Here is a 46,722-nt window from a genome sequence, read left to right as displayed (position 1 = left end):
TCTTTGGTCCACATCGTGCGTCGCTCGGCTGTTCATACCAAGCACCTTGAATCACGCACCCAATCCGGGCGCAAGACCCTTTTGGGTCAGGCTCTGAGCGACAGCGCCAAAAACACCCTGAAAAAAAGTGGGCCGCTCAAAATCGAGGATAGCCTTCTGTTTTCGCTCACAAACCACTGATCCGTCCAAAACCCGGTGACCGATCCGGGGTGATCCGGCCATCCGGCCCCAGGGCCACGGTTGCGTCGGCAGCGATCCACACATGTGGATGCGAACCCGCCGGGGAGGCCGGCAACAACGCACTGGCGAGAGCGGCCGGGGTCGTCCCTCTCATGGCTCGGTCCTCTGGAACTGACCACGCGCCGAGACCATGCCCAAGACGGCCCCGCCATGGCAACGGACCGGCCGTCCGAGGCGGCGACCGCGTCACCGCAACACGAACCGGATGGTGACGCGGGCGGTGGCGGAGACCGGAATGCCGGCCCGGGTCGCCGGGCGGAACCGCCAGCCTTCCACGGTTCTCGCGGCGGCCCGATCCAGGATGCCGGACCCGCTGCTGCGCGCCACGGTGACCTGCTCTGCGGTCCCGTCTGGCGAGACCCTGACAGACAGCACAACGGTTCCCTCCTGGCCCAATGTCCGGGCCCGCTGTGGGTAGGCGGGGGCCGGGTTCCGGGCACTTCCCAGGGTGTAGCCCGGGGGCTGAAGGGGATCGCCCGCGCCGGCACCCGGAGCGCTGCTCGCCCCGGCCGGTGCGGCCATCATCGACGCCCGGATCGGACGCGTCGGGCCGGGCGCGGTCCGGTGCGCCGCATCCTGGGTCGCAGGCGTGGAGCGGCGCGGTTCGACCCTTTGGGGCTCGGGCGGTCGCGGGGCTGGTGGCGGTGGCGGCCTTGGTTCAGGAGGGGATTCAGGCTCGGGCTCTGGTTCCGGCGCCGGTTCGGGTATGGGCTCTGGGTCCGGTATGGGGTCGGGCGCCGGTTTCGGCGTGGGCTCCTGTATCGTGTCCGAAGCGGGCTGTTGCGCTGTCTCTGGCGCGGGCTCCGGTGCGCCTCCGCCGCCCCCGGGGGGACCCGCCAGCATGACCGCGATCACCGGCGGCCCGACGGGCTCAGGCTCCGGCGCGGACCCCGGGCCCAGAAGAACGGCGGCCGCGAGCGCCACATGAATCCCCACGGAGGCCAGACCGGCCACCGCAACCTCGTGCGGCCGCACCCGGCGCACCGGTGGCGCTGGACGGTCTGACCGGGTCAGCGGCAAGGCCACATCGTCGCGCATGGCCGTGTCCGTCCCCGTCAGGAGGCATGACGATGCTCTTCGGGGCGATGCTCTCCGGCCTCCAGCCGCCGGACCGGGGTCACCACCGGCACGGACCGGACGTGCCCCTGCCCGAACTGGACGGCGTAGGTCCGGTCGAGCCACGGGGATCCGAGAACCTCATCCGCTGGTCCGGCCATAACCACCCGGCCCCCATCCATCAGCACCAGGTGCTCGCAGGCGCGGGCGGCCAGCGACAGGTCATGCAGGACCACGACCACTGCCCGGCGCTCGGCGCGGGCCTCATCTCGCAGCATTTCCATCACCGCGAGTTGGTGGCCGGGGTCCAACGCCGCCACCGGCTCGTCGGCCAGCACCACGGCCGTCTGCGCGGCCAGCACGCGCGCCAGCAGAACGCGGGCCCGCTCGCCGCCCGACAGGGTGGTGACGGTGGCGTCCGCGAACCGGGTGCTGTCGGTCTTGGTTAGGGCCGCGTCCACCTCCGCCGTATCCGCGCGGGACAGCGACGACCAGGGACCGAGATGCGGCAGGCGGCCGAGTTCGACCGCGCGGCGCGCGGTGACGGGCCAGTGGACGTCCTGACACTGGGGCAGATACCCGACCAGCCGCGCCCGCGTGCGGCTGCCGGGACGCGGCAGCGGCGCGCCGTCCAACGTCACCCGTCCCGCATGGGGCAGGACCCCGGCGATCGCGCGCAGCAGGGTGGACTTGCCGGCGCCGTTGGGGCCGATGACACCGGTGACGGCGCCGCGCGGCGCCTCCAGCGAGACGCCGTCGACGAGAGATCGGCCGCCGACGCGCACTCCGACGTCCTCAGTCGCAAGGCCGGTCATGGCATGGTTCTCCATTGCCGCAACACGAGGGTCAGGAAGAACGGCGCCCCCAGCATCGCCGTCAGCACCCCGACCATGACCTCCTGGTGGGTCGGCAGGATGCGCGCCAGGGTATCGGCGACGGTGACCAGCGCCGCGCCGCCCAGGGCGCTCGGGATCAGCAGGCGGCTGGGTTGATGGCCGACGAAGGGCCGCATCATGTGCGGCACCACCAACCCGACGAAGCCGATGGCGCCGGAAACGGACACTGCGGCACCCACCACCAGCGCGATGCCCAGGATCACCAGCGCCCGCAGGCGCCCCAAGTGGATGCCCAGGGTCTGCGCCGTCTCCTCGCCCAGGGTCAGGGCGTTCAGCCCGCGCGCGGTCGCCAGCAGCAAGGTCCCGCCCACCAGCAGGAACGGCAGCACCAGCACGACCTCGTCCATCGACCGGTCCTTGATGGACCCCATCAGCCACAGCACCATCTCGTTCAGAGCATAGGGGTTGGGGGCCAGGTTCAGCGCCAGCGACGTCAAGGCGCCGGCGAGGCTCGACAGGGCGATCCCGGACAGGATCAGGGTCAGGGTGCCGGGTGCCCGGCGGGCGATCAGCAGGAGGACCAGCGTGGTGGTCGCGGCCCCCAGAATGGCGGTCGCCGGCAGCGCCCAGTCGGCCCAGGCCATCAGCCCGAAGTGAAAGGCGATGACGGCGCCCAGCGCCGCGCTCGACGACACGCCGATCAGGCCGGGCTCGGCCAGGGGATTGCGCAGCAGGCCTTGCAGGGCCGCGCCAGCGAGACCCAGGGCGGCGCCCACCTCCAACGCCAGCAGGGTGCGGGGCAGGCGCACCTCGCGCACGATGGCCGTGGCCACCGGATCGCCAAAGCCGGCCAAGCCCTCCAGCACCGTCAGAGGTCCATAGGGCACATAGCCGATCATCAGGCCGGCGAGCGCGCCGACCAGTCCTACGGCTAGAACGGCCATCACGACGGGAACGCGGGCGCTCATGGTCGGGGCTCCGCCGCGTTCAGGCGGTCCAGTCGCTCATGCAGGAAGGCCGCCGCCTCTTCCAGGATCCAGCTGCCGCAAATCCATGTCTGGCCCGGCACCTCGATCCGGTCAATCCGCTCGGCCCGGCGGGTGAAGGCCGGATGGTTGCCGAACGCCCGCCCCACGCCGGCATGGGGCGAGTCAAAGAAGCTGGTGACGATCAGGTCGGGCGGGGCGGCGATGAACCGCTCCAGGTTCCAGGAGGTCCACCCGGTCAAGCCGGCCTCGGTGGCCTGGTTGCGCAGGCCGGCGGCCTCCATCAGCGTGGCGACGAACGCGCCCTCCGCCGCCGTGCCGCCGCCCGGCCGCAGGTACAGAGACAGACGGTCGCGGCCGGGCGCGGCCAGACGCAAGGCTTCCACCCGCGCCACAAAGCGCGCGGCCAGCGCGTCCCCGCGCTCGGGGTGGCCCAGGGCGCGGCCGATGTCGCGGGTCATGGCCGCGATGGCCTCCATGTCGTTCAACGTCGGAATCCGGACGACCCGCACGCCGAACCGTTCCAGAAGGCGGGCCGTGGTGTGGTCGGTCCACGCGTTCGTGATGAGCACATCCACGCCGGCGTCCAGATACGTCTCGGCCGCGTTGGGCCGACGCGGATAGGCCGCCGCGTCCTTGGCCAGCAGCGACAGGCGTGGATCGGTGGCCTGCGGCGACAGGACGGCTATCTGTGCCGGGTCCGCCAGCGCCAGAACGTACTGATCGCCGCACAGCGTGGCGGACGCGACGCGCGGCAACGGCGCCGCGTCCACACGGACGACCATCCCCCAGGCGAGGGCAATCGCCAGCAGGAGCGTGCCGCCGCGCCGCGCGGGCCGCATCATCCACCCCCGCAAGGGTTGCCATGCCCGGTGCGGTCCAGGGGATCCGGATCCAGTCCCAGGTATCGGCGCCGGAGGTCATCCCACAGGTCGAGGCGGGACCAGTCCGGCGCTTCGGTGATGACCTCGCCCGGCTCCAGGAACGGATGCGGCAGGAACACCGTCATCTGGTTCTCGTCCTTGCCGTTGAACAGCCGCACCTGCCAACTGCGCGGGGTCCCGTCCGGGCGCAGCATCCGCGCCAGTTCGGCGCGGTGGGTCCGTCGATGCCGGGCGAGGTCCGGGTCGGTGGGCCGGTGCGGCATGCCCTTGTTCTCGCCGATGCAGACGTGGAAGTGCCACGCGCCCAGGTCCACGGTCGCATAGCCATCCAGAAGGCTGATCCGGCGCGGCGGTTCCGAGAGCTGAATCTCGTAGACCGCGCCTTGGATCAGCGTGCCGAAGACGATGCGGTCCCAGGCGCCCTCGAACAGGTCCTTGAGCAATCGGAACAGCGTCGCCTCGTCGGTCGGCAGCGGGAAGATCTCCACCCGGCCGGCGCCCGGTTCCTCCATCATGTACGGAACGGCCGGGGATGCGGTGATCGTTTGCGTCGTCATGGGCATGCCTCCTCAAGGTGGTCTGCGCGCCCGGGATCAGAACCGCACCGTGACCCCGCCGTAGACGGCGCGGCCGGCCGTACCGTACCCGGGCGTTTCCTCGTAGTCGGCATCGAACAGGTTTTCCACGCGGCCATGCACGGTAACGGTGTCGAGCACGTCGTAGGCCAGCCGCACGTCGGCGGTCCAGAACGCGTCCGCCTTGGCGCCGAAGCGGGTGATGCGGTCGCGGTAGCGCACCCCGACGTTGACCATGGCCTCAGGCAGGAACCGCCATGTCACGGAGGCCGTCGCCTGGTTGTTCGGAACATTCTCCAGGCGCTTTTTGGTCTCATCGTTGATGGCGTTCTGCCACGTGTAGCCGAACGAGACGTCCACGGTGTCCAGCGGACGGGCGGACACGGCGACCTCGACACCCTGCGTGAACGCCTCGTTCACGTTGACGTAGCCGCCAGCGAACGGGCATCCCGGCTTCTGGCCGGCACTGGTGGCCCAGTCGATCTGGTCTTCGGCGCTGTTCTGGAAGTAGGTCACATGACCGACGAGGCGGTCGGCCCACAATCTCTGGTCCACACCGACGTCCCAGCCCTGACTGGATTCCGGGTCCAGATCCGCGTTGCCGTAGCAAGGGTCGTAGCGCTCGTAGAGCGAGGGCGTCTGCCATGCGGTGGCGTAGCTGCCGCGCACCGTGGTGCCGGTCTGTTCGATCGTGTAGGCCGCGCCCAGACGATAGGTGAACTCCGACCCGAACGTCTCGTGCTCGTCCACCCGTCCGCTGGCCGACAGGTCCAGGCCCTCCAGCGGGGTCACGCCGAGGCTGATGAAGGCGCCACCCTGCCACATATCCTCCTCGGTCAGCGAGACCGCCCGCATCTGGCTCGGCGCGTTGATCTCGATGCGTTCCCGAGTGGCGTCAGCACCGAACTCCAGCGAAACACCATCGCTCGCCGCCCACGTGCCCACGTAGTCGATGCGCATCTTGCCGCCATAGTAGGAATCGTTGCCGCGTCCAGCGCCGTTGAAGTCGCGCGTCGTCAGCGCGTCGGAGAGCCCCAGTGTGTGGATGAGCGTGTCGTCCAGCATCTCCAGCGTGGCCGCCCCGCGCACGAACCGCTTCGTGTGGTTGTCGATGCCGTCGGTGTCGCCGGTCGAATAGTCCCATTGGATGTGTTCGCGGAGGTAGTGGCCGACGACATCAAAGCGCAGATCCTCGGTGGCCTGAATGCCCAGGCGGCCGCCGATCGAGGCGGACCAGGACGGGTCGTCCTCCCGTCCACCCCGGTTCTTGTTGTAATCGGAAAAGCCTTCCGTATGGGTGCCACCGGCCGACAGGCGCAGGTCCACCGGACCCTGCGCGCCGGACACGGTGCCGCTCACCCGCTTGGTGTCGTAGCCGCCGTATTCGGTCCTGAGCTGACCGGACAACGGCCCCGTGGCCGGTTTGGTCGTGATGTTGATGACACCGCCGGCGTTGTCCGCGCCGAAACGGCCAGGGCGGGCGCCCCGCAGCACTTCGATGCGGTCGATGTCCATCATCATCTGGCCGTCGGTCTGAAACTGTGACTGGGCCTGGCTTGTGTCGCTGACCTCGATGCCGTCGATGAACACGCGGGTATTGCGCGGACCCAGGCCCCGGATGCCGATGGGCCGGGGGTTGGCGCCGCGCCGCCCGCCGAGGTTGAGGCCGGGCACCAGTTCCAGGGCCGTGTCCAGGCGGCGGATTTGCTGGTCCTCGATGTCCTTGGCGGTGACCGTCGTTTCGCTGCCAGTGGTACGCTCTTGCGGCACGCCCTCCAGGCGGGGCGCGGTCACCGTGATGGTGGTGTCGGCGACGGTTTCGGTCCCGTCGTCGGCGTCCTCGGCCGCGCGAAGAACCGTGGGGGCCGATATCGCCAGAATGGATGCAAGCGTGAGGCGGGACGCAGTGGTCTGCCAGGACGCGGAAGACGAGGACGGACGGGAAGGACTCATGGGCGCGCACTCCATCGCCGGGGCGGCCCATGGGCGCACGCGGGGTGCCGTTCGGCACGTTCTCCCCCCTGACCCGCACCACGCCGCCCCAAAAGGGTTGACGACGGACGCCGCCCACCAGCGAACGGCCCAGCGCGTCACGACCGCACGAGACTCTCTTCGCTGCACAGTGCTGGCTTTGGCGGAGAAGGCGCTTGGTGCGCAGCTCTCGACAAGCCTCGGCGACGTCCAAACGGCGCGTCACCGCAACGGCTTGCCCGCACCCTCGGCACACCCCGACCGTGGGTAGAGTGACGCTGTCGGTGGCAGGTCTCCTGGCTCGCGGGTCTTCGATCCGAACCACCTTCCCCGATCCCGGATGGGACCGAGTGGCCTCTCGGAACGGATCTCGCCGCTCACAGTTGCGGGGGCAGCCACGGCTTGCGGTCCCATTACGGAACCGCTCCGTCGTTCCCTTTTCACCTCCGGCCCAAGGGCCGCGAGGAACCACCAACGCCGTCACCTTTAGGCGCCGCTCGTGGGCCTGTCAAGCCAAGCGCTCGGGGGCCAGCAGTTCCCTTCGGAGGCCGTACGGCCAACATGAGACCTGCTGCCAGGAGGGACGTGTCGGCCTCCCCCCCCCCTTTCACAAGGCCGCCCGGCGAAAACGACTGAGCCGGGGGCCCGGTGCGGTGACCGACTGAACGCCAAGCTTAGGGCTGGCGCGTTGAATCACATGGGTTTTTTCTGCGGGGTCTCGGACATCGCCCACGAAAAAAAAGGCGCCCTGAAGGCGCCCATTAACATCTTGATTTGTCTTCGGAAAAATGGTGCCGCCGGGGTGAATTGAACACCCGACCCCACCCTTACCAAGGGTGTGCTCTACCCCTGAGCTACGGCGGCGCCAGACGCGCCTGTGGCCCGGCGGCGCGATGGCCGGCCCGGGCAGGGCAAGGCGGGTTTTCTAGCCGCTGGGCGGGGGCATTGCAACCCCTTTTCGGCGTGCGCCGACATCCCATATTGGGGGCGAGGGATCGAAGAAAGTACCTTAGGTGGATGACAGGCCGGGGCTCCAGACGCGAACCGGGCGCTCTTCCCCGACTTAGGGGCGTTCCGGCGAGCAGTTTTGGTCCGTCTGCCTCCCGGGGCGCCAAGCGGCCCCCCACCTTGAAGGGCCTGACCGTGTTCGCGGGCCGTCAGGCCGGTCTCAAAACTCCGTCTCGGACGTCGCGGGCAGCCGGACCCCCGGCACGGCGGAGATTCCTCTTGCGCGCAAGGCCGGCATTTCCTAATGTCATGTCGTTCGGGCTCTGGCCGGACGCAACTCATCCCTCCTCCATCGATCATCCACGCTGTCCGCGTCGCCCGACGCAGAGGCGGACGTCCGACGATAGCAGGATGATGCCTGGCCCCCTGACACGACGCGGTCCCGTTGACCGCGTCCGGTTTCCTGGCCCGTTTGTTTCCTTTCCGTTGCCGACAGGCGTGATGGCCCGAGCCTTGGCCCGGTGTCCAATGCCGCACAGGCGTATGCAACCGGAGCGGTGGGCCGACCGGAACGGTCTCCCAGGGCCCTTTCTTCCTTTTTCCCGCGCGACCGCCGAGACAATCATGCAGCTTCAGGATCTGAAAAAGAAAACCCCCAAAGACCTTCTGGCATTCGCCGAAGAGCTTGAGATCGAAAACGCGAGCACCCTGCGCCGTCAGGAAATGATGTTCGCGATCCTCAAGCAACTGGCCGACAACGACACGGCCATTTTCGGTGAGGGCGTGCTGGAAATCCTCCAGGACGGCTTCGGCTTTCTACGATCACCCGAGGCAAACTACCTGCCTGGCCCCGACGACATTTATGTCTCGCCCAGCCAGATCCGGCGCTTCTCTCTGCGCACCGGGGATACCGTCGAGGGCCAGATCCGCGCTCCCAAGGATGGCGAGCGTTACTTCGCGCTGCTCAAGGTCAACACGATCAATTTCGAAGAGCCGGACCAGGTCCGTCACCGCATCAACTTCGACAACCTGACGCCGCTGTATCCGGACCAGAAGCTGGGCCTGGAAATCGACGATCCGACCCGCAAGGATTACACCACCCGCGTCATCGATCTGGTGACCCCCCTGGGCATGGGCCAACGCGCGCTCATCACCGCGCCGCCGCGCACCGGCAAGACGATGGTGTTGCAGAACATCGCCCACGCCATTTCCGCCAATCACCCCGAAGCCTATCTCATGGTGCTGCTGATCGACGAGCGGCCCGAGGAAGTCACCGATATGGACCGCTCGGTGCGCGGCGAGGTGGTCAGTTCCACCTTCGACGAGCCGGCCAGCCGTCACGTCCAGGTCGCCGAAATGGTGATCGAGAAGGCCAAGCGGCTGGTTGAGCACAAGCGCGACGTGGTGATCCTGCTGGACTCCATCACCCGACTGGCGCGCGCCTACAACACCGTGGTGCCCAGCTCCGGCAAGGTGCTGACCGGCGGTGTCGACGCCAACGCCCTGCAGAAGCCCAAGCGGTTCTTCGGCGCCGCCCGCAACATCGAGGAAGGCGGCTCGCTGACCATCATCGCCACGGCGCTGATCGACACCGGCTCGCGCATGGACGAGGTCATCTTCGAGGAGTTCAAGGGCACCGGCAACTCCGAGATCATCCTCGACCGCAAGCTGGCGGATCGCCGCGTCTTCCCGGCCATCGACATCACCCGCTCCGGCACCCGCAAGGAAGAGCTTCTGGTGCCTAAGTCGACGCTGTCGAAGATGTGGGTGCTGCGGCGTATCCTCATGCCCATGGGCGTGCAGGACTCCATGGAATTTCTGCTGGGCAAGCTGAAGGACACGAAGAATAACGCGGACTTCTTCGAGTCGATGAACAGTTGATGCGCGGTTGGCGGCTTGGCGGACGCCCGTCCGCCACCTGCGTCTGTGTTTGATTGGAATGAAACGGTGCTCCAGTGACAGGGGCACCGTTTTCTGTTTTTTCGGTCGGGGTTGTCGTCAATTTTCCTTCAATTCAACCCAATCCCGTTCCGACGATTTGGGCCATCCGAAGGACACGGATCGACCCATCGTTTGACGCTCGAAAGAAGGGGGCCCGCATCCGTCCAATACGCCGGCACCCCTCACCTGAACAATATCCGCGCGAGTCTCTGGGCTTCGAATGGCGAAAATTAAGTCCGAACGGGTGAGGTCGCGCCTGTTTATCATCAATAAGAAGCAAATAAACGCGGGTGAAATATTAAATGCAAATCCATATCATTCTTCAGTGATATTGCTATTCGGAGAGCCCGTTGGCATCATGATATAGCTTCTTCGGCGCCGCAACTGATTTTTCGATGTCTTCCGTTGCGGGACATCGGCCGGAGAAGAGCTGGAGGTACGATCATGAGACAGGATCTCCAACGCATCAGAACGCTGACCGCCTCGACCTCGCCCTGTGTCGCGGCCATCGCGGAAAGCGAGGGCATGGTGCCGATGCTGGCGGCCGCCTGGACGGAAATGACCCTGCGCCAGCCTTACGGGTCCCAGACCATTCGCGAGGTTCTCGACCGGGCCGCCGTGACGGCCAATCGTCGGGGCGATTCCAGCGCGGCGGCGCGGTATCAGTCCGCCCTGCGCGATTTCGACCGCTCCTTCGAAGCGCGATGAGAGCGGCAAGCGCGAGCTTGTGGCGCCGGGACCCGGGCGCGCCTGCAACCGGGGTGATTCCGGCCGGCGAAACCGCCACCCGGATCGTCGGCCGGGATCAGGCGGGTTTGGTGCTTCCTGGATCGTAGCGGGCGCAGAACGCGGCGATGTCGAGCGCCCGGAAATCGCCGAGTCGCGCCCGCAGCGTGTCGTGATCCCAGTCCCACCAGCGGATCCGCCCCAGGGCGGCCACGATGTTCGCCGGGAAGCGCGCCCGGATCGGCTTGGCCGGCACCCCGGCCACGATGGTGTAGGGGGCGACATCCCGGCTGACCACCGCGCCGGCGCCCACCACCGCGCCGTCCCCGATGGACACACCGGGCAGCACGATGGCGCCGTGGCCGATCCAGATATCGTGGCCGATGGTCACGGGCGAGGCGCGGCGCCAGTCGAAGAACGCCGCGTCGTCCTCGCCCAGGTCGAACTTTCCCGCCCGATAGGTGAAATGGTGCTGGCTGGCCCGGGTCATGGGATGGTTGCCGGGATTCAGGCGGGTGTGCGCGGCGATGGAGACGAACTTGCCGATGGTGGTGGCGAACGCCTCGCTGTCGTTGCAGATGTAGCTGTAATCGCCCATGGACACTTCGGTCAGGTTGACTCGCTCCTGCACTTCGGTCCAGCGACCCAGCGTGCTCTTCGTGACGGTGGCCGTGGGATCGACGGTCGGCCGTTCGGACAGCGTGCCGGCGCTCATGCGGCGGTCTCCCGGCGCTCCAGGGTGAACAGGCGGGCGCCGACGGCGGCGCGGACCTCTGCGTCATGGAAGATCCCCACCACGGCGGCGCCGTCGTCGCGGGCCTCGCGGATCAGGTCGACGACGATGTCCCGGTTGGCGCGGTCCAGCGAGGCCGTCGGCTCGTCCAGCAGCAGGATGGGACGGGCCGAGACGAATCCGCGCGCCACGTTGACGCGCTGTTGCTCGCCGCCGGAGAACGTCGCCGGGGCCAGCGACCACAGACGTTCGGGAATGTTCAGGCGCGCCAGCAGCGCCCCGGCGCGCGCACGGGCCGCCGTCCGCTCCTCGCCCAGCGCGATCAGGGGCTCGGCCACCACGTCCAGGGTCGGCACGCGCGGGATCACCCGCAGGAACTGACTGACATGGGCCATGGTGTGGCGCCGCACGGCCAGCACATGGCGCGGCGGGGCGGTGACCATGTCCACCCAGTCGCCGCCGTGGCGCACCATGACATGGCCGGCGTCGGGCCGGTAGTTGGCGACCAGGGTGCGCAACAGGGTGGACTTGCCGGCCCCGGACGGACCGTGCAGGGCCACCACCTCCCCCGCGCGCACCGTCAGGGTGATGTCCCGGAACACGGGGATCGCCGTTCCGCCCTGGGTGTGGAGGACGAAGGTCTTGGTCAGGCCCCCGGCCTGGATCATAACGTCGTCGGGAAGGATCATGCTTGCAGCACCGAGGACACGAGAAGCTGGGTATAGGGATGGTGCGGGTCGTCCAGAACCTGATCGGTCAGGCCATGCTCGACCGCGCGACCGTCCTTCATCACCATCAGCCGGTGCGCCAGCAGGCGGGCCACCGCCAGATCATGGGTGACGATGACGGCGGCCAGCCCCAGGCGGGTGACCAGATCGCGCAGAAGGTCGAGCAGGCGCGCCTGGACCGAGACGTCCAGGCCACCGGTGGGCTCGTCCATGAACACCAGCCGGGGGCCATTGACGAGCACACGCGCGAGCTGAAGGCGTTGCTGCATGCCGCCGGAGAAGGTGACGGGCCGGTCGTCCAGGCGGTCGTTCTCGATTTCCACCCGCGCCAGCCAGTCGGCGGCCTGGGCGCGGATGTGGCCGTAGTGGCGCGCGCCGACGGCCATGGGGCGCTCGCCGATGTTGGCGCCGGCCGACACACCCATGCGCAGGCCGTCGCGCGGGTTCTGGTGCACATAGCCCCACTCGGTGCGCATCAAGAGGCGGCGGCGACCTTCCGGCAGGGCATGAACGTCCAATCCCGGGCCATTCCCGTTCGGGCCATAGAGCACAGTGCCGGTATCCGGGGTCAGGTCGCCGGACAGGCAGCGCAGCAGGGTCGTCTTGCCGGAGCCGGACTCGCCCACAACGCCCAGCACCTCGCCGGCATACAGGTCGAACGACACGTCGTCACAGGCGCGACGGGCGCCGAACGCCTTGCCCAGGCCGGAGACGGCCAGCAGGGGGCGCTCCGCCTCCATCAGGGGCGCCGCGTTCATGGCGTTCCCTCCCCGTCGGCTTCGCGCGACACCGCCGTCATGGTTTCGGACAGCGCGGCCCCGGCGGCGCTGGCGGCGGCCGGCCCCTCGTGGCCGGCGGCGCGGCGGCCGGCGCAGTAGTCGCTGTCGGAACACACGAACAGCCGCCCGCCGGCGTCGTCGGTCACCACCTCGTCGAGATAGCTGTCGTCCGCGCCGCACAGATCGCAGACGCGGTCCCAGCTCTGCACCTCGAACGGATGGTCCTCGAAGTCCAGACTGACCACGCTGGTATGGGGCGGCACGGCGTAGATGCGCTTTTCGCGTCCGGCGCCGAAAAGCTGAAGAAACGGCGCGTCGTGCATTTTCGGATTGTCGAACTTGGGGATCGGCGACGGGGCCATGACGTACCGCCCATTGACCATCACCGGATAGTCGTAGGCCTTGGCGATGCGCCCATACTGAGAGATGTCCTCGTACAGCTTGACGTGCATCACGCCGTAATCGGCCAGGGCGTGCATGCGCCGGGTCTCGGTCTCCCGCGCCTCCATGAAGCGCAGGGGCTCGGGGATGGGCACTTGATAGATCAGGATCTGGTCCGGCCCCAACGGTGTTTCCGGAATGCGGTGGCGGGTCTGGATCAGCGTGGCCTCGGTCGTGTGCTCGGTGGTGCGGACACCGGTCACGCGGCGGAAGAAGCGGCGGATGGAGACGGCGTTGGTGGTGTCGTCGGCGCCCTGGTCGATGACCTTCAGCACGTCGTCCGGCCCGATGATGCTGGCGGTGACCTGGATGCCGCCCGTGCCCCAGCCGTAGGGCAGTGGCATCTCGCGCCCGGCGAAAGGCACCTGATAGCCCGGAATCGCCACCGCCTTGAGCACCGCGCGGCGGATCATGCGCTTGGTCTGCTCGTCCAGGTATCCGAAGGTCACGCCGCTGTCGTGCTGAGTCATGAGTCCGCCCCTTCTCCGGTCTCGGCGGCCCGGCGCATGCGCCGCACGGAGTCCAGTTCGGCCTGGAAATCGACGTAGTGTGGCAGCTTGAGGTGCTGCACGAAGCCGCTGGCCTCCACCACGTCGGCGTGGGACAGCACGAACTCCTCATCCTGGGCCGGGGCAACCACGGGCTCGCCCAGGTCCGGCGCGCGCAGGGCGCGGTCCACCAGGCTCATGGCCATGGCCTTGCGCTCATTGAACCCGAACACCAAGCCGTAGCCGCGCGTGAATTGGGGCGGCTTGGTCTTGCTGCCCTGGAACTGGTTGATCATCTGGCATTCGGTGGCGGTCACGGTGCCGATGGTGACCGGGAAGCCCAGGTCCTCGGGGATGATTTCGACCTCCACCTCGCCCATGCGGATTTCGCCGGCGAACGGGTGGGTGCCGCCGTGGCCGCGCTGACTGGAGTAGCCTAGCGAGAGCAGAAAGCCCTCGTCTCCCCGCGCCAGCACCTGAAGGCGCATGGCCCGGCCGGCGGGGAAGGTCAGCGGCTCGCGCGTCAGGTCGGGAACCGGGGCGTCGGGATTGTCCGCGTCCGGGTCACTCTCCGGTTCGATCAGGCCGTCGGCGCCCAGAATGTCGGTCACGCGCGGCATGTCGGGGTCCAGCGGCGCCTCGGCCGGCGGCGGCGGCTCGGCGAGGGGCTCGTCCTCGGCGGCGAGCGCGAAGTCGAGCAGGCGGTGGGTGTAGTCGAAGGTGGGACCCAGCACCTGCCCGCCGGGCAGGTCCTTGAAGGTCGCCGAGATGCGCCGACGCACGACCATGCGCGCGGTGTCGAGGGGGCGCGTCGCGGCCAGCCGGGGCAGGGTGGTGCGGTAGGCGCGGACCAGGAAGATGGCCTCGGCGACATCGCCCCAGGCCTGCTTCAGGGCCAGGGCGGCCAGATCGGGATCGTACAGCGAGCCCTCGGCCATCACGCGGGCCACGGCCAGGGCCATCTGGTCGCGGATCTGGTCCAGCGACAGCGCGGCCACGCTCCGGTCGCCCCGGCGCAGATCGGCAAGCTGGGCGTGGGCGGCGTCGATGGCGGCCTCGCCGCCCTTGACCGCGACGTACATGGCTTAACCCTCCACGGTCACGGAACGGGGCAGCGCCGCCAGATGGCGCGGCGCGGCCAGGAACAGGTCCACGCCCTGGGGGTACAGCGCGGCATTCTCCGCCCAGGCGTCGGGAAAACCGGAGGGCAGGCCGTCCACCGACAGGCGGGCGCGGCCCTTGATGCCGGGACCGGTCAGGGTCCAGCCGGCTCCGGGCTCCAGCCCGGCGACCTGCGCGATCACGGTGGCGCTTCGGTCCGGATACTCGGGGTCGCCGATGGCGAAGCGGGTCAGGTCGTCGAGGTCGGCCACCCGCCCCACCAGCGCGAAGGCCGCCTGCTCCGGCGTCGCCACCAGCGGACAGCCGGCATGAAAGCGCAACCAGTCGCGCACCGCCGGGGTGTCCAGGCCGACGTCAAGCCAGACCGGCGTGTCCAGGTCCAGCAGCGTCAGCGCCAGCGCGCCGGCCCAGGGCGTCAGGGGCGAAGGCGGATCCAGGTCCACCGGCAGCGGATGGACCGTGCCGGGGCGCGACAGCGCTGCCAGCGCGATCCGGAACAGCCGCTGGGCGTCGAACACCGGGTCGGTCAGTCCGGGCGCGGGGGCGGCGGATGAGGACGAGGATAAGGCAAGGGCGTCCATCAGTCCCCCCGAACCATGGTGAAGAAGTCCACGCGTGAGGCCGCCGCCCGGCGTGAGGTCTCGTGTCGCGCCGCCTCCTGTTCGGCGGCCAGCGGGGCGATGAGCGTCCGTTCCAACCGGTCTTGATGGGCGGGGTCCTGAAGCAGGGCATCGAACACCGCCGCCAGTTCGGCGTGCCGGCGATTCCGTCCGGCGACATGACCGTGTCCGACCCGGGTGGTGCCGTCGGCGCCGTCGATGGCCACCGCGCAGCGGGTCAGGGTCATTTCGCCCAAATTGAAGCGGGCACCGGTTCCCCCGGCGCGCGCCGTCACCATCGCGGTGCCGATCTCCGGCGGGCGCAGGGTGCGCACGGCGGGGGGATCCGTGACCGCGTCCCACGCGGCCTCAAGGCGATCCGGCAGGGCCAGCGCGAGCACCCGCATCCAGCGCTGGCGGTCTGTCCTGTCTGAGTCAAGGTCCGAAGCGGCCACGGTCATGAGGGCAGGGCTCCCGACGAGGCATCGTCCGCCGTCCCTTCGCAAAGGCAGCGGTTGATCAAATCGTATAGACAAGTAGACAGGCGCGCAAGCAGAAAACCGGAGGAATCCGCCCCTGAGCCAGTCTCATGTGTCCACAATCAGGTAGCGCGTCGCATGCCCCGAGTCAAAATAAACAAAATGACAGAACGGTTTCCGTTTTGTGACGCTCGGGTTGGAGGTGACGTGGGCGGACCTGCGTCGTCAGCGCGACTGTTTCACTTTGGTTAATTTGTTATATCTTGTCGGAATCCGTCTTTCGTTGCTGGCGATGCCCTTGCTAGGGTCCAGACAAATGGGTCGGGCGGGGACGCGGCGTGTCACCCGCGTTGTGCCGCGCGGCGATGAGATGCCATGACCATCAACATGTTCGGGAATTGCGGGGAAACGCCATGCAGGTGATCGGGCTGACCAAGACCTTTGGCAGCGTCACCGCCGTCAACGCGGCCAGCTTCGCCGTTCCCGTCCCGCAGATGGTCGGCATCATCGGCCGGTCCGGTGCCGGCAAGTCCACCCTGCTGCGCATGATCAATCATCTCACCCCGGCGACCGAGGGCCGGATCGAGATCGACGGCCGCGACATCCTGTCCCTGCGTGGCCGCGCCCGCCACGACTGGCAGCGCGACTGCGCCATGATCTTCCAGCAGTTCAATCTGGTGCCGCGCCTGGACGTGTTGACCAACGTCATGCTCGGGCGCCTGAACCGTCACGGCACCCTGCGGAGCGTGCTGAAGATGTTCAGCCGCGAGGACATCGGACGCGCCTTGCACGCGTTGGAGCGCCTGGGCATCGCCGACCAAGCCATGAAACGCGCCGAGGACCTGTCCGGCGGCCAGCAACAGCGCGTGGCCATCGCCCGTGCGCTGACCCAGGATCCGCGCATGATCCTGGCCGATGAGCCCATCGCCTCGCTGGACCCCATGAGCGCGCAGATCGTCATGGCGTCGCTGCGCGAGATTCACGAGCGCGACGGCCTGACCGTCATCTGCAACCTGCACACCCTGGACACCGCCCGGACCTACTGCGACCGCGTCATCGGCATGCGCGCCGGCGAGATCGTGTTCGATGGTCCGGCCCACGCGGTCACCACCGACGTCGCGCGTGACATCTATGGCGCCGACGAGTCGTTCGATGAGGGCGTGACCTCGACCTCTCTGAACGACGACCCCGCCCAACCGGAGGGCGTTGCCTATCTCCGCGCGGCAAGGGCCTCCGCCTGATCCGCCGCCCACCCTGGCCCCGGACCCGCCCGTCCGGGGCCTTTGTCATGCGAGCCACACCGCACGTTGAATCCAAGGAGGATCCCGTGAATCTGTCCCTGTCCCTCAAGGCCGTCGCCTGCTCCGCCGCCATCCTGGCCGCCGCCACCACCGTCGCCCAAGCCCAGGACGAGTCCATTGACGAGTTCCGCATCGGCATCCTGGGCGGCGAGAACGCCAACGACCGCCTGCGCTCCAACGAGTGCCTGCGCGCCCATATCGAGGACCTGCTCGGTGTCGAAACCAAGATGTTCGCCCCCGCCGACTACAACGGCGTCATCGAGGGCCTGATCGGTGGCAACCTGGACCTGGCCTGGCTGGGCGCCTCCGGCTACGCCAAGACCTATCTGGAAAATCCGGACGCCGTCGAGCCGGTGCTGGTCAAGGTCAACGTGGACGGCAGCTACGGCTACCATTCCATCGGCTTCGCCCGCGCCGACAGTGGCATTACCTCGCTGGACGACATGGAAGGCAAGGTCTTCGCCTTCGGTGACCCGAACTCCACCTCCGGCTACCTGATCCCGTCGATCGAAATCCCGCAGGCCGGTTACAGCATGAAGCCGGGCGAGTACTTCGGTGACGTCGTGTTCTCCGGTGGCCACGAGCAGACCATCGTCGGCGTCTTCAACGGCGACTACGACGCCGGCGTGTCCTGGGCTGACGGCCTGGGCGAGTGGGAAGACGGCTTCAACAGCGGCGCCTTCCGCAAGGCCGTGGATGCCGGGCTGGTGGATATGACCGAGCTGGTGGAAATCTGGCGCTCCAACGTCATCCCCGAGGGCCCGATCGTGCTGCGTACGAGCCTGCCGGCCGACGTGAAGGAGAAGGTCACCGCCTTCATCGATGACCTGGTCCACACCGACGCCGAGTGCGCCTACGGCTTCATGGCCGGCGAGATCAAGGACATCGACCCGATCACGCATGACGCCTACCTCAGCGTCATCGAGGCCCGCAAGGCCAAGATGGGCGACTAAGCCTTACCCACAGTCCGGTTCGGGGGGTGGCTTTCACAGGCCGCCCCCCGGTTCCGTTTCGCCCACTCAGGCAGTCCGAAGCGTCATGACCTCCCTCACCTTCGATCCCGACCAACACGCCGGCATCGTGGCCCTGGAACAGCGCCGACGGCTGTATTCCATGCTGACGATCGTGGTGTTGGTGATCATTCTGGTCGCCGGCTACACCCAGGCCGAGTCCATGAACTCCGGCGGGTTCATGAAGGGGATGAGTCAGTTTTTCGACTATCCTGGCGACGTGATCGAGGAAGCTTGGGCGGTCGGCTGGGCCTTCTGGGGCATCGTCTGGCGCTTCGTGCCGGCCCTGGTCGAAACGCTGAACATTGCCGCGACGGCCACCATCCTGGGCGGTGTCTTCGCCGCTGTGTTCGCCTTTCTCAGCACCCGCAATCTTGATGTCTGGCCACCGCTGATTCCGGTTTCGCGCCGCATGATGGACATTATGCGGGCCTTCCCCGAACTGGTCCTGGCGCTGTTCCTGATCTTCGTCCTGGGCGCCAGTTCGGTCCCGGCGGTCATCGCGATCGCCTTTCACACCGTGGGCGCGCTCGGCAAGCTGTTCTCCGAAGTGAACGAAAACATCGACCGCCGCCCCGTCGAGGGCCTTCAGGCGGTTGGCGCCAATTGGCCGAAGCGGATGCGTTTCGGGGTCTTGCCGCAGGTTTTGCCGAACTATTTCAGCTACTTCCTCCTGCGGTTTGAGATCAACGTGCGCGCGGCCGCCATCCTCGGGTACGTTGGCGCCGGCGGCCTCGGCGCCGAACTGCTGCGCACCATCGGCTGGGGCAAGGGTCAGGAAACGGCGGCGCTGCTGCTGCTGCTGTTCGCATCCATCACGATCATCGATCAGGTGTCGGGGATGATCCGGCGCAGCTTGGCCACGGGAACCCTCTCCGGACGGCGGATGATGGCATGAGCACACCGACGTTCGATCGCGACGCTTTGCTGGCGGCCCATCCGAGGGCCGTGACACACGTGGCTCGGGGCAGTCTGGTGGCCCTGGTCAGTCTGGTCCTCGTGTTCACCTACCTGATCTATGCCGTGTTCGCGTTCGACATCCCGCGCCTGATCGCCACCGCCGAGCCGCAGCGCGCGGTGCTGCTGGTCACCGACTCGGTTGCGCACAAGGTGCACGTCACCAAGTCTCTCAGACGGCCCGAGTTCGAGGTGGCCGTGGAGGGCGAACGCACCGCCACCTACACCCCCGATACCTATCCGGCCTGGGTCCGGGCCGACGACGACGCCGAGACCGTGGACGTGGACCTGGGCGACGGCTACGTGGTCCATATCGTCGGCGATCACGTCACCCTGGAAACGCCGGACGATGGCACCATTGACGTGCAGGTGATCGAGACCGGCGTGACCATCGGCTATTCCGGCGAAAAACCGGACTGGGTGCGCGAGGGCATGAACGTCACCACCGGTCACCTGGTGAAGTTCGATGCCCGGCCGACGATCGACAAACGCATCCAGATCACCCGCTCCAAGATCGAGATTCACCGCTATTTCACGGGCTGGGAGCACTTCTTCTTCCCATTCAATTCCCCGCTGCACGGCCTGTCGGCGGGCGAGGTCGCGGGTCTGGCGGTCTCTGAGGAGCGTCTGGACCCGGCGCGGTCCAACGCGGCCCTGATCTTCGAGACCTTCTGGAACAACCCCGAATGGCAGCACGGCCACATCTTCAAGGCCTTGCTGGAAACCGTGCTGATGGGCGTGCTGGGGACCTTCACCGCCGCCCTGGTGGGGCTGCCGCTGGCCTTCGCCGCCGCCCATACGTTCAACCGGTTCGGCGTGATCCGCTTCGCCCTGCGCCGGCTGTTCGACTTCCTGCGCGGCATCGACATGCTGATCTGGTCGCTGATCTTCATCCGCGCCTTCGGTCTGGGGCCGCTGACCGGCGCCCTGGCCATCGCCTTCACCGACACCGGCACGCTGGGCAAGCTGTTCTCCGAGGCGCTGGAGAACATTGACCGAAAGCAGATCGAGGGGGTCTCGGCGACCGGCGCCAACCGCTGGCAGCGCTACCGGTACGGCGTCATTCCCCAAATCCTGCCGGTGTTCGTCTCCCAGGGGCTGTATTATCTGGAATCCAACATGCGGTCCGCCACGGTCATCGGTGCCCTGGGCGCCGGCGGCATCGGTCTGGTGCTGGTGGAGACCATCCGGACCTCCCGCGACTGGGAAAACACGCTCTACATCATCATCCTGACCATCCTGCTGGTGGTGGCCATGGATGGGCTGTCGAGCTGGCTGCGCCGCCGCCTGATCCGAGGAGGATAGGACCCGGGTTCACCGGCCGCGCGCGGCCGGTGAGCGCGCGCCGGGCGTCACTGCGGCATCTGGTCCGCGTCCTCCATCAGGAAGGCTGGGGCCGTGCGCGGGCAGCGCGGCAGACCGCGCCACAACTGTCCGCTGGTGTCATAGAAGCAGTGCGCGGCCGGCATCATGTCGTCGGCCGGTTTAGCCCGGGGCGGGCACTTGACGTTGCCGGTGACGATGGCGCCGTCGGGACCGTACACGCACAGCATGATCTGCGGTCGCGCCGGGGAGGATGCCTCGTCGGCCGCCCGAAGCGGCGACGTCGCCCCCTGCGCCGCCACAAACGCGGCGACCAGGATCATCCGCCGTGCGCCGCGCCCTCTCATCGCGCCGCCGCCAGTCCGGGGGCGCGGGCCAGAAGGCGGAACGCCGGCAGCAGCGCCAACGCCACCGCGACCTTGACACCGTAGTCGCCCACCGCCCAGCCGATCCACGGCAGCCCGGTGCCGGCAAAGGCCAGGGTGAAGAACAGCACCGTGTCCAGCGCCGAACCCAGCGTCGAGGACACCAGGGGCGGCAGCCACCACACCCGGTTCCGCAGCCGGTCGAACACCTGCACGTCCAGGGTCTGCGCCAGCAGGAAGGCCGTGCCGGAGGCCAGCGCGATGCGCGGCGTGGCCAGCGCAATGGACAGCACCACCGCCAGCGCGAACCCGACGTAGACCACCCGCCGCGCCCGCTCGGGGCCGAATCGGCGGTTGGTCAGGTCGGTGACCAGGAAGGCGACGGGATAGCTCAGGGCCCCCCAGGTCAGCCAGTCGTTGAGGGGATAGCCGACCAGGATGTTGGAGGCCACCACCACCACTGCCATGGCGGCGACGGGCAGGGCGAGGGATGTCCAGGACATGCGGCCGGTCTCGGGATGGGTCATGGATGGGGCGTCGTCCTTGGTCCGTTAAGGGTGGGTGAAGGCGCTGGCCGGCCCCCGGCCGCGCGGCGCCATGCACCACCCGAACCCCCTTGATCCCACAGGTTTGTGACGCCTTCGTGGCGGGAGGTGACCTCGCTCAAGCGTCGTAAGGTGGGCAAGCCAAGCATCGCCGCGCGCGGAGGGGGCGTCGGGGACGGCCGGCCGACCAGGATCCGGTGACGCTGGTTCGTCGGGGCGCGGCGTCCCGGCAGGCGAAGCCGGCGGCTCGCTGAACCCAATTTTGTTACCGCGCACCGCGCCGACGACGGACAAGGACACCGAAAAGAAGAACCGCGACGCCGCCGACGGCCGCGCCCCCCGCGATGAGACCGACGACGATCGCGGTCCCGTTGCTGTCATCTCCGTCGGTCGTCGCGTCGGACGCGATCAATGCGGCGGCGGCGGCGCTGCTGTTCGCGTCAAGGAACTCGGTGACCTCTTCCCGCACGACGTCCAGAAGGCCGGGGATCGTGCTGTCGTCTTCGTAGACCTTGTAGTAGCTTAATGAAACAAAGTAGTTCTTGTGCGTTGTAATGCCGACGACGCCGGCCACGATTCGCGTGCCTTCCGGTTCTTCTAACCGCAACAAGGCGCCGGTATACAAGGCCCTGTCGTTGTACTCCAAGATACCCAGAGGCCGAACGCCAGCCAACGTTGTTCCATCATACAGATCGCCGAGTGCGTCATCGACCCTTTCATTAAACGCAACCCGGCCCGCTTCCATGTTCTCTTGAATGCTCGACTCCGAAACGCCGGCCAGCTCCGCGATGGCGTCCGCCCTGCTCATTCCGCTCGGCACGGTCATGTACGTCCCATCCTGCTGATAGTTCACCGCCAACAGCGCCCATTCGTCCAGGGCCCCTCCTTCGCCGTTCCGGAGCCGGTCCAGCGCCGCGCAGTCGGTGGAATACGACAGGAGTTTCCCGTGCGTTTCCATGATCGTGGCCGTGCGTTCGAACACCACGTTATCCGCCAGATGCTGATCGGGCTTGATGTCACACAAGTCAGAAAAGGCCGGAACATGAACGACGGTCTGGTCATTGATGACGGCGTCTTCGGCACGTGCGCCGGTCATGACCGAAAGCAGGGCCGCCATGAACCCGAGGCCCAGGACCCAAGGTCCGATGGTCCGAAACGACATGAGCCCTCCAGGCATTCGGCGACGCCATCCAGAAGCAATCCGCGTCGGGACCGTACCCTTATGGTCGCGGGAACACAACGCCGGGCCTGGGATCGCGGGCGACACGGGTCCTTGAACGCCATTGCAGGCCCCGACAACTCCCTGTACAGTGTGACGCGCTACCCCTTGGGGTACATGCTCGCATAGCCCCCAAGGTCTTGGCGCCAAGTCGACCGGCACCGCAGCGAAAGGGCCGCCCGATGGCCGTGGAGATCGTCCGCTCCACCTGTCCCCACGACTGCCCCAGCGCCTGCGCGCTGGAGGTGGAGCGGCTTGCGCCCGACCGCGTCGGCCGCGTGCACGGCAGCCGGGCCAATCCCTACACCGACGGCGTCATCTGTGCCAAGGTCGCCCGTTACGCTGAGCGCGTGCACAACCCCGACCGCCTGACCACGCCCCTGCTGCGCGACGGGCCGAAGGGGTCCGGCCGGTTCAAGGCCATCGGTTGGGACGAGGCCCTCGACCGCGTCGCCGAGGCGTTCGACGCCGCCCGCCGCCGTCATGGCCCGCAAGCCATCTGGCCCTATCACTATGGCGGCACCATGGGACTGGTGCAGCGCGACGGCATCGAGCGGCTGCGCGCCCTGCTGGGCACCTCGTTGCAGGACAGCACCTTCTGCATCGCGCTGGCCGATGCCGGCTGGAAGGCCGGCGTCGGCCACAAGTGGGGTGTCGATCCGCGCGAGATGATGGACAGCGAGGTCATCGTGCTGTGGGGCCTGAACGCCGTGCATACCCAGGTCAACGTCATGACCTGGGTGGCGAAGGCCCGTAAGGCCCGGAACGCGCGGGTGGTGGTGATCGACCCTTACCGCACGGCGACGGCGGAAAAGGCCGACCTGCACCTGATGCCGCGCCCGGGCACCGACGCCGCGCTGGCCTGTGCGGTCATGCATGTGCTGTTCCGCGACGGTTTCGCCGACCGGGCCTATCTGGCGCGCCAGACGGACGATCCGGACGCGCTGGAGGTTCATCTGTACGACCGCACCCCGGAGTGGGCGGCGGGCATCACCGGCATTCCGGCCGTCGAGATCGAAACCTTCGCCCGTCTCTACGGTGGCACCAAGCGGGCCTACCTGCGGCTCGGCTACGGCTTCACCCGCCAGCGCAACGGCGCGGCGGCCATGCACGCCGTCAGTTGCCTGCCCGCCGTCACCGGCGCCTGGGCGCACCGGGGCGGCGGCGCATTGTACAGTATGTCGGGCCTGTTTCCCGTCGACACCGGCCTGATCACCGCCGATAACCACCGTGACGGCACCCAGCGCTGGCTCGACCAGTCGCGCATCGGCGAAATCCTGACCGGCGGGCGGGAGGCTCTGCTCGGCGGGCCGCCGGTCACCGCGATGCTGATCCAGAACACCAACCCGATGGTGGTGGCGCCCGACAGCGCCCGGGTGGCCAAGGGCTTCGCCCGCGAGGACGTGTTCGTCTGCGTCCACGAGCAGATCATGACCGAGACCGCCCGCATGGCCGACGTGGTGCTGCCGGCAACCACCTTCCTGGAGCACGACGACCTGTACAAGGCCGGCGGCCACACCTTCCTGGGCGTCGGGTTGAAGGTGCTGGAGCCGCCGGGTGAGGCGCGCTGCAACCACGATGTCCTGAGGGGGCTGATGGCGCGTCTGGACGCCCCGGCCCACGTCGCCAACGAGATGGACGCGCGCGAACTGGTCGAGGAGACGCTGCGCCTGTCCGGGCTGCCGCCGGCCGACGAGATCGCCGCTCAGGGCGGTGTCGATTGCGCCGCGTCGTTCGCCAAGCACCATTTCGAGGACGGGTTCGGCCACCCGGACGGCCGCTTCCGCTTTCACGGCGCGTGGCGCGGCGCCCAGGCGGGGGTCATGCCGGACCTGCCGGACCAACTCGATGTGATCGAGGCCCCCGACGACGAGCATCCGTTCCGCCTGGTTACGGCCCCGGCCCGAAACTTCCTCAACACCAGCTTCAACGAGACCCCGACCGGCCGCCGCCTGGAGGACCGCCCCACGGTGATGGTCCCTCCGGACGACGCCGACCGGCTCGGCCTTACCGATGGCGATCCGGTGTGCGTCGGCAACCGGCGCGGTCAGGTCACCGTTCGCCTGCGTCGCCTCCCCGGCCTGAACCCGGGAACCCTTGTCGTCGAGAGCCTGTGGTCCAACGATGCCTTCCCCGAGGGCGTCGGCATCAACGCCCTGGTGGGCGCCGACCCGGGGCCGCCCAACGGCGGTGCCGCCTATCACGACTGCGCGGTGTGGCTGCGCCCGGCATCCGCCGGTACGCCGGCCGCTCCGCCCCTCTTTCAGGAGGCCGTCAGCCCATGAACATGGTGTCCTCGATTCCGCAGACCGCGCCCGGCGCGCCGCGCGTCGTGGTGGTCGGCAACGAAAAAGGCGGGTCCGGCAAGTCCACCGTCGCCATGCATCTGCTGATCGGCTTTCTGCGCGCCGGCTTCACGGTCGGCAGCATCGATCTGGACGCCCGACAGGGCACCCTGTCCACCTACGTCTCCAACCGGGAATCCTACAGTCATCGCTTCGGGCTGCCGTTGCCCATGCCCACGCATCAGGCCATCCACCTGACGGGGCAGGAGGCCGGCGACCGCAACCGGCTGGACGACGCCGTCCAGGCCCTGCTGACCGAATGCGACTTGGTGCTGATCGACACCCCGGGGGCCGACAACCACCTGTCTCGGGCCGGCCACGCCTGGGCCGACATCCTGGTCACGCCGCTCAACGACAGCTTCATCGACCTTGACGTGCTGGCCAAGGTGGACCCGGCCAGCATGCGCATCCTGCGCCCGAGCCACTACAGCGAGATGGTCTGGGACATCAAGAAACAGCGTGGGCAGCGCGACGGCGGTTCGATCCACTGGGTGGTGCTGCGCAACCGGCTGTCGCAGCTCGACGCCCGCAACAAGCGCGACATGGAAGGCCTGTTGCGGGACCTGTCGCGGCGCATCGGCTTCCAGTTGATCGAGGGCCTGTGCGAGCGCGTGATCTACCGCGAGATGTACCTGAAGGGCCTGACCCTGCTGGACCTGCGCGAGAAGGGCACCGACATCACCCTGTCGATGTCGCACATCGCCGCGCGGCAGGAACTGCGCCGCCTGCTCGACGCCCTGGGCGTGCCGCACCAGGAGGGCGACGGCGTCGCGCCCGCGTCCGCGCCGGCGGCCAAGGCGGCGGTGGGGTGAGACACGCTCCATATCAGGCCGTCGCCATCCCATCGCTACCAAACGGCATCCGCGCCCCAGTCAATAACAGCATTGAATGTGGTCCGGGGTTGTGCCACGCTTCCGTCTAACGGTCACGTGGTGCGCGGCCGCGCGCCTGCGTTGCGTGAGTCTCGGCGCAAGGGCCGCCACGGCCCTCGGGGGGGTGGCATGCAATTCGATGCCTTGTGGACGCTTGCTCTTGGCTGGTTGATTCTCGCGATCGCGTCTTACGATAGAGTGCGGCTACCCGCCAGGAAAAAGGGTGAGTCCGGCGACATTTATGATCAGGCGATTCCGATCTACCTCAAGGACGCCAAGATCATGGTCAAGGCCTACGTGACCTACATTCTTGTCATTTCCTTGATTTATGTTCTTGGGTGCATCCTGGTGCAGGTCATCATCGGCGCCGCGATCGGCCAACAGGATCGCTTCGGGGGGTTGGAATTTGGACCGCCCACGTCCGTTTCACAAATGGGTACATTCCTCGGATTCATCCTGGCCCCGTTCGCGGACATGGACGCTTCCGTTCCGCCTCTGGTCGCTTTGACCCTCCTCGGCGCCGGCACAAACTTTCCGCTATTGAGCGAGGGAGATCATGTCAGCCGTCGCCTCGCCCATCGTTCGGTCGGTCTGCCACAATCCGTCGAGCGGATGACCGCCGCGATCAAGGCCCATCCCTTCTGGATGGAGCCCAATTGCGAAGACGTCCGAAAGTGGGTGCTTGACCGGTACGGCATAAAAGTGGAAGCGTTCAGTGATCTGAGTGCGCAGCGCAAGCACAAGATTTTCGGTCTTCTCCTGCTCCACGATATCCTTGATGACCGGGGCGGTCGTGTTCAGTCCGACCTCGACATGACGGCCAAGGTCGATCTCGCGCCGCTGTGGTCGGACGTCGATTTCTATGTCACCCATCGCGTCAAGCTCTTGGCCATGTCTCCGCATAAGCTTGACGACCTGCTGGAGCGGGACCTCGACACGAACCTTGAAAAGGCGAGCTTTCTGATCGCCTTGTGCTGGCAGCGCACGCGCTCTGTCAGTGGCATGATCGACCCGGGCCGGATGCCCTCCGTCCTGGGGTTTCTCAGAAAGACGCCGATCGCGCTGGAGATGCCGGTTTCCTTCGTGCTGGTCCTGTCCTTGGCGGTCGGTCTCGTGGCCATGTTCTCGGCGTTCATCGCCGGCATGATCGTTGGGCAACACGATCCAACAACCCTTCTTCCCACCGCGGCCAATGAGACCATTATGTGGGGGCTGGGCGGCGCGCTTCTGTATGCCACCGCGCTCAGTTCAATTCTGTGGATGGCGCCGTCCAATGTCATTTACGCCAAACCAGACACTCAACCTCGAATTGAAGACACGGCGCGCGTATTCTTGTACGGCATGGCTGGATCCATAATTGGACTTTATTGTTTGGATATTGCTAGCCAGATTGTCAAAGGAACGATAGCAATATTGCCTTCAGTAACGTTTTTCGCTTTGCTTATATTTACATTCTTTGGCGGATTGGCAGGATTAGTGCTTCTGGCCGCACGACCAAAACAGAAGCCCTGCACATCTTCCGTTTTGAGCTACCTTGGTCGATCATTCTTGTTCTTTTCCGCCTCCGGCTTGCTGTTCATGTTTTTCTTTGTTTCTCTTACGGGCATGACCAAAGCGGACGGTAGTATTGACGTCCTGTTCATAATCGTGTCATCCATCGTCATTGGCCTTCAAGGGGTTACGCTGACCGCCGGCCTCTTGTTCTTCAATTGGGAAAACTGCGAATGCTTTGCCGAAGGAACGCCTTCGGAAGGGACGCCTTCAATTGATGGGACAGTGACGCCATGACGTGCGCGAAACGCCTTCTTCTGTTGGCTCTTGTCGTTCTGCTCGACGCCCCCCACGCTTTGGCGGAGATGATCGGAGGCCGGAACGGTGAAGAAGCCGCAGCACAGCCAACGGCTAACGGAACACCTCCTGAGCCCGTTGAGCTCCTGATCGGCGTGCGGGCCGACGCGGCCCCATTCGCGATCCGCGCGGCAAACGCCGAGGAAGACGCGCAGGGGCGATACAACTGGGACGACTGGTCCGGGTACACCGTCGATATCTGCAAGAACGGCGTCAACAAATTTATCCGGTGGCATCCAGAAGAGCAGATCAACCCTTTTTTCGTGGAAATCAAGGCGTCTCAACGGATCGATCTTCTTGTGACCGAGCGCGGAGACAAACTCGATCCGGCTCTGGATATGGTCTGCGGCGCCGTGTCCGTCACGCCGGAACGCCAGGCCCGCGTTCCCTTCAGCGATGTTCTTTTCGTTGATGCCAGGGCCGCCGCGCGCATTCAGGAGGGGGGGCTGTTCGACTTCTCCAACCAGCCATCGCCGGAGGACGTGCTGCGCGTCGGTTACGTCCGGGGATCCACCGCCAAGGAAAGCTTGGCCGATGTCGCGGCGTACGACTACCCCACGCATGTCGAGGGGCTTGCCGCGCTGGCCTGCAGGAAACTGGATCTGTATGTGACGGATCGCTCGATCCTTCAGGACATCATCAACAATCCCAAAAACCCCGTTCGATTGCGCCTTCAGGAAAACTGGCAAGAACTGGTTTCCGAAAAATGCGAGAATGTCTATGCGCTGTACGATGACGGGACAGGCCAACCACCCGAAGCAACGGGCGACGATGACCCGCCCCAGCTAAGCGGTTCAGGCAGTGCAACTTCAGAAAACGCCGACGCAGACTCCATCAACCGGAGTGACGATCGGCACGAGAACGAAACAGACTCCGGTCCACAGGCTGCGGAACATTACCTGAAACAAAGCAGGTCGTTCTTCTCCAGCTTAGAGATCCTGCCGAATCAGTTGAGCCTGGAGCGCTACGCGATCCCGGTTCGAGTGGGACACGATGGCCTCCTCTGGGCGATCAATCTGGCCATCGCGGAGCACTTTCGCGATGGGGAGGGCGCCTTCGGAACGTACTTCCCCGGCATGCAGCCCACTCCGCTGATCAGGGCGCTAATCTTCATCAGGGGCGGCGGGCAATAAGTCAGATCAACGGCATGTTGAAAAAAAATGGCCCCGCCCCCCAACCAGTACGGGGCGCCTAAAGGCCAGTGGTGGCGCCCTCACTCCACCGTCACGGCCTTGGCCAAATTCCGCGGCTGGTCGACGTCGGTGCCCTTGTCCACCGCTGTGTGGTAGGCGAGTTGTTGCACCGGGATAGCGTACAGGATCGGGGCCACGAAGGGGTCCACGGCCGGCAGGGCGATGGCCTCCAGCGCCAGGTGCTTCAGGCGCTCGACCCCGGCGGCGTCGGAGAACACCACCGCCTTGCCGCCCCGGGCCACCACCTCCTGCACGTTCGACGCTGTTTTCTCGAACAACTCATCGGACGGCGCGATCACCACCACCGGCACGGTCTCGTCGATCAGGGCGATGGGGCCGTGCTTCATCTCGCCGGCGGCGTAGCCCTCGGCGTGGATGTAGCTGATTTCCTTCAGCTTCAGGGCACCTTCCAGGGCCAGCGGATAACTGGTGCCGCGCCCCAGATAGAGCACGTCACGGGCCGGGGTGAAGGTCTCCTGGGCGATCTCCCGGATCCGCTCGTCGTGGTTCAGCACCTCGGCGGCGCGGGACGGCACCTCGGTCAGCGCCCCCGACAGGCGCGCTTCGGTGGCCCGGTCCATGGTCCCGCGCGCCCGCGCCAGCGCGATGGTCAGGCAGGCCAGCACCACCAACTGCGTGGTGAACGCCTTGGTCGAGGCCACGCCGATTTCCGGCCCGGCCAGCGTCGGCAGCACGGCATGGGCCTCGCGGGCGATGGTGCTTTCGGGCGAGTTGACGATGGCCAGACAGTGCTGCCCCTTCTGCTTGCAGTAGCGCAGGGCCGCGAGGGTGTCGGCGGTTTCGCCCGACTGGCTGATGAAGACGGCCAGCCCGCCCTCGGTCATTACCGGGGCGCGGTAGCGGAACTCGCTGGCCAGATCCCAGTCCACCGGGATGCCGGCGTGCTGCTCCAGCCAGTACTTGCCGACCATGCCGGCCAGCGAGGCGGTGCCGCAGGCGATCATGGTGATGCGCGGCACGGCGGCCGGGTCGAACGGCAGCGGCGGCAGGGTGATGGTGCGCTCCGTCGGGTTGAACATGGCGTTCAGCGTGTCGCCGATCACCTGGGGCTGCTCGAAGATCTCCTTGGCCATGAAGTGGCGGTGACCGCCCTTGCCGATCATGGCGCCGGACAGGTTGGTCAGGTGCTCGGGCCGCTCCACCGTCGCGCCGGACAGGTCGCGCACCATCGCCCCCAGGGTGGTCAGCACCGCCCAGTCGCCGTCCTCCAGATAGGTGATGCGCCGCGTCATCGGGGCCAGAGCCAGGGCGTCGGAGCCCAGGTACATCTCGCCGTCGCCGTGACCGATGGCCAGCGGGCTGCCCTGCCGGGCGGCGATCAGCACGTCGGGCCGGTCCAGCAGGAGAATGCCGAGCGCGAAGGCGCCCTCCAGGCGGCTTAGGGCGCGCCGGGTGGCCTCAATGGGGTCCACGCCCTCGCCGATGATCTGGGAGATCAGGTGGACCACCACCTCGGTGTCGGTGTCGGAGGCGAACACGTGCCCCTGGGCCAGCAGTTCGTCGCGCAGGCTCTGGAAGTTCTCGATGATGCCGTTGTGCACCACGGCGACGCGGTCGTTGGCGTGCGGATGGGCGTTGGCCTCGTTGGGGACACCATGGGTGGCCCAGCGGGTGTGGCCGATGCCGGTGGCGCCACCGATGGGCTCCTCGCGCACGCGGGCGTCGAGGTCGACGATCTTGCCCTTGGCGCGGCGCCGGGCGATCACGCCGCCGTCCAGGGTGGCGATGCCGGCCGAGTCGTAGCCCCGGTATTCCAGCCGGCGCAGCCCGTCGATCAGACGCGGCGCGACCTCTTGGGTGCCGATGATGCCAACGATGCCGCACATGGTGGGGAAATCCTTCCTATCCTTTGCCCGTCAGCCGCTTCATGCGGCTGCGGAACTTGGCCGCCCAGCCCTCGCGCGTGTCCTGGGGCGCGCGGGTCAGCGATAGCGCGTCGGCCGGCACGTCCCGGCTGATGGCGCTGCCGGCGCCGATAATGGCGCCGTCGCCGATCTTCACCGGCGCCACCAGCGCGCTGTTGGAGCCGATGAAGGCGCCGGCGCCGATATCCGTATGGTGCTTGGCGAAGCCGTCGTAGTTGCAGGTGATGGTCCCGGCGCCGATGTTGGCCTTGGCGCCCACACGCGCGTCGCCGATGTAGGTCAGGTGGTTGACCTTGGCGCCGGCCTCGACGGTCGCCTTCTTGACTTCGACGAAGTTGCCGATGTGGGCGCCTTCACCGATCACGGCGGCGGGGCGCAGCCGGGCGTAGGGGCCGACCGTGGCTCCGGCCTCGATCACGCAGCCCTCCAGGTGGCAGAAGCCCTTGAATTCCACATCGTCGCCGACCGTCACGCCGGGGCCGAACACGCAGAACGGCCCGACGGTCACATCCTGGCCGAACCGCGTATCCATGGACAGGATGACACTGCCCGGATCGGTCATCGTCACCCCGCCGGCCATCGCGGCGGCGCGCAGCCGGTCCTGCACCACCCGTTCGGCGGCGGCGAGTTGGGCGCGGTCGTTGATGCCCAGCATCTCCGCCTCATCGCCCTCGACCACGGCACAGCGGTGGCCGTCGGCGCGGGCCAGCGCGACGATGTCGGTCAGGTAGTATTCGCCCTTGGCGTTGTCGTTGCCGACGCGATCCAGCAGCGGAAACAGCAACCGTCCGTCCACCGCCATGACGCCGGAGTTGCACAGGGTGATGGCGCGCTGGGCTTCGCTGGCGTCCTTGTGCTCGACGATGGCCTCCAGGGCGCCGTCGGCGCCGGTCACCAGGCGGCCGTAGCCGGTGGGGTCGACGGCGCGGAACCCCAGCACCACCACCGCCGCGTTATCGCGCGCCTCGACCATCGCCCGCAGCGTCTCGGGGCGGATCAGAGGTGTGTCGCCGTACAGGATCAGCACCGTGCCGGACGGATCGTCCAGGGCCAGCCGGGCCTGAAGGGTGGCGTGCGCCGTGCCCAGGCGCTCGGTCTGCGGCACGGTGGGATGCGGCGCGGCGATGGCCTCAACCTGGGGCATGTTGGGGCCGACCACGACCACGCGGCGGCCGACACCCACGGCGTCCAGGGTGTCGAGCACGTGGCCCAGCAGCGGCCGGCCAGCCAACGGATGCGAGACCTTGGGCCGGCGGGAGCGCATGCGCGTGCCCTCTCCGGCGGCGAGAACGATGGCGGCGGAATCGGTCTGGGTCATGGAGCGGGACATCTGGCGTGGGGAAGAAGGGTTGGGAGGGCACCAAATCGGTCCACCATGGGGTGGTCAGGACAGGCAAGCTGCCATAGTCTGCGCGTCTCGCAAACTCAAACTGTGTTGCGTTTGGTTACAGAACCGGGCGGCGCCCCCCTACACGAAGGATGTCCATGATCACCCCCTGTCCCTTCGACGGCGTCGTCTTCGACCTCGACGGCACCCTGATCGACAGCGTCCCCGACCTCGCCCTTGCCCTGAACGCCATGCTGGACGAAGAGGGGCTGCCCCATGTCCGCCCGGAGCAGGTGCCGGCTTTCGTCGGCCAGGGTGCTCGCGTTCTGGTGACCAAGGCCATGGCCGCCGTCGGCCGGCCCATCCCGGAGGGTGCGGCCGGCGCCGCGACCCTGGAGCGTCTGCACGACCGGTTCGTTGCGCTGTACGAGGCCGAGCCGGTGCGCGGCACGCGCCCTTACGACGGCGCCGTCGCGGTGCTGGACGCCCTGCGGGCGCAGGGCGTGACGCTTGGCGTCTGCACCAACAAGCCACAGGGGCCGACCCTGGGCGTGCTGGAGGCGCTGGGGCTGTCCGGACATTTCTCGGCCGTGGTCGGCGGCGGGGTGATTCCGGAGCGCAAGCCCGATCCCGCCCCCCTGCTGCTGACCCTGGAGCGCATGGGCGTCGCACCCGACCGGGCCGTCATGGTGGGTGACACGCCCTACGACGTGGGCGCGGCCAGAGCGGCCGGCGTTCCGGTCATCCTCGTCGATTACGGTTACAGCCCGGTGCCCCCGGCGGAGGCGGGCGCCGATGTGCTGGTCTCATCGTTCGCCGAGGTGCCGGCGGCCCTCGCGCGGCTGGCGGCGACGCGGGCGAAACCGGCTTGACGGCGCCTTGGGGGCGGGGCTATAAGCCGCCCTCCACCGTCGCCGGCGCGGTCACGCGACCGGCCCCGCCACGGATGGGCGCGTAGCTCAGCGGGAGAGCACTCGCTTCACACGCGAGGGGTCGCTGGTTCAATCCCAGCCGCGCCCACCATTCCCCCCCCGAACCTCCGGACCCTGGACCGACGGTCACGACCCGTGCCCGTCCCTTGCGGGTCGACCGGCCGCCACCGTTGCGAGAGCCTGCGGCTTCGGCCCCACGGACCGTCCGTGCGGCGTTTTCCGTATCGCACCCCATCCAGTTATGGCATCATGCGCCTCTCGATAGACCGGATGCACGGTCGGGGATGTTCGAAAACAGGCGACAGGCCGGTGGTCCCCATGCCGGGCGGGGCGGCGCCCGTTTCAGGCGGTCGGCGCACGACTGCGCGTTCGGGAGCAGCCGTGCCACCGGGACTGAATCGTCAGTTTGCCCCTTCGTTTGAGTCGGGACAGGATGGCCCCCAGGGGTCTTTTTCTGGAACGGCGGCCTTCTCCACGGGGTCGTGCCGGAACAGCAGTTTGGCATAGCGACGGTTGCCGCTAATGGTAGATATATTCATTAGTTATTCTCGAAAAGATAGGCCGCGCGTCAAGGTTCTGGCGAGGGCATTGGAGGAGGAAGGCTGGTCCGTGTGGTGGGATACCCGCATCCCCCCGGGCAAGTCGTTCGCGCAGGTCATCCAGGAGGTCATTGGCAGGGCCGAGTGTGTGGTTGCCGTGTGGAGCCGGCAGTCGGTCGAGTCGCGTTGGGTGCTGGACGAAGCCGAGGAAGGCGTCAAACGGGGTATCCTCGTACCGGTCTGCCTGGACGACGTCGATATTCCGCTCGGGTTCAGACAGATCCAGGCCGCCAACCTGGTCCGGTGGAATGGCCGGCGGTCAAGCGACGGGTTCCAGTACCTCAGGCACGCGATATCCGAACTGGTCAATACGGACCAAACCGCCCGCCCGTCGGCGACACCGAAGAATCATCGCGAACCGGCTGGCCCTTACAAAAGAATAGCCGGACTGTCCGGCATTCTGGACTCCATCTCCAAAAAAGCGAAACAGATATATGTCGCGGCGACGAACAACCTTGTCGATATCGGTATATTCTTTGCCTTCACCATCGAACTGATCCTGCTGTCCGTCACCGTACCCGTATTCAATCAACTGCTGACGCTTCCGGCACGGTATATTCGATGGCCGTCGTCCGATGTGGCCTTTATCTTCGAAGGCGTCTTCGACAGCACGCAGGAGCGCCTGACGCTCTTCGCGGTGGTCTGGCTCCTGACCATCGTGCTGGCCCGCAAGGCCTTTGCGAGGGTGCCGGGACGGTTCACGGGCCTGATGCGGCTGGCGGGGTGTTTCGCGCTCACACACGTCGTGTTCGTGGCCGTTCTCGCGGCCGTCCTCGGCGTTCTCGTGGCAACCGATCCGTACGTGGTGGTGTGGTAGACGACGGGAGCGGTTACGCCGAGCGGCCGAATCGGGCGAAGGCTGCCGCGTGGCCTTGACGCACCGCCAGCCGCTCCGGCGCCGCGAGCTGTTTGCCGACCGCGCCGCGCGCCGGGGATCGTGATCCAGGAACACCGTGCGCACCAGGAACGGCACGTCCGCCGCCAGGGCCAGCCGGGGCGCGCCGACTTCGCAGAGAAATACAACGCCACTTGGCTGCGTCAGCGCCATGGCTACAAAACGCCCGAGCAGATCCGAGCCGAACAGCTTCGGGGTGATTCCACCACCGCTTCAGAGGAGACTCTGGCCGCATAGCAGGCGCAGCCACCTGTCTCATAACCGTGCCGCAGTACAATGCGCTCGTTCCGGGATAAGCGCCCGGCAGCCTTCGCGGTCGGCCAACGGGTGAAGGCCTTTCACGGTATCGAGACCCAGGCCGCCCGCCGTCTGCGCATTCTGGACGCGGCCGACAGCGAGGCAACCCTGATGGCGCTGCCGTCCAACCGGTTCGAGGCCCTGTCCGGCGACCTTAAGGGCCAATACAGCATCCGCATCAACGCCCGTTGGCGCATCTGTTTTCGCTTTGAAGAGGGGGACGCCCACGATGTCGAAATCGTCGATGATCATGGCTGACGAGGGCGCACCGGCCGGGGCCTCGTTGCTGAGTGGCCTGCCGCCGGAACACCCCGGCGCCGTGCTGGCCGGTGAACTGGAGGAGATCGGCGTCTCGGCCAGTGCCCTGGCCCGCGCCCTGGACGTGCCGGCCAACCGGGTGACGGAAATTCTGCATGGCCGCCGGGCCATCACGGCCGATACCGCGCTGCGGCTGGCGCACTATTTCGGCACCTCGGCGGCGTTCTGGATGACGCTGCAACAGCGCTACGACCGAGAGCACCGACGGCCCCGCCATCGCCCGCGCAGTCAGGCCCTATGCGGCGTGAGGGGCATGGGGAAGGCAGCGGCGAGGGTTTCGGGTTGAGCGCCGGTGCCGGCAACGCGACCGAATGCCGCGTGGCGGGCGCGGATAGACCCGACTTCAGCATTCGATGACGCCCAGACGGACCAGCACGGCCAGCCCTTCCTCGGGCGTCGCCCAGGCATTGAGGTTGAGAAGCTGGAGGCTGACCGGAGCAGATCCGCCACGCCATTTCCCTTCCTCAACCTTCTTCGGCGGTTTCAGGCGCCGCCTGACCTCGCCCTCTGCGTTGCGGATCAAGTCGGCCTCGCCGGTGCGATGCGCCAGCGGCAACAGCGCCGCCAGGATGTGGTCGTCGGTGGTGATGCTGTCCTCAGGCGGTCGGCGCGAGATATGACGCAGGAGTTTGCGGATGATGCTGCCCGGCAAGGGTCTGTTCCCAGCCGCGCATTCGAACAGGAAGACCGCTGCGAGAGACTGCGTGTGAGGAGAGAATAGGACTCCCGCTCCCGTGTTCCCATTGGAATCCGGGAGCCTGCTGGCCCGGCGCAGGAGTCGGCGGACGGCGGGTCTGGAAAAGTGGTGCGGATGGGTCAGCAGCGCGTTAATCGCCGATAAGGGCTCTTTTCCCAAGTGTTTAACAAGGCGCCACATTGCAGTGGTGGCGACCCGACGCCAGTCTCCGTCCGTCAGGAATGGCCGGCGCAACACGCGGTTGATTATGAACTCTGCGTCGTCGGACAGCCAATGGACCTGGGTCCATGCCGCAGCGCGTCGGTCAGTTTGCATGGCCGTGTCATCATCGATTTCCCGGCCAAGGCGCATGAAAGCCTTGAACACGAACGAGGCATCCCAGGAGACGGCGTTCCCCTCCTCCCGCAACCACTCGACACCCAGGCTTGTTGCCTTCGACTTCCGACGTTTCGTCAGGTCGGGCTGGGTCAGCAGCGGCGGAAGCACGAAGCCAGCGTCCACGGATACCGCGTTGGTCGAATCATCAAGCCATACGAACGCGGCGTCGATGGCCTCTGACGCCCGCCCGTCCAGGTCGGACCGCGACAGCAATGGGGGAAGGACATGGCTGGCCTCCGGCGACCGGCCCTGATCCGCGTGCTTCAGCCAAGCGAACGCGGCGTTGATGGCCTCTGACGCCCGCCCGTCCAGGTCGGACCGCGACAGCAGCGGGCGAAGGACATGGCTGGCCTCCGGCGACCGGCCCTGATCCGCGTGCTTCAGCCAATCGAACGCCGACGCGATGGCCTCTGACGCCCGCCCGCCCAGGTCGGACCGCGACAGCAATGGGGCAAGGACATGGCTGGCTTCCGGCGACCGGCCCTGATCCGCGTGATTCAGCCAGGCGAACGCCGCGTCGATGGCACGTTCGGCCTCCATCGTCTGGGGCGGCACCCGTTCCAGCAGCGGGTTCAGAACGAATTGGGCCTCCGGCGACCGGCCCTGATCCGCGTGATTCAGCCAATCGAACGCCGACGCGATGGCCTCTGACGCCCGCCCGCCCAGGTCGGAGCGCGACAGCAGCGGGTTCAGAACGAATCGGGCCTCCGACGACAGGCCCTGATCCGCGTGATTCAGCCAAGCGAACGCCGCGTCGATGGCACGTTCGGCCTCCATCGTCTGGGGCGGCACCCGTTCCAGCAGCGGGTTCAGAACGAATCGGGCCTCCGGCGACCGGCCCTGATCCGCGTGATTCAGCCAAGCGAACGCGGCGTCGATGGCCTCTGACGCCCGCCCGTCCAGGTCGGACCGCGACAGCAGCGGATGAAGAACGAACCGGGCCTCCGGCGACCGGCATTGGGCCTCTTCGCCCAGCCAAGCGAACGCGGCGACGATGGCCTCTGACGCCCGCTCGCCCAGGTCGGAGCGCAAAAGCAGCGGGTTCAGAACGAATTGGGCCTCCGGCGACCGGCCCCGAGACGTCTCGCCCAGCCAGGTCATTGCCAGGTTGATGATGTCACTGGACCCTGCCGTCTCGACCGGCGCCCGCGCCAGCAGCGGGGCCAGAACATGGTTGGCTTCGTGAGTCGATCCGTTGCTGTCCAGCCAATGGCGCGCGGATCTGACCAGGGCGGGCAGCTCTGTCTCCGTCGCGCCCTTCAGCGCCTGCCCCAGGACATGCCGGGCCTCGACCAGGGTACCGTGCCGATCCAGCCAGGGTGCCACCAGCGTGGCCCAGCGGGACGCCAAAGACGCCCTGACCACCGGAATGCGGATCATGCCACCCAGGGCGAACGAGACGGTATCGGCCCCTTCGGACAGCAGGGCGCGGCTCAGATCCTCGGCGTACTCATCGAACCATGTCTCCAGGCGGGCCGAAAGGTCGGCTTGGGTTTCTTCCGATGCCTCCGCGAAGGCCCGCCCCAGCGCTTGCGCGTGACGGCCGAGAACCCGCACCTGAGTCAGGCCGGCGGACAGAATGGGCGATAGCACTTCCGCGCGGATGCGATGGCCGACGGGGTCCACCAAACAGCGCCTCAGCACCTCGTCCGTCACCACATCGTGGGCGACGGTGACAAGATCGCCCGACGTCTCCAGCCAACCGAGGTCCAGAAGGTGTCTGATCAATAGTTCGGAGACATCCCCCTCGCCCAGGCGCTCCAATATGGCTTGCCCCGCCCGCACGAGCCGGGATCTTTGAAGTGGGGTCGCCGCAAGCAGGCATGCCGTGGCAACCAAATCCGGCTCCAATGGCACGCTGCGGGGCAAAACACCGCGTGTGCGTTCGGCCGGATCCGGCAGCAACCTGTCTTCGCGCAGGCGGGTCTCAAGCCAGTCGGCCAGATCGCCCGGCCGCAGTCGCCCGACCAGCACGCTCAGATCCGCGACGGCCATCGTCTCCAGGCGCCGCTCGATCTCCCGCGCGATCAGCAGGGCGATGATGGGCCGGTGCCCGACCGCCTCTTGCACGACCTCTCGGCCCAACGCGGCGCACGCCCCTGGCGCCACGGTCGAGAGGATTCGCGCGACGATTTGGTCGGCCCGGGCATCGTCGATACCAAGGTCAAGGCGGTCGAACACCCCACCCCACAGGCTCTGTCGCTCACTGGCCCGGCCCGGTCGCGCCAGCGCCAGCAGGGCGACCCGGCCGCCGCGCGCCTTCGCCGGGGCCAGCACGCTTTCCCGCAGGTCCGCCGCGTCCAGGTCCATCTGTTCCAGGTAGTCCAGCACCAACAGCACGGGCCGGGTCTCGCTCCCCGGAAGGGCGGCGTCGGCGAGGGACTGGGCCGTAAGCTGGGCGCGACCCGTCGTCACATGCAGCACGCGCCAGCCCACCGCGACCGCACGGTTACCGACCTCGACCGCGGTGCGGGTCTTGCCGACACCGCCCGGACCGACCAGCAGGACGCCCCGGTCGTTGGCGTGACGCGTCAGGGTCTCCAGCAGTCGGTCGGGATGGACAGGCGCGGTGCTCTCCGGCGCCACGAATTGCAACCTGTCTTCCGTCAGATACTGGCGAAAGCCGGTCCGACCGGCCAGAAAGCCGTCATGGGGCTGAATGCCGTCGATCTCCGGCCCCAGCCAGTGGTCCGCCAGCAGAGCATCGCGGTCAAAGGCTTTGCTGAGGTTGGGCCAGTCAACAACCTCAATCCACGTGAGGGGTGGCCGCTGGGCGGCTGGCAGGCCGTTGAAAAAGGTCTGAATCTGGTCGCGCAGGCTGTTCCGCGCCTGGGCATTCGGCAAAGTGACCGACAGGCAGTAAAGGTACCCTTGGGCGGTGCGCCAGGGCTCGTAGAGGCCCGGCCAGCCGGCCGCCGCCTGTCGCTTCAGAGTCTCGGCGACATTTGCCCATCCGGCGCGCACGTTCGCGGCGACATTGGACGACGCGCCATCGTGCCATTTGCATTCCACGATCAGCGGCGCTGCCGCCCCGCTCAGCAGCGGCGGCGGGTCCTCCGGCAGGCTGATGGCATACCCATCAATGCGGCCGTCAGGCCCGGTGGTGGGGACCGCCTTGGCACGGGGATCGACCGTCAACAGCCAGTCATTGACCAGGGTCTGGAACGCGTCCTCAGGCTTGCTGTCCGCGAAATCTCTGGCTCTTGGACCCGCCATGCTGGCGATGGAAAACTGGTCAGGGAACCTACGACCGGACACGGGTGCGGGACTCCTTCCCTGAATCGGGCGGGTCGACACCAGTGGGCCGACGCCTTGAGTGTATTGTAGCTGCGTTCCCGATCAAGAGCAGCGTCTGATTGTTAGGGGTCCACCTGTCCTCCGACACTGTGGGGGTGGTTTGGCCGCGCCCGCTCGCCCCGTGTGGTTTCCCCCGATCAGCCCTTACCTTCGATACCCATACGGGCCTTCTGGTCACGATCCGGTTGCCGTTGGTCGCGATGAGCGGGGTCGAGCCTCGGGGCGTCTCGGCGTGATGCCGCGCGGACGCCGTCACTGCGAGGCGCGCACCAACGCGGCATAGGTCCCGCCGCGCGCGAGAAGGTCTTCATGACGGCCCTGCTCGACCACCCGGCCCCCGTCCAGCACGATGATCTGATCGGCATGACGCACCGTGGAGAGCCGATGGGCGATGGTGATCGTCGTTCGCTCCTTGGCCAGGGTGTCCAGGGCGTGCGACATCGCCCGCTCGGTCGCCGTGTCGAGCGCGCTGGTCGCCTCGTCCAGCAGGAGCACACGGGGATGGCGCAGAATCGTCCGCGCCAGGGACAGGCGCTGTTTCTCGCCGCCGGAAAACCGGTATCCGCGCTCGCCGACCCGTGTGTCGTAGCCGTCCGGGAGCGCGGCGATGGTGTCATGGATCTGCGCGACCTTCGCCGCGGCCACGAGGTCGTCGGGACTCGCGTCGGGCTTCGCAAACCGGAGGTTGTCGGCGATCGTCGCATTGAAGAGGGTGGGATCCTGGGTCACGACCCCGAGCATGTCCGTCAACGACTGGAAGCTCAGATCGCGCACGTCGATCCCGTCATAGCGGATGGCGCCTGAATCGACGTCGTACAACCGGGCCAGGAGGTAACCGAGCGTGGTCTTGCCGGAGCCCGTGGCGCCCACCAGCGCGACATGAGACCCGGCGGGAATGTCGATCGACACGCCGTCGAGGGTCGGCGGCTGAGACGGGGTGTAGGCGAAGCGGACGTTTTCGAGGCGGACCGCGCCGCGAAGGGTCGCGCGATCCAATGTCACCGCGTCCGGACGTTCGCGGATCTCCGCCGGTCGATCCAGATACTCGAAAATGCGCGCGAACAGGGCGCGCGTGGTCTTGATCTGCACGCCCGCGTTCAGGACCTCCTCGAGCGGCCAGAGCAGTTGCTCTTGCAACGCGATCATGGCGACCAGCGTGCCGATGGTCACCGCCGTTCCGCCCGGGCTCATCAGCAGGCCGCCGAACAGCAGCGTCACTGCCGGCAGGATCTGAAGCAGAAGGTCGATCACCGCCCATTGCCATTGTCCGGCCGTATGGGCGCGCACGTCCAGCGCCGCGACCCGCTGGGAGGTGTCGACGAAGCGTCGCGTCAGGTGAGTGGTGCGTCCCATGGTGCGCGCGAGGATGATGCCGGAGATCGACAGCGATTCCTGCACCATGGAGGACATATCGGCGACGCGCAGCCGCTGCTCATAGGTGAGTTCCTCGCGCAACCGCCCCACGCGGTGGCTGATCCAGACGGCAAGCGGGATGACCAGGAAGGAGATCAGCGCCAGCCGCCATTCCAGCATGAGCATGGCGATCATGGTCATCACCACGACGCTGATATTGCGCGTCATGTCCGTTGCCGTATGGGTCACGAGAGCCTGCAACCCGCCGATGTCGTTCGCGATGCGGGCCTGGACCTCGCCCGTCCGCGTCGCCGTGAAGAAGCCGAGCGACAGCGACTGAAGGTGTGCGAAGACGCGAACCCGCAGATCGTGCATGATCGCCTGGCCGATCTTGGCGGTCGCGAGGCCCTGCAGGACACCGATCACCGTTCCGGTTCCGGAAAGGGCGATCAGGCCGCCGGCCAGCAGGGCCAGAAGGCCGAGATCCCCGGCCGGAAGCGCGGTGTCGATGATCGCCCGCAGCAGGAACGGGGCAGCCACCCCGGCGAGGGACGAGGCGAAAATAAGACCGAGGATAAAGACCAGCCGGCCCCCATACGGCCGAAACAGGCCGAGCGCCCGACGCCACGAGACGTGCTGCGCGGCGAGCGCCTCGTAGTCGAAATCCTCGCCCCCAACCTCGTCCTCCTCGTCCCTCATCGTCAGACTCCGATGACCGCGCGCGTGCGCCTGGGCCACAGGCGAAGACCACAAGCGGTCACGACAAGAATGACCGTGGCGACGACAATCACGGTCATGAACGCCCGGTCGAAGGCGCCGCGCGCGAGCGCCCGCAGATCATCCGCCATCGGCCCTTCCATTCCTTCGGCCACGATCAACGCCTGATCGAGCCCGTCATAGGCGATGGCGGATGCCCCAAAAGAGTCCGGCAGGACCAGCGATGCGGTGTAGACGGCGGACAACAGGCTGCCAAGAATGGCAATGCCGACCGCGCCGCCCAGTTCATATGAGGCCTCCTCGATCGAGGCCGCCATGCCCGCCCGGTCGCTGGGCGCGGACAGCATGATCATGCTCGAGGCCGCCGTCATGGCGGCGCCAAGGCCAAGGCCCAGGGCGGTCATGCTCGCGATTTGCAAGGGTCCCACGGCGTCGAGCCACAGGAGATATCCGCCGAGCCCGCCCGCCGCCACCAGCAGGGCGCTCCACAGGATGGGCGTTCCGCCCCACCGCGGCAGGCCCAACCCCGCCAAGGGGCTGCCGACGAACGCGGCCAAGGAAATGGGCAGGATGAAGAGCCCCGCCTCAAGCGGGGACAGGCCGAGGACCAGCTGCAGTCGTTGGGTTATGGCGAGCTCGACTCCCATCATAGAGAGAGACGAGATCAAGGCGGCCGCCACGCCCGTGGCGAACCGAGCGTCGCGAAACAGGGAGAAGTCCACCAGAGGATCGGTGGCGCGCGTCTGCCGACGGATGAAGAGGGCCAGCGCCGCAATTCCCACGACGGCGGCTAGGACAAAGCTTCCGTAAGAGGGACTGGGCTTCACGATCTCCTTGATCGCGAAGATGATCCCCACCAGGGCGCAGAGACTTTGAATCGACGCGATCAGATCCCACGGACGGTCGCGGCGGGTGTCGGCCTCGGGAATCACGATGACCGCCAAAACCCCGGCGACGAGCACGATGGGCGCGTTGATCAGGAAGACGGAGCCCCACCAGAAAGACTCGAGCAGCAGGCCGCCGACGATCGGGCCGAACGCCGCGCCGCCGGAGGCGACGGAGGCCCAGATTCCGAACGCCAGCGCCTGTTCACGCTCGTCGACGAAGGTCAGGCGAATGATGGAGAGCGTTGCCGGCATCATCATCGCCGCGCCCACCGCCAGCACGGCCCGCGCCGCGATCAAAACGGCGGGCGTCCAGGCGTAAGCAGCCACCAGCGAGGCGACGCCGAAGACGGCCAGACCACCCAGGAAGATCCTCTTATGGCCGATCCGGTCCCCAAGCGTTCCGAGGCCCAGCAGCAAGCCGGCGACAACAAGCGGGTAAGCGTTGACGATCCAGAGTTTTTCGGCGGCCGAGGCGCCCAGATCATGCGTCAGGCGCGGCAGTGCCGTATAAAGGACCGTCATGTCGATGACGATGAGCAGCAGGGCGCTGGAGACGATGGCCAAGGTCAGCCAGCGGTTGGACGAAGCCATTTGAGGGTCACCGATGTCTTGTTTTGAGGCGCGGTCATGTGTGTGGGTGAATGGCGCTGCACTCAGGTATAAATACGATCGTACTAAAACTCAACGGGAGACCGGCATGGGGCGACCGCGCAAGATCGATCGCGACAAGGTGCTTGACGCCGCCGAGGCCGTCGTCGGCGACGTTGGCGCTGCGGCCCTTTCGATTGATGCCGTCGCCAAGGCGGCGGGCATCACCAAAAGCGGGGTGCAGTATTGCTTCGGGACCAAGCAAAAGTTGATTGATGCGATGTTTCGACGATGGGAGGCGGAGTTTGACCAGGAGGTCGCCGACCTGGTCGGCGCCGACCCCGATCCCATCACCTCAATTCGCGGTCACATCGAAGCGACCATGCGGACAGATGAGGTCGAGAACGCCCGCTCGGCGGTGCTGATGGCCGCGTTGCTCCAGACGCCGGAGGAGCGCCAACGGGCTCAGGACTGGTACCGGCAACGCCTGGACGACCTCGATGTCTCGACAGACCTTGGGCGCCGCACGCGCCTGGCTTTCCTGGCATCGGAAGGCCTGTTCATCCTGCGGTGCTGTGGGCTGATGGATGTGTCCGAAGCGGAGTGGGCGTCGGCGTACAAGGATATCCTCGAGTTCCAGGCGTCTCCTGAGACCGGTGCGCGGGGCGAACGCGGTGGTGCGCGACGGTCATGAGCCTCTCACACTCGACGCAACGGGATTGAGGTTGCGCATGGGGCGCCCTGTTCGACGTCAAGCGGACCAAAGCGGCGACCGGATCCACCACGAAGCCGTCGCTGGGCCGGGATATCGACCGGCAGCGACGATCCCGCTGTCCTGCGCAAGTCCGGAGAGACTGGCCGAACCGGACCGGCCGGTCGCGTGATCAGACGCGCGCCCGTCATGCCAGCGCCTCCCTGCGCCGTTGAGCCCGGGCAAAGAGCGTGATGAACACGGCGGCTGCGGCAAGGACCACCGCCAGGACCGCCAGGAGCGTGGAAAAGCCGAGCGTGCCGGAGGCGGCCAGGGGGCCGATGCTCGCCCCGACGAACAGAACGACGCCGTTCAGCGCCATGCCGGCGGCGCGGTTGGGCGCGGCGGCGGCGCCGAACAGTGTGATCATCGCCGGCACCGCTAGGGCGACGCCGGTGACGAAGATCAGGCTGCCGACTGCGACCCCGGTGAGGGACTGCGCCAGGGCCGCTTCGACCGAGAGGCCGACGGCCGCGACCAGGAACCCGGCGCGCGCCACGCCCGCCATGCCGATCCGCGACGCGATCCAGCCGACCCCAAGCGCGGCGAACATGCCCGGAAGCCCGACCAGACGCAGGACGATGATACGCGAGGGGTCGACGTCGAAGCCGACCAGATGCGGCCCGAGCGCGCTGTACATGGCCACGAAGGAGAGCAGCAGCGTGATATGGGCGCAGCACAGCAGCAGGATACGGGGCTGCGCGGCGAACCGCGCAAGCGCCGCGAAGCGCGCGCCGAGGTGTCCGTCATGGCGGTCGCTGGCGGGTTCCGTGCCCGTCGCCTGGATCAGCAGCCCAGCGCACAGCAACACCGCCGCCGTGACGACGAACACCGCCCTCCAGTCCCACCAGAGCGCCAGCGAGGACGCCAGCACCTGGCCGAAGATGCCGGCGACGAGGAAGGCCGTCGACATGGCGCCGATTGCGGTCGCGCGCTTCCGCGGGGGCAGCGCTTCGGTCAGACAGGACAGCGCGATGGGCGCGAAGCTGGACGCCGCCAATCCTTGAACGGCGCGGAGGACCGCCATCCATCCGACGCTCGGCGACAAACGAGCCTTGTTCGCCAAGGTGCTGCGCACCGAACTCGCCAAGGTGGCGAAGGCCGTGCCGGTCACGTCTTTCGCCGAGGACGACATCGGCGACTACGTCGGTCGCGCCTTCGACTATCATTGCGACCATCCCGAACTCAGCCGGTTGCTGCGCTGGGAGGGGCTTGTCTTCGCCAGTGAAGTCCCGGACGAGGACCTGCGGCGCGAACACTACGGCTACAAGACGAGGGCCGTCGAAGACGCACAGCGGCGCGGTGCGGTCACGGCCACGCTCGATGCCGATCACCTCGCGTTCTTGATTCTGGCCCTTGCCGGCTGGTGGTCGGCCGTGCCGCAGGTCGCGCGCATGTTGACCGGGGTCGACGACGAAGCGGAGCGGATCCGGCGGCGCGCCTCCGTGGTCGAGGCCGCCCGCCGCCTTGCCAAGGCTCCTTGACCCCGTCCGGCCGGTTGTCTCGCCCCGCGGGCCTTCCGATCACGCTCCACAGTGGAGGGGTCTCGGTTCATCCATCACGGCCGTCCCGATGAAATCCGACACCTTTCCGGCGGCCGCTTTGATCGGATCGTCGGCGAGGTGGGCGTAACGGGCCGTGGTCTGCACCTGACTGTGGCCCAGCAGCTTGCCGATCATGGGCAGGCCTTCACCGAGGCTCAGCGCGCCGCTGGCGAAGGAATGGCGCAGGTCGTGCAGGCGCACATCGTCCAGGCCGGCGCCGGCGCGGATGCGCCGCCAGGGGTGCTGGAGGTCGGTCAGCGACGATCCTTCTTTCCGTCCGGTGATGACCCAGGGGTTCCCGTCGATGCGCTCAATGCCCCGCAACACGGCGGCCACCGTCTCGCCGAAATGCACCACCTTGGCGCCCGTCTTTGACTCCGGCAGCCGCAGCGCCCGATTGCGGAGGTCGACATGCTCCCAGCGCAGGGTCATGATCTCGTTCAGCCGACACCCGGTCAGGGCCAGCAGACGGATGGCGGCAATCGCCGAGGGCGTTTCCGAGCCATCCCGTTCGGCATCGCGGAGAATCTGGCCAAGAGCGGCGAACTCTTCGGGCGACAGGAACCGCTCGCGCTTGCGCTCCGGGTACTTGCCCACATGGCGGCACGGATTGCTGCCATCGGGCCGCAGGCCCCAGATCTCCGCCAGATTGAACATCTTCGACAGCACGCCTAGCGTCCGGTTGGCTTGGTAGGGGATGTGCCGCAGGGAATGGTGCAGGTCGGCGATGTCGCGGCGCTCGATGTCGGTGATGTGGCGCGGCCCGAGCGCCGGGTTGATGAACAACTCGACCGCGCGTTTGTATTCCGACTGGGTCGACGGCTTGCAGCGCACGGCGACGTGCTCGGCCAGGAAGCGGTCTCCGAGCCCGCGCATGGTGGGCGCTTTCCGGGCCAGATCGGCATCGCGGACCGGATCGCGTCCGGCCTTGGCTTCGGAAATGATCTCGTGCGCCCGGGTGCGCGCCTGGTCCGGCGTCATGGTGCCATGGGACCCGATGGTGACCTTGCGCAGTCGGCCCTTCACCCGCGTCATGGCGACATACACCTTCCGGCCCGTCGGCCAGACCCGGACACCGAACCCGAGCAGCGCATCATCCCAATGGATGACGTCCCGGGGGCCCGGCGTCAGGCTGTCCACCACCCGTTTCGTAATCCTTGCCATGGTCGACCTCCCGCGCAGCGCGACCTTCAGGCATCTCCCCTGACGGTCCCGACGGGCAACGCATAGGTAACAGAAGAGGGCCAATTCAGGGTAATAAGGACGTGAATGGGCGGCAAGCATAAAATCGAAAAGTAAGCCGGAGACAGGGCGTTATCGTGCGTTGTCGCATGTGAGAGTAAGTCGTCGTGGAGGTATTTGTAGAACTCATAACCTGAAGGTCAGAGGTTCAAATCCTTTCCCCGCAACCACCTTGACCGAACGCCGCAAATCGGCATCCAAGGCCGCCTCTCCGGAGGCGGCCTTTTTTGCCTTGTAATTGCTCACGGGGTTGGCCCGGTGAGCGCATGACCGGGATGGTGATGAGCCCCTGGGCATAGGGGGTACCCCACGGCAACGAGTCCAGGTTAATGAACCGGGTCTGCAATGAGCTGGGCAATGACGGCGGGGTCCCAGCCTGCGACCTTGCGGGTAGTCTTGATGGATCGCTTGCCGCGTCCGGCGCGGATGATATTGAAGGCGAAGCGGCGCACGAGGGCCATGTTCTGGGCGCCGTGCCCCCGTCGCAGTCGCGACTGATCCTCC

41 protein-coding genes, 2 tRNA genes and 1 riboswitch are annotated in these 46,722 nt (G+C 67.1%); of the genes, 19 read left to right on the top strand and 24 right to left on the bottom strand.

Features of this window, described 5'->3' with window-relative positions:
* A partial coding sequence (locus tag BLS85_RS19335; RefSeq protein WP_218128478.1) for a hypothetical protein occupies positions 1-180 on the top strand: 180 nt, incomplete at its 5' end.
* Positions 181-426: 246 nt separating this feature from the next.
* Here BLS85_RS19335 and BLS85_RS19655 read toward each other — a convergent pair.
* The 7 genes from BLS85_RS19655 to BLS85_RS16860 form a co-directional block, all read right to left on the bottom strand.
* Positions 427-762, bottom strand: coding sequence for an energy transducer TonB (locus BLS85_RS19655; RefSeq protein ID WP_281242575.1), 336 nt, complete (start codon positions 760-762; stop codon positions 427-429).
* Positions 763-1,295: 533 nt separating this feature from the next.
* Entirely contained in the window at positions 1,296-2,111 is an 816-nt protein-coding gene (locus BLS85_RS16885) for an ABC transporter ATP-binding protein (protein ID WP_092787912.1), read from the bottom strand.
* On the bottom strand, positions 2,108-3,100 hold the full coding sequence (locus BLS85_RS16880; protein ID WP_092787911.1) for a FecCD family ABC transporter permease: 993 nt from the start codon (positions 3,098-3,100) through the stop codon (positions 2,108-2,110). The genes BLS85_RS16885 and BLS85_RS16880 overlap by 4 nt, the downstream gene beginning before the upstream one ends.
* Positions 3,097-3,963: an ABC transporter substrate-binding protein gene (locus BLS85_RS16875; RefSeq protein WP_245699273.1), complete on the bottom strand. Its 867-nt coding sequence runs from the start codon at positions 3,961-3,963 to the stop codon at positions 3,097-3,099. The genes BLS85_RS16880 and BLS85_RS16875 overlap by 4 nt, the downstream gene beginning before the upstream one ends.
* Positions 3,960-4,559 carry a DUF7676 family protein gene (locus BLS85_RS16870; RefSeq protein WP_092787910.1) on the bottom strand — a complete coding sequence of 200 codons (600 nt, stop codon included), beginning with the start codon at positions 4,557-4,559 and terminating at the stop codon, positions 3,960-3,962. The genes BLS85_RS16875 and BLS85_RS16870 overlap by 4 nt, the downstream gene beginning before the upstream one ends.
* A 36-nt stretch (positions 4,560-4,595) precedes the next feature.
* The gene (locus tag BLS85_RS16865) at positions 4,596-6,530 is read right to left on the bottom strand and encodes a TonB-dependent receptor plug domain-containing protein (protein ID WP_176793852.1); all 1,935 of its coding nucleotides are present in this window, start codon (positions 6,528-6,530) and stop codon (positions 4,596-4,598) included.
* Between the two features lie 287 nt (positions 6,531-6,817).
* Positions 6,818-7,036, bottom strand: a riboswitch (cobalamin riboswitch).
* A 301-nt stretch (positions 7,037-7,337) separates the two neighbouring features.
* Positions 7,338-7,412, bottom strand: a tRNA-Thr gene (locus BLS85_RS16860).
* A gap of 708 nt (positions 7,413-8,120) precedes the next feature.
* Between BLS85_RS16860 and rho the strand changes: the two genes are divergently transcribed.
* Both rho and BLS85_RS16850 read left to right on the top strand, forming a co-directional pair.
* Positions 8,121-9,377, top strand: a complete 1,257-nt coding sequence (gene rho, locus BLS85_RS16855; protein ID WP_176793850.1) for a transcription termination factor Rho — start codon at positions 8,121-8,123, stop codon at positions 9,375-9,377.
* A 504-nt stretch (positions 9,378-9,881) separates the two neighbouring features.
* The gene (locus BLS85_RS16850; protein WP_092787907.1) at positions 9,882-10,145 is read left to right on the top strand and encodes a hypothetical protein; all 264 of its coding nucleotides are present in this window, start codon (positions 9,882-9,884) and stop codon (positions 10,143-10,145) included.
* Between the two features lie 97 nt (positions 10,146-10,242).
* On the opposite strand, the gene BLS85_RS16845 is transcribed toward BLS85_RS16850, so the two are convergent.
* Genes BLS85_RS16845 through phnG form a run of 7 tightly spaced genes read right to left on the bottom strand, consistent with a single transcriptional unit; the run spans position 10,243 to position 15,514 of the window.
* Positions 10,243-10,878: a DapH/DapD/GlmU-related protein gene (locus BLS85_RS16845; protein ID WP_092787906.1), complete on the bottom strand. Its 636-nt coding sequence runs from the start codon at positions 10,876-10,878 to the stop codon at positions 10,243-10,245.
* Positions 10,875-11,585 (bottom strand): phosphonate C-P lyase system protein PhnL, encoded by a 711-nt coding sequence (gene phnL, locus BLS85_RS16840; RefSeq protein ID WP_092787905.1) that lies wholly within the window; start codon positions 11,583-11,585, stop codon positions 10,875-10,877. The genes BLS85_RS16845 and phnL overlap by 4 nt, the downstream gene beginning before the upstream one ends.
* Positions 11,582-12,382: a phosphonate C-P lyase system protein PhnK gene (gene phnK, locus BLS85_RS16835; RefSeq protein ID WP_092787904.1), complete on the bottom strand. Its 801-nt coding sequence runs from the start codon at positions 12,380-12,382 to the stop codon at positions 11,582-11,584. The genes phnL and phnK overlap by 4 nt, the downstream gene beginning before the upstream one ends.
* Positions 12,379-13,314 (bottom strand): alpha-D-ribose 1-methylphosphonate 5-phosphate C-P-lyase PhnJ, encoded by a 936-nt coding sequence (locus tag BLS85_RS16830; protein ID WP_092787903.1) that lies wholly within the window; start codon positions 13,312-13,314, stop codon positions 12,379-12,381. Before BLS85_RS16830 ends, phnK begins: the two co-directional genes overlap by 4 nt.
* On the bottom strand, positions 13,311-14,414 hold the full coding sequence (locus tag BLS85_RS16825) for a carbon-phosphorus lyase complex subunit (protein WP_092787902.1): 1,104 nt from the start codon (positions 14,412-14,414) through the stop codon (positions 13,311-13,313). Before BLS85_RS16825 ends, BLS85_RS16830 begins: the two co-directional genes overlap by 4 nt.
* A gap of 3 nt (positions 14,415-14,417) precedes the next feature.
* Positions 14,418-15,035, bottom strand: coding sequence for a phosphonate C-P lyase system protein PhnH (gene phnH / locus BLS85_RS16820; protein ID WP_092787901.1), 618 nt, complete (start codon positions 15,033-15,035; stop codon positions 14,418-14,420).
* Positions 15,035-15,514 carry a phosphonate C-P lyase system protein PhnG gene (phnG, locus tag BLS85_RS16815; protein WP_092787900.1) on the bottom strand — a complete coding sequence of 160 codons (480 nt, stop codon included), beginning with the start codon at positions 15,512-15,514 and terminating at the stop codon, positions 15,035-15,037. Before phnG ends, phnH begins: the two co-directional genes overlap by 1 nt.
* 431 nt (positions 15,515-15,945) lie before the next feature.
* On the opposite strand from phnG, the gene phnC reads away from it, so the two are divergent.
* From phnC to phnE (BLS85_RS16795), 4 genes are all read left to right on the top strand, one after another.
* Complete coding sequence (gene phnC / locus BLS85_RS16810) at positions 15,946-16,773, top strand: phosphonate ABC transporter ATP-binding protein (protein ID WP_092787899.1); 828 nt, start codon at positions 15,946-15,948, stop codon at positions 16,771-16,773.
* A gap of 86 nt (positions 16,774-16,859) precedes the next feature.
* Positions 16,860-17,786, top strand: a complete 927-nt coding sequence (gene phnD, locus BLS85_RS16805; protein WP_218128476.1) for a phosphonate ABC transporter substrate-binding protein — start codon at positions 16,860-16,862, stop codon at positions 17,784-17,786.
* An 85-nt stretch (positions 17,787-17,871) separates the two neighbouring features.
* On the top strand, positions 17,872-18,741 hold the full coding sequence (phnE, locus tag BLS85_RS16800; RefSeq protein WP_092787897.1) for a phosphonate ABC transporter, permease protein PhnE: 870 nt from the start codon (positions 17,872-17,874) through the stop codon (positions 18,739-18,741).
* Positions 18,738-20,105, top strand: coding sequence for a phosphonate ABC transporter, permease protein PhnE (gene phnE, locus BLS85_RS16795; RefSeq protein WP_092787896.1), 1,368 nt, complete (start codon positions 18,738-18,740; stop codon positions 20,103-20,105). The genes phnE (BLS85_RS16800) and phnE (BLS85_RS16795) overlap by 4 nt, the downstream gene beginning before the upstream one ends.
* 47 nt (positions 20,106-20,152) lie before the next feature.
* On the opposite strand, the gene BLS85_RS16790 is transcribed toward phnE (BLS85_RS16795), so the two are convergent.
* The 3 genes from BLS85_RS16790 to BLS85_RS16780 form a co-directional block, all read right to left on the bottom strand.
* On the bottom strand, positions 20,153-20,446 hold the full coding sequence (locus BLS85_RS16790; protein ID WP_092787895.1) for a hypothetical protein: 294 nt from the start codon (positions 20,444-20,446) through the stop codon (positions 20,153-20,155).
* A gap of 20 nt (positions 20,447-20,466) precedes the next feature.
* On the bottom strand, positions 20,467-21,015 hold the full coding sequence (locus BLS85_RS16785) for a queuosine precursor transporter (RefSeq protein WP_245699272.1): 549 nt from the start codon (positions 21,013-21,015) through the stop codon (positions 20,467-20,469).
* A gap of 283 nt (positions 21,016-21,298) precedes the next feature.
* Positions 21,299-22,150 (bottom strand): hypothetical protein, encoded by an 852-nt coding sequence (locus BLS85_RS16780; RefSeq protein ID WP_143027236.1) that lies wholly within the window; start codon positions 22,148-22,150, stop codon positions 21,299-21,301.
* Positions 22,151-22,434: 284 nt separating this feature from the next.
* Between BLS85_RS16780 and BLS85_RS16775 the strand changes: the two genes are divergently transcribed.
* From BLS85_RS16775 to BLS85_RS16760, 4 genes are all read left to right on the top strand, one after another.
* Positions 22,435-24,537, top strand: a complete 2,103-nt coding sequence (locus BLS85_RS16775; protein ID WP_092787893.1) for a molybdopterin-containing oxidoreductase family protein — start codon at positions 22,435-22,437, stop codon at positions 24,535-24,537.
* A complete protein-coding gene (locus tag BLS85_RS16770; protein ID WP_281242573.1) occupies positions 24,534-25,409 on the top strand; it encodes a division plane positioning ATPase MipZ in 876 nt (291 codons plus the stop codon). Before BLS85_RS16775 ends, BLS85_RS16770 begins: the two co-directional genes overlap by 4 nt.
* A 189-nt stretch (positions 25,410-25,598) precedes the next feature.
* A complete protein-coding gene (locus tag BLS85_RS16765; protein ID WP_092787892.1) occupies positions 25,599-27,257 on the top strand; it encodes a hypothetical protein in 1,659 nt (552 codons plus the stop codon).
* Positions 27,254-28,450, top strand: coding sequence for a type 2 periplasmic-binding domain-containing protein (locus BLS85_RS16760; protein ID WP_092787891.1), 1,197 nt, complete (start codon positions 27,254-27,256; stop codon positions 28,448-28,450). Before BLS85_RS16765 ends, BLS85_RS16760 begins: the two co-directional genes overlap by 4 nt.
* An 80-nt stretch (positions 28,451-28,530) precedes the next feature.
* Here BLS85_RS16760 and glmS read toward each other — a convergent pair whose 3' ends face one another.
* Both glmS and glmU read right to left on the bottom strand, forming a co-directional pair.
* On the bottom strand, positions 28,531-30,357 hold the full coding sequence (gene glmS, locus BLS85_RS16755; RefSeq protein ID WP_092787890.1) for a glutamine--fructose-6-phosphate transaminase (isomerizing): 1,827 nt from the start codon (positions 30,355-30,357) through the stop codon (positions 28,531-28,533).
* Positions 30,358-30,373: 16 nt separating this feature from the next.
* Complete coding sequence (gene glmU, locus BLS85_RS16750; RefSeq protein WP_092787914.1) at positions 30,374-31,714, bottom strand: bifunctional UDP-N-acetylglucosamine diphosphorylase/glucosamine-1-phosphate N-acetyltransferase GlmU; 1,341 nt, start codon at positions 31,712-31,714, stop codon at positions 30,374-30,376.
* Positions 31,715-31,881: 167 nt separating this feature from the next.
* On the opposite strand from glmU, the gene gph reads away from it, so the two are divergent.
* The 6 genes from gph (at position 31,882) to BLS85_RS16725 (ending at position 35,050) form a co-directional block, all read left to right on the top strand.
* The gene (gene gph, locus BLS85_RS16745; RefSeq protein ID WP_245699271.1) at positions 31,882-32,595 is read left to right on the top strand and encodes a phosphoglycolate phosphatase; all 714 of its coding nucleotides are present in this window, start codon (positions 31,882-31,884) and stop codon (positions 32,593-32,595) included.
* Positions 32,596-32,671: 76 nt separating this feature from the next.
* Positions 32,672-32,746, top strand: a tRNA-Val gene (locus BLS85_RS16740).
* A gap of 431 nt (positions 32,747-33,177) precedes the next feature.
* Complete coding sequence (locus BLS85_RS16735) at positions 33,178-34,071, top strand: toll/interleukin-1 receptor domain-containing protein (RefSeq protein WP_092787888.1); 894 nt, start codon at positions 33,178-33,180, stop codon at positions 34,069-34,071.
* 120 nt (positions 34,072-34,191) lie between these two features.
* On the top strand, positions 34,192-34,386 hold the full coding sequence (locus tag BLS85_RS18845; RefSeq protein WP_143027235.1) for a hypothetical protein: 195 nt from the start codon (positions 34,192-34,194) through the stop codon (positions 34,384-34,386).
* A 39-nt stretch (positions 34,387-34,425) separates the two neighbouring features.
* Positions 34,426-34,704, top strand: coding sequence for a type II toxin-antitoxin system RelE/ParE family toxin (locus tag BLS85_RS16730; protein WP_092787887.1), 279 nt, complete (start codon positions 34,426-34,428; stop codon positions 34,702-34,704).
* Positions 34,676-35,050: a HigA family addiction module antitoxin gene (locus BLS85_RS16725; protein ID WP_245699270.1), complete on the top strand. Its 375-nt coding sequence runs from the start codon at positions 34,676-34,678 to the stop codon at positions 35,048-35,050. The genes BLS85_RS16730 and BLS85_RS16725 overlap by 29 nt, the downstream gene beginning before the upstream one ends.
* 57 nt (positions 35,051-35,107) lie before the next feature.
* On the opposite strand, the gene BLS85_RS16720 is transcribed toward BLS85_RS16725, so the two are convergent.
* From BLS85_RS16720 to BLS85_RS16710, 3 genes are all read right to left on the bottom strand, one after another.
* Positions 35,108-39,097, bottom strand: a complete 3,990-nt coding sequence (locus tag BLS85_RS16720) for a hypothetical protein (RefSeq protein WP_092787886.1) — start codon at positions 39,095-39,097, stop codon at positions 35,108-35,110.
* Positions 39,098-39,388: 291 nt separating this feature from the next.
* Positions 39,389-41,188: an ABC transporter ATP-binding protein gene (locus BLS85_RS16715; RefSeq protein WP_092787885.1), complete on the bottom strand. Its 1,800-nt coding sequence runs from the start codon at positions 41,186-41,188 to the stop codon at positions 39,389-39,391.
* A gap of 2 nt (positions 41,189-41,190) precedes the next feature.
* Positions 41,191-42,684, bottom strand: coding sequence for an MFS transporter (locus BLS85_RS16710; RefSeq protein WP_092787884.1), 1,494 nt, complete (start codon positions 42,682-42,684; stop codon positions 41,191-41,193).
* Positions 42,685-42,823: 139 nt separating this feature from the next.
* Here BLS85_RS16710 and BLS85_RS16705 point away from each other — a divergent pair, with 139 nt between their 5' ends.
* Positions 42,824-43,375 (top strand): TetR/AcrR family transcriptional regulator, encoded by a 552-nt coding sequence (locus BLS85_RS16705; RefSeq protein WP_218128475.1) that lies wholly within the window; start codon positions 42,824-42,826, stop codon positions 43,373-43,375.
* Positions 43,376-43,580: 205 nt separating this feature from the next.
* Here BLS85_RS16705 and BLS85_RS16700 read toward each other — a convergent pair whose 3' ends face one another.
* Positions 43,581-44,459, bottom strand: a complete 879-nt coding sequence (locus BLS85_RS16700) for an MFS transporter (protein WP_218128473.1) — start codon at positions 44,457-44,459, stop codon at positions 43,581-43,583.
* Between the two features lie 28 nt (positions 44,460-44,487).
* Between BLS85_RS16700 and BLS85_RS16695 the strand changes: the two genes are divergently transcribed.
* Entirely contained in the window at positions 44,488-44,916 is a 429-nt protein-coding gene (locus tag BLS85_RS16695; protein ID WP_218128471.1) for a hypothetical protein, read from the top strand.
* A 39-nt stretch (positions 44,917-44,955) separates the two neighbouring features.
* On the opposite strand, the gene BLS85_RS16690 is transcribed toward BLS85_RS16695, so the two are convergent.
* A complete protein-coding gene (locus BLS85_RS16690; protein WP_092787881.1) occupies positions 44,956-46,140 on the bottom strand; it encodes a site-specific integrase in 1,185 nt (394 codons plus the stop codon).
* Positions 46,141-46,722 lie beyond the last annotated feature (582 nt).

This window comes from Rhodospira trueperi, from assembly GCF_900101965.1.
Lineage (GTDB): Bacteria > Pseudomonadota > Alphaproteobacteria > Rhodospirillales > Rhodospirillaceae > Rhodospira > Rhodospira trueperi.
Note: the sequence above shows the minus strand (reverse complement) of the source record. Positions and strands in the feature narration are given on the sequence as shown.

Coding starts and splice junctions, on each gene's coding strand:
- BLS85_RS16715 (WP_092787885.1), bottom strand. CDS start 41,188: ATGAGGGACGAGGAGGACGAGGTTGGGGGCGAGGATTTCGACTACGAG.
- BLS85_RS16780 (WP_143027236.1), bottom strand. CDS start 22,150: ATGGCGGCCCTGCTTTCGGTCATGACCGGCGCACGTGCCGAAGACGCC.
- BLS85_RS16730 (WP_092787887.1), top strand. CDS start 34,426: ATGCGCTCGTTCCGGGATAAGCGCCCGGCAGCCTTCGCGGTCGGCCAA.
- BLS85_RS16880 (WP_092787911.1), bottom strand. CDS start 3,100: ATGAGCGCCCGCGTTCCCGTCGTGATGGCCGTTCTAGCCGTAGGACTG.
- BLS85_RS16790 (WP_092787895.1), bottom strand. CDS start 20,446: ATGATCCTGGTCGCCGCGTTTGTGGCGGCGCAGGGGGCGACGTCGCCG.
- rho (WP_176793850.1), top strand. CDS start 8,121: ATGCAGCTTCAGGATCTGAAAAAGAAAACCCCCAAAGACCTTCTGGCA.
- BLS85_RS16700 (WP_218128473.1), bottom strand. CDS start 44,459: ATGGCGGTCCTCCGCGCCGTTCAAGGATTGGCGGCGTCCAGCTTCGCG.
- BLS85_RS16725 (WP_245699270.1), top strand. CDS start 34,676: ATGTCGAAATCGTCGATGATCATGGCTGACGAGGGCGCACCGGCCGGG.
- BLS85_RS16710 (WP_092787884.1), bottom strand. CDS start 42,684: ATGGCTTCGTCCAACCGCTGGCTGACCTTGGCCATCGTCTCCAGCGCC.
- BLS85_RS16865 (WP_176793852.1), bottom strand. CDS start 6,530: ATGAGTCCTTCCCGTCCGTCCTCGTCTTCCGCGTCCTGGCAGACCACT.
- BLS85_RS16690 (WP_092787881.1), bottom strand. CDS start 46,140: ATGGCAAGGATTACGAAACGGGTGGTGGACAGCCTGACGCCGGGCCCC.
- glmU (WP_092787914.1), bottom strand. CDS start 31,714: ATGACCCAGACCGATTCCGCCGCCATCGTTCTCGCCGCCGGAGAGGGC.
- phnL (WP_092787905.1), bottom strand. CDS start 11,585: ATGATCCTTCCCGACGACGTTATGATCCAGGCCGGGGGCCTGACCAAG.
- BLS85_RS19655 (WP_281242575.1), bottom strand. CDS start 762: ATGGCCGCACCGGCCGGGGCGAGCAGCGCTCCGGGTGCCGGCGCGGGC.
- BLS85_RS16785 (WP_245699272.1), bottom strand. CDS start 21,015: ATGACCCATCCCGAGACCGGCCGCATGTCCTGGACATCCCTCGCCCTG.
- BLS85_RS16825 (WP_092787902.1), bottom strand. CDS start 14,414: ATGTACGTCGCGGTCAAGGGCGGCGAGGCCGCCATCGACGCCGCCCAC.
- BLS85_RS16775 (WP_092787893.1), top strand. CDS start 22,435: ATGGCCGTGGAGATCGTCCGCTCCACCTGTCCCCACGACTGCCCCAGC.
- phnK (WP_092787904.1), bottom strand. CDS start 12,382: ATGAACGCGGCGCCCCTGATGGAGGCGGAGCGCCCCCTGCTGGCCGTC.
- BLS85_RS16885 (WP_092787912.1), bottom strand. CDS start 2,111: ATGACCGGCCTTGCGACTGAGGACGTCGGAGTGCGCGTCGGCGGCCGA.
- gph (WP_245699271.1), top strand. CDS start 31,882: ATGATCACCCCCTGTCCCTTCGACGGCGTCGTCTTCGACCTCGACGGC.
- BLS85_RS16830 (WP_092787903.1), bottom strand. CDS start 13,314: ATGACTCAGCACGACAGCGGCGTGACCTTCGGATACCTGGACGAGCAG.
- BLS85_RS16770 (WP_281242573.1), top strand. CDS start 24,534: ATGAACATGGTGTCCTCGATTCCGCAGACCGCGCCCGGCGCGCCGCGC.
- phnE (WP_092787897.1), top strand. CDS start 17,872: ATGACCTCCCTCACCTTCGATCCCGACCAACACGCCGGCATCGTGGCC.
- BLS85_RS16760 (WP_092787891.1), top strand. CDS start 27,254: ATGACGTGCGCGAAACGCCTTCTTCTGTTGGCTCTTGTCGTTCTGCTC.
- BLS85_RS16735 (WP_092787888.1), top strand. CDS start 33,178: ATGGTAGATATATTCATTAGTTATTCTCGAAAAGATAGGCCGCGCGTC.
- phnG (WP_092787900.1), bottom strand. CDS start 15,514: ATGACCGTGGCCGCTTCGGACCTTGACTCAGACAGGACAGACCGCCAG.
- BLS85_RS16875 (WP_245699273.1), bottom strand. CDS start 3,963: ATGATGCGGCCCGCGCGGCGCGGCGGCACGCTCCTGCTGGCGATTGCC.
- BLS85_RS16870 (WP_092787910.1), bottom strand. CDS start 4,559: ATGACGACGCAAACGATCACCGCATCCCCGGCCGTTCCGTACATGATG.
- phnE (WP_092787896.1), top strand. CDS start 18,738: ATGAGCACACCGACGTTCGATCGCGACGCTTTGCTGGCGGCCCATCCG.
- phnC (WP_092787899.1), top strand. CDS start 15,946: ATGCAGGTGATCGGGCTGACCAAGACCTTTGGCAGCGTCACCGCCGTC.
- BLS85_RS16845 (WP_092787906.1), bottom strand. CDS start 10,878: ATGAGCGCCGGCACGCTGTCCGAACGGCCGACCGTCGATCCCACGGCC.
- phnH (WP_092787901.1), bottom strand. CDS start 15,035: ATGGACGCCCTTGCCTTATCCTCGTCCTCATCCGCCGCCCCCGCGCCC.
- BLS85_RS16850 (WP_092787907.1), top strand. CDS start 9,882: ATGAGACAGGATCTCCAACGCATCAGAACGCTGACCGCCTCGACCTCG.
- BLS85_RS16765 (WP_092787892.1), top strand. CDS start 25,599: ATGCAATTCGATGCCTTGTGGACGCTTGCTCTTGGCTGGTTGATTCTC.
- glmS (WP_092787890.1), bottom strand. CDS start 30,357: ATGTGCGGCATCGTTGGCATCATCGGCACCCAAGAGGTCGCGCCGCGT.